We start from the raw sequence: 49003 nt of genomic DNA, 5'->3' as shown, positions 1-49003 counted from the left end.
ATTACCTTTTGTAGATGGAGGGTTTATTTAGTGTACCCTTTTTTCTAAAAATCAACTAAATCATGGAAATCACCTTCCTATATTTTTTCGGTAAATTACTTGACTTTTACCGCAGTCTTGAGGCGAAAGGCCCGGGGATTGGCTGCCAATTTAGCCGCCTTGCTGTTCGGGTCGGATAAATCCCCGAAAAAACGTGCATCCCCCAGGCAGGTCTCCACGCAGGCCGGTTCTTCCCCCCGCTCCAGCCGGTGGAAACAAAACATGCACTTGCGCACGGTGCCAACCGGAGTTTTCCCTGGTTCCCGGGATCCCCTTGCAACACCGTATTCCGGTGCCTGCACCTGAGCATAGCCCAGCATTTCCTGGGCATAGGACTGTCCGAAGTCAAAAGAGCGGGCACCGTAAGGACACGCTGCAATACAATAGCGGCAGCCGATGCAGCGGTCATAATCGATGACCACAATGCCGTTCTCCGCTTTGTAGGTTGCCCGTACCGGACAGACCTGGCCACAGGCAGGCTTGTCACATTGCATACACGGTCGCGGCAGGTTCACCCGTTTAACATTGGGAAATTGACCGTGTTCTTCTTCAAGCACAACATTGTAGGACACTCCCGGCGGAGTTCTGTTCTCCGCTTTACAGGAAACAGTGCAAGTATCACATCCTACACATTTGGCCAGGTCAATGACCATACCCCAGTGCGGACCTTTTTTTGAGCCTTGCTCATCCGCGTTGCTCATATCCACTCCTCCTCATTGTTCTGCCAAGCCTCAGTTGTTTGCGAAATGAGACTTTATTTTTAACCGAACATTGCTTTTGCAAAACTTATGCCATTAAAAAACGGCCTTAAACCGGGCTTTTCAACACAGTTTGGCCGATTTTTCTGTCAATTTGTCTTGCTTAACCTGTTAAAATGTCATAGTTATTAATTGCTCCTACTCGCTGATTTTGTATTCCTCCAGCTTTCGGTACAAATTGCGTACACTGATACCTAAAACCTTGGCGGCCTGGGTTTTGTTCCCCTGGCAGGACGCCAGTACCCTGGCTATGTGCCGTTTTTCCAATTCGTGCAAAGGCAGGAGTTTATCCTCTTCATCAGTTTCAAACGGATTGCGTGACGGAATCAGGAGATCCCGCACTTGGATTTCCCTCCCCTGGGCCAAAATGATCCCCCGCTCAATCATGTGCGAAAGTTCGCGCACATTGCCGGGAAAACTATACCGGCTCAGAGCTTTCAATCCTTCCGCCGAAATTGAAACATCCTGTCCCCGTCCATGCAGGGCCAGGAAATGTTCAACCAGCAGGGGGATATCTTCTTTACGCTCCCGCAGCGGAGGCAAGGTCAGCTTCATCACATTTAAGCGAAAAAACAGATCTTCCCGGAATTTGCCCTTGGACACTTCCTGCTCCAAAATCCGGTTGGTTGCAGCAACTACCCGGACATTCACCTGGCGCAAGCGGGAATCCCCGACCCGCCGGAATTCCTGGCTCTCCAAGAAACGCAGCAGCTTAACCTGAATGTTGAGCGGCATCTCCCCAATCTCATCCAGGAACAGGGTTCCCTGATCGGCCACTTCGACCAAACCCTTTTTCTCCGTGACTGCTCCGGTGAAGGCTCCCTTAAGATGGCCAAACAGTTCCGACTCCAGCAGATTTTCCGGCAGAGCGCCGACATTGACCGCAATAAACGGCTGTTCCGCCCTGCTGCTCCAAAAGTGCAGGGCTTTGGCAATCAATTCCTTGCCGGTACCGCTCTCCCCTTCAATGCGAACCGGTATATTACTGTCGGCCAAACGAAGCGTCAAATCCAGGATATTCTTAATGCCCGGGCTTTGGCCAATGATGGAGAATTTGTTCGTACCCGCAAGAAGGGCTTGCTTTAAGCCGGTGTTCGTTTCTTTAAGTTTTTTCTTTTCCAGCGACTTGGCTGCAATGACGTCCAGTTCGGACAATGCATAGGGTTTACGCAGATAATCATACGCGCCCAGTTTCATTGTCTCAATGGCAGTTTCCACAGTGCCATGCCCGGTCAGCATGATGACTTCCATGTCCGGGTTAATTTCTTTGCTCAGACGCAACAGTTCCACGCCGTCCATTCCCGGCAACTTAATGTCATAAATTCCTAAATCAAAAGACTCTGTCCTGAGAAGCCGGGCAGCCGTTTCCGATGATGTCAGCCCTACGACATTGCACCCCTTGCGCTGGAAACGCCCTGTCAATAATTCGAGCAAATCAGTTTCATCATCGACAATTATAACATTGGAATTTCTCCACTCTGTCATCAAACGCTTCCTCCCTTAAGAACAGGCAGGGTTATGGTCACTTCCGTCCCCAGACCCTTCCTGCTTTCCAAACAGATCGCCCCACCCATACGGGAGATAATGCCATAACAAATAGAAAGCCCCAGCCCCGTTCCTTTTCCAATTTCTTTCGTGGTAAAGAAGGGATCGAAAACTTTGGGAATATGCTTTTCTTCAATCCCTTCTCCGTTATCCGCAACACGGATGACCACCTGGGCGTTGTCCCGGTGTGCATGGACTGTGATAGAGCCTCCAATGGATACGGCATCAAGGGAATTGTTCAAAAGATTAACCAGGACCTGCATTAATTGCAAAGCGTCCCCCATAACCTTAGGCAGGTCATCCGGCCAATCTTTACTCAGACTAACTCCTTTTTTGCTAAATGAATGCTTAAAAAGGGCCAGACTTTCCTCTAAAACCGCAGCAACATCGATCCATTCCTCCCTCCATTCCGACTTGCGGGAGAAATTCAGCAAACTCTGGGTGATCTGTTTGGAGCGGGCAATGTTTTCCCTTATTACGCGCAAATACCGTGTGATTTCTCCTGAAGCAGCCAATTCTTCCTGTTCCGTCTGCAATCGTTCCTCCAAGTCTTCAGCGTAAACCTGAATGGTAGCCAACGGGTTGTTGATCTCGTGGGCAAACCCGGAAGCCATTAACCCTAAAGCGGAAAGTTTGTCTGCCTGCATGACCATTTCTTCCATCCTGCGCTGTTCCGTGATATCTTCGACCACAAGCAAATACTGGGGGTCATCCTCACGCACATGTTCCAGCCGGTAAATGCGATGGCGGAAGAGGCGCTGCTCCCCGTTCTGCGTCAAAGCGGTAATTAAATCCTCACCGGACGGCATCTCCGCATTGTTTAATAACGGACAATCAGCGCACGGGGCACCCAAGCCTGCCAACACTTGATAACAAGCAGTCTCAGGGCGGTGCAAACCCGGCCTGACCCAATTGTCCAAGACCGGGTTCATCCAGGCAACCCGGTGATCGCGGTAGATTAGAGCCAATCCGGCACCAATCCCGTGCACAATGGTGTCGAGGCGCTCCTTTTCCTGCAGAAGTCTCTCGGATTGCTGACTCAGTTGCACAACCATGTCATTAAACGAGCTTGCCAGATGTCCCAGCTCATCCTTCCGTCCCAAGGAAATCTCAGTGTCTGATTCTCTCCTGCCAACCCTTCTTACCATCCGTTCCAAATATTCAATCGGTTTCGTAAAACTTAAGCCAAAAAAAATACTTATAAGAACTGACCCCGACGCAATTGTAACCAGAAACCAGACCAGTCTTAGCAACAGGGCGTGAATTGAGGCAAAAGCCACCGCAACCGGTTGTTCCACGATGACCGCCCAGCCCGTTCTCCGGATCTTACTGTAGACTCCGAGCACTTCCTGCCCGTTCGTGCTAAGATACCGGTTAGGGACAGGCAACTCTTCCGGATTCCCATTTTCCATAAAATGCCTTACAGTAGACAGTTGTGCCACGTCAATCTTTTCCAGCACTTTCGTAAAGTCGCTGTGAGCGATCAGCCTGCCTCGGGCATCCACCAAGAAGACATCTTCTTTGTTCCCAATATGCTTTGAACCTACCAAAGCCAGCAAGCTTCGCAACCGCACCTGAACCCCGACTCCACCCAGAAAAGTGCGCCCATCCGCCGAGTAATAAGGCACAACAATTCTGACAAAAGGAATACACGTACCCGTAAAAGTTACATTTCCGTAATATACTTGCCTGGCTTTCAATCCTTCCAGCATATCCGGTGTCCGCCACTTAAGGGCTCCGGGATCATTGACTATCTTGAACCTGTTCACTCCCTGGCGGACATTGCCGTCTGCATCCAGTACCACAGCCTCTTCAGCCATGGGTATTTCCGCCAGAATCCGGTAGAGCTGTGTCTGACCTGTCTCCTGAAGCAAAGCAGAAGTGGGAAAATAGGCGTTTCTCAGCCTGTCCTCTGTCTGACTCAATAGAGAATCTACTTCCTGAACCAGGTGCTCAGCCAGGAGCTTGTTTTGAATTTGCACGTTTTGTTCCAGATTATGCCTGGTAGAGTAAAAATAATAAAAACTGATTAAAACGACTGGTACAATGGACATCACGACTCCAAACAGGAGCACACGGACCTTGATCCGGCTCTGCCATGGAATTTCAGATTTCGGCAAGGCTTTCACTCCTTGATCGTATAAACCTTCTCCCCGTAACTCAAACCGACAGGTGACACACTCTCCCCAATGTAATCAGCAGCCTGGACATTTATCTTCAATCGAACGGAGTCTGGCGCTTCAAAAGGAATACCGGCTGCCTCTCCCTTCAACATTCTTATGACTAAGCGAGCGGCCTGATATCCTTGATCAAAATAAGAAAGGCCGTAAGATGCTGTAAACCCTGCCTCAGTCTCACTTTCATAAAGCCCCATTACTGGGATTCGTTTCTCCAGAGAAATATCACGGATTTCCCGGAACCTTGCTTCTAAAAAGTAGCTGGGCAAAACAAGTATCGATTCCCTGGCAGAAAAGGAACGGCGGTGGAAAGACTCCATATCCTGGTCATTACTTACCGGAATGGGTTCAATTGAATAGGAGTTTTGGACTGAATGACGTGCCCGCTCCAAAGCCAGCACACTGGCCCGCAAGCGCGGGTCATACAGGAGCAGAATCCGGGAGCGCTGCGGGAACAGCAAGTGCAGGAGTTCCATACGTTTCCCTGTCAACTCCACATGTCCGTTGGCTACCCCGGTTACGGGTATACCCAGTTCTTCATACCCGTTGATTAGTTGCAGATCCTTGGGGGATGTCACTCCGATCATAACGACGGGGATGGGCTTGTGTCCCGCTAATTTTTCCATCAGAGCCTCAGCCTCCACTACCCCGGTAACCACGATAACATCCGGCTGCCCCTCTAGTAGCTTAAGAGCTTCCTCGGCTAGCTTTTTGTGATTGTCTTTGGCATTAAAAATCTCAAAAGCCACCTCTTCATCCGTCAACCCTAACTCCTGCAAGCCCTTCTGCAGTCCTTGAACTTTGATCATTCTGGAATCCCCTATCGTGAGAACCCCAATTCTGGCCGGGACAGCAGCAACCCCGGAGTTTGCACATCCGGCTAAAGTTTCAGTTAACACGAAAAGCATAAGCATTAACCATAATAAACCTGAAAACTTCCTCATCGCGTTTCCGCCTCTCTGAAGTAGGCTGTGTATTTTTTATTATGGCAGGGTATATCAAAAAGGGGCGAGTCAATTCGCCCCCCTAAACTGTTTAGTGGTTAGCAGCGGAAGTAAAGCTATTTGATCAAAGCTCCGGCTATACTTGAAACCTACCTAATTCATCTCTCAATGTTCGGCTTAATCAGCAAACCATTGTTAAAGTGGTTCATGCTCCCTACAAAATCAATCATCGCCAGTAGTTCAACAAACTGTTTGTCCGTAAAGCCCGTATCCTTAAGTTGCTGCGCATATAAGTTTATGCAGAACTCACAGTTATTTAAAGTGGACACAGTAAAGGCTATAACTAGTTTTGTTATTTGATCTAAGGCATCCGAACCCATTATCGTCTCCATCTTTTGCAAGACAATTTTTAGGTATTCAGGGTGGTTAGCCATAGCCCGAAAAGGTGGTGGCACCTCTCCAAATTTTTGTTTTAGTTTGGCAAAAATATCTTTGGTTTCGGGATTGTCGTCTCCAAGCAATTGAACATTAGCCAACTTGTTCAAACCTCCTTATAACTAGTATTTACAGTTTGGAATATTAAGTTTTACATCTGGACCATCCCCTTAAATTAAAAGCATTAATATACAGTATACCCTGGGTGATTTTATTCCCGGGCTTGCTGCCAAGACTTCAGAGTTGATAAGTTAGCATAGTTATCATTAAAAGCTACAAAGCTTTGCCGAGTGTAAAGCTTATGATAAGGACACAAAGGACGATTAATGTAATGACAGTGTATAAATAATCCTTTCAGGGCAGGAATAATAATGATTCCTCCTCCCAAACCGAGTAAAGCTCCAAGAAAGCCGGCTACGAGGGAAAAAGCGAAAATCATTACACTTAAACCTGTATGCAACAGAACCCACTCCCCTTATTGTTTTTGTAAAACGAGCTCCACTTGCTTAATACCATACTGGGAGAGTGTTTGCTGTAAAGCCTCTTTCATCGTTTCCAACGTGGCTTGATCCACATCTGTTGTCAGCTTGAGCGTAATGATTCCAGTCGTATCGCGAAATTGAACCAATTCCAATGTTGTTCCCGGGGGAAATGGGTTACTGTAACCTTCTTTAGAAGCTTGGACAAGTAAAGTAATGGCAGTGATGCGGGGTGCTTTGATCGAGGTCCGGTTACGATAGGCTACTTCCACTGGCGAAAATTTACCGTCTTTTAAAAGGTAAAGGACATACTTCTCGACAGTCTCTTTGTTTTCCGCCAATTCCGGTACCAATTCAATCTTCTTTTGCTTAATCTTTTCTATGGTATTTTTAACAATGTTTGTTTCATGAAAACCTTCCAGACGATATTGCTCTCTGCCATTTTCATCGACGAAAAGCGTCGTAGGATTTGTTTTAATCCGGTAATAATTGGCTTCTTCCACCTGAATTTCTACATACACCGTTTCAAAATTCAATTCAGGAAATAAAGCAGCTACTTCTTTCAATACTGTTCCCATTGACCTTCCCATTGGACAAGCACTTAGCGTAAAAAGGACAATTTTCTTAATTAAGGAATGATTCATGTCTATTTCTCCTCTCCTACATCTGCTAAAGGAACTGTAAACCAAAAGGAATGTTCATCTTCCCGGGAAATTAAACCGACCTCCCCACGGTGTTGGTCAATAATTTCTTTGACAATAGCCAATCCGAGACCCGCTCCTCCGGTCTTGCGGTTGCGGGAGGAATCCAGACGGTAAAAACGCTCAAACACTAGGTCCGCTTTGTCATCAGGAATGGGTTGCCCCAAATTAGTCACCACGACTTTATAGACACGGTCCTCCGTTTTTCCCTCAATTTTCACCCAGCCACCCCGGTCATATTTCAGGACATTTTTCAGCAGGTTGGTGATGACCTGTTTGAGGCCCTCTTTGTTTCCTAAAACATCTGCAGCCTGAATATTAGCCTCTGCTTTGATGTCCCTGTTTCTCATTTCCAATTCAAAACTTTTAAGGGTTGATTCAAGAACATTCTCCACGGAAATTTTCTGCAGCTCGTTCTGTCCCAGCCTTTTCGATTCCCAAATATTTAATTGATGAAGTTCCTCCACCAAGCCAGTCAAATGCAGCGCTTCCTCATGCAATGAGCGGTAAAGCCCCAGATTTCCCTGAATGACGCCGGTGCTTAAAGCTTCCAGATAGCCTGTAAGATTCGTGAGAGGCGTCCGTAGTTCATGAGCTATGTCGCTCACCATTTTTTTCCGGAGTTCCTCTGTTTGCTGTAACTTGGAGGATAGATGATTAAAGTCAGAGATAAGGCGGCCAATTTCATCTTCGGACGAAATTTCCCGGCAAGGCTGAAACTCCCCTCTGGCCATCTTTTGAGCCGAAGTTCCCAAGTGCTGCAACGGCAAGATCAGCTTCCTTACCAGGAAATAGTAAAGAATACCGGCCACGCTCACCGCCAGAATACTTGCTCGTATTAGATAAAATTGCATGGTCCGGTCAAACAAATTGCTCGATGCTCCGCCAATAACCTGATATTGCTTGGCAAGCAAACAGGCGAAATCTTTGACGGAAACACCTGCCAGCCAAATCACAATCGCAATAATCAGTAGATTAATCAGAATTAATTTTGCCAAAATACTTCTTCGCCAAAAAAACCAGTTTTTAGAAGGCGACAAAGCGATACCCCATTCCCCTGACCGTTTCAATAATTTCACTCTCACCGTCATATTTAAGCTTTTCCCTCAGTTTGCCGATATGCACGTCAACCGTTCTTTCCGTAACAATTTTTTCCTGATTCGGATAAAGTTCTTCTACAATCTGTTCCCTGGTCAAGATCTGGTTGGGATGCCTCATGAGAAAATACAGCAAACGATATTCATGGTGCGTCAAAACAATAGATTCTCCCTTGTAATGAATTTCCCCCCTTAACGGTTTCAGAGTGAGTCCCCGGTAGGTTATTTTGCTGCAGCGCTGAGCAGTCCGCCGCAAGACGGCCTCGACTCTGGTGACCAATTCCTGAGGGCTGAACGGTTTGGTGACATAATCATCCGCACCCATTCTTAATCCCTGAATACGTTCAGTCTCTTCTACTTTGGCTGTCAGCATAATGATCGGCACATTGCTTTTCAAATCCGTCCGGATCGTTGTACAGACTTCTTCACCGCTCACTCCGGGCAGCATTAAATCCAAAATCACCAAACAGGGGTCAAATTGTTTAAACTTTTCTAAAGCGTCTTCCCCGTCTTCCGCTTCCAAGGCCTCGTACCCTTCCCTTTCCAGATACACCTTAACAAGCTGGCGGATTTTAGCATCGTCTTCGACAATTAAAACAGACTTCCCCTTAGTGTTCATGAACATACCTCCATCCGCTCTGTGATAAACGCCGACCCATTCCATCCGAGCTCCGTTACCCCGTTAAACAGTAGCCTTATTTTATGCTGCCCACCATCTTTTCCATCGAATCGTAGGTCATGGGTCCCACGATTTTCTCTCGAATCACACCCTGAGTATCAATAATGAAACTGGCAGGAATAGACGATACTTTGTAAAGCCGGGCTACATCGCTGTTTTCGTCCAGAAGTACAGGGAAAGTAATACCATACGCTTCTATAAACGCCGGAACATCCGCCCGGCTCTTTTCCGCTTTGGTCAGGTTGACGGCCAGGATTTCAATCCCCTCGTTTTTATTTTTGGTATAAAACTTTTCCATTTCCGGCATCTCCAGGCGACAGGGCGGACACCAGGTTGCCCAGAAGTTGACAATCACCTTTTTCCCTCTGAGGCTGGAAAGCTTCATTGCCTTCCCGTCTACAGTGCGCAGTTCAAAATCCGGCGCCAGATTCCCTTTTTCCAGACCGACCGTCGCCTGCTGCCCTTGATCCGTATTCGTTGACACTCCGGCTGAATTGGGCGTCGCATCAGGGCTCTTACTCTTGCTCCCCCCCACATCATACAACCCCCAAATCACCAGTCCGATTAAAGCAACAACCGCTAAATATTTTTTCACTGCTAAATCTTCCCTTCTAATACGTAAAATAGGTAAAACCGGCTAGCCAAGCGCTTAGCTTCTGCAACTGGCCTGTGTACAACAATAAGCCCATGCCAATGAGAATCCAGCCGTTGATTAAGGAGAGCATGCCCAAACTTCGATTAATTTTCCTCACAACGCGCAAAGAATACGTAATAATCAGGGAAATTGCCAGAAACGGGATGCCTAAACCCAATGAATAAACGAAAAGCATAAGTATCCCACTATAAACCGTATTTGCAGATCCGGCCAGCAGGAGAATTGAAGACAGTGCCAAACCGACACAAGGTGTCCAGCCGGCCCCAAAGGACATGCCCAGAAGGAGGGATCGCCAAATATTCTTTTCCCCTGTTAGTTTAGCTTCCCAACGTTTTTCCATCATAAGAAAACGCAGTTTTAGGATTCCAGCCATCTGCAAACCAAAGACAATGATCAAAAGCCCGCTTATTTTTTGGACAATATCCCGGTTATGGGTGAAAATCTGTCCCAGTACGCTGGCCGATGCCCCCATCAGCACAAAGATTAAACTAAAACCCATAATAAAACTGAGAGAACGAGCCAGCAACAATCGTTTGGAAACCTCCACCCTATTGTTTCCAAGCGTTGAACCGGTAAGATTGGCAACATAAGCCGGAATTAAGGGAAATACACACGGCGACAAAAACGATAACATCCCTGCCGTAAAGGCAAATAGAACTGAAACATTCTCCACCGAACTTCCCCCTATGCATTTTTGTTCAGTCTTTTTTTCCCCGCAACCCAATCTATTCCAAGACAAAGTGCGGCCAGGCTTAAATAGAGAATTTGCTCTTGGGAAAACCCCCACCAATCATTCTGTTTGAGCGGGTTCAAAAACAAAATAAACACTTGACCCAAGCTAAACCACAATAAAACTAGATTCAAGACAGACGGCTTGCCGATTTCTTTGCTTCTCCGAAAAATCAGCAGGAGAATAAGCAAGGCGATGATAATTTTACTCCCATCAACCCAAACCATTTGTTTATCCCAAACCAAGTCAATCATATAGTACACTACGGTGGCAGCCAAAAAACCTGCAGCTAATAAATCCCCATAAACCCAAACTGAAACTTGGTCCTTTTGCGCACGACGGTAAAAATAAAAGATTGCAGCTACCGCGGCCAACCAGATCCCACGCTCGCCACCCGAGAAATAGAGTAAAGTCAAAGGATTGATAACAACACTTACCGGATCAAAAAGAATCAAGCTAAATTTCCATACCATAAAGGCGATAAGTAAGCTGTTTTCGATCGTCTCGATCATCCGTTGATCTGGATATCCAGCTGTCTTCAAACGATATTTTATAACAAAATAACCCACTAAAGCGGAAAGAATAATAACCAACCATTGCGTCTTGAGCAGAAAAGGACCAACCTGTAGGGCATCTTGCATCTTTTTCCCTCCTTTGTAGTCGTATCCTTTAGACTATAACATTCAATTTTAAAGATTCTTTAAAGATGTAAAAGAAAAGTCAAGATGAGCAGTTAATCAGCGGTCAGAAAATTTGATAAATTATTCCACTTTAAAAATGAAGGGACTCCGCGTTAAGTGCGAAGCCCGTCAGGATTCCTCCGGGTTTAACGGTTGCAGCTCACTTTTTCCTGATTACTATACTACTAACCCCATATCCAGTATCATTTGAATATCTTCCGCCACAGTACGACCGGATGTGGTTAAATAACTACCCACCAATGTAGCATTGATTCCTGCTAAATAACCCATAGACTGCAAATTTCGCAGGGCATTTTCGCGACCACCTGCGAACCGCAACATTGCTTGTGGTAAAATAAAACGGTAAATTGCTATAGTTTGTAATATTTCTAAGGGAGGCAACACCGGTTGTGTTTCCAGGGCAGTACCTGCGATGGGATTGAGAATATTTATGGGTATAGACTGCACTTCTAATTCCCTTAAAGTAAAGGCCATCTCCAAACGCTGGCCCATGGTTTCACCCATCGAAATAATCCCGCCGCTGCAAACATCCAAATCCGCAGCCTGACAAGCTTTTATGGTGTTGATGCGGTCTTGATAACTGTGCGTAGTACATATTTGTGGAAAGTAGCTTTCCGATGTTTCCACGTTATGATGGTACATGCTTACACCGGCTTCCCTTAAGCTTCGAGCCATGTTTTCAGTGATTATCCCCAGGGATGCACAAAGCTTCAGGTTGGTTTCTCGGGCCAAACGCCGGTAAATGCTTAAGACCTTAACAAAATCGCCTTCACTTATCCCCCGGCCACTGGTCACCAGGGAGAACCGCCCAGCTCCTTCCGCTTCCATCTGAAGTGCTCGTTCTATAATTGTCTCCCCATCCAACAAATCATAAACGTCCACTCCAGTCTGATGATGCGCAGACTGGGCGCAAAATTTACAGTTTTCTGAACACCGACCGGACTTGGCGTTGATAATAGAACAAAGATCCACCTTTTTGCCAGCCCGTATATCACGAATCCTGCTGGCGGCAGCAAACAAATGATACAGGTCAGACCCTGTTAATTCTTCCAACTTTCGAGCCTCTTCCCGGGTAATATCCTGACCGGCCAATACCTTTTCCTCTAAACGGTTAATTAAATCAACATTACTCATACTTATCTTGCTGCTCCCTTTCAAAACATTTTTTATAACATCTGGAAATTGCATTGCCAAATGGATGAATGACCGTTACAAAGTCTACTGTTAATTATGCATTAACATATGTTTATCACCTCATTGTAAACCTCCATATTAAGATATGTTTACAATAATTTTAAGCCAGTGTGCGCCAATTGTCTACCCATTAAAAATAATAACCTGGACAAATCATGGATCGAGCCATCAATTCTTAATTAGCCGATGCGGAATCTTAGACATTTCTTCTGTACATACTTAAAACAATTGAATTAAAAGGAGTAAGAGTTAATGGGCAACAGAAGACTGACTATTATACAAATTAATGACGTACACGGCTACTTGGATTTACATCAGGAACTTTTTTGGCAGGGAAGACAAGCCATTTTTCGGCTGGCAGGAGGGTATGCCAGGCTTGCTGCTCTGGTCAAGCAGATTCGGGCAGAAAATCCCAATGTCCTTTTTTGTGATAATGGCGACACTTTTCACGGGACTTATCCCGTTGTTCAAACCAAGGGAGAAATCTTAGTTCCGTTGTTGAATAATTTAGGGTTGGATGCTATGACCGTACATTGGGAGTTTGCCTACAGCCCCGAAGTGTTAAAAGAAAGGGCGGCAGAACTTAATTACCCCTTATTGGCAGCCAATATTTATCATCAAGAAAATGGGCAATATTTCTTGCAACCGTACATTGTAAAGAATATTAATGGATTAAAAATAGGTATCATAGGGCTTGCGTCAAATATTGTGGATAAAACAATGCCGGCCTCCTATAGTAAAGGACTAACATTTACCAATGGAAGAGATCAATTACCTGGGCTTGTGGAACATCTACGCTCACATGAACACGTAGACTTGGTTGTACTTCTTTCCCATCTTGGGTTCCCGCAGGACGTCAAACTGGTATCGGAGGTTCAAGGGATAAACATTTGCCTGAGCGGCCATACTCATAACCGTCTATATCAACCGGTGCTGCAGGGCAGCACGATTATTGTTCAATCAGGATATCATGGTTCTTTCCTTACTACTCTAGAGATTAAAGTAGACGGTCAGAAAATCGTAAATTTCCGTCATCAGTTGCATGAAGTTACTCCGGAAATTCAACCCGATCCAGTCATGGCTAAAATGGTTGAAACAGCACTAAAACCTTTTCAGGAAGAACTTTCCCAGGTTGTCGGAGCAACATCCAGTCCACTTCATCGTGGGACGTCACTTGAGTCAACGATGGATAATTTTCTTTTGCAAAGCCTTCTTGAAACTACCGGAGCCCAAATTGCGTTTTCCAATGGCTGGCGTTACGGTACACCGATTATACCTGGACCGATTTCTTTAAATGACCTCTACAACATTATTCCCATGAATCCTCCTGTATCCGTTGTCAGCCTTACTGGTGAAGAAATCGTTTGTATGCTGGAGGAAAACCTTGAACGTACGTTTTCTCCTGACCCATTCCAACAAATGGGAGGATACGTTAAACGTTGTCTCGGCCTTACTGCCTACATTCGTATTGAAAACCCTAACGGGAAACGCATCCAAAAATTGTTCATAGGCCAAGATGAAGTAAAGTTAGATCGGATCTACAAAGCAACTTTTGTTACAGAGCAAGGGGTTCCTCTCAAATACGGAACAAACCGTCAAAATATTGCACTCAAAAGTATCGATGCCATGCAAATGTATTTAGCACGACATCGTCCGCTGAGCGTGGAATTGCAAGGGACATTTGTACCCGTTTAGGCAATTAATGTACACCATGCCCTAGGTTAAAGATATTATCCCCGGGTTTGTTGAAAATTCATAAACCCTTCAAGGCGACGAACCTTAAATGAATCTTTACCCTGACCAAGGGTGAGATCTGCCTCAAAACGAAATTCGAGAGGGTATTGGCTTCTTGTTAGGTCAAGGCAACAGGGAAAAGAGAAGAAAAACTGACCAATTGGCGGCTCCTTAAGGCGGGGCAAAATTTGTATATTCTTACTCACATTTCTTTTCAAGCCCAAAAATCTCAAACATCCGCCTAACACCATCATGTGGTAAGCGGAGGATTCGCTTACCTTTATAATCCGATCACAGGTAGTAGATGCCAAGTGTTTTTAGTTAAGATCGGTCAAGATAAAGCAAGAAAATCCATGGGAAAATGGACAATTAAGGACTAAAATACGAGTACTAATAACAAATATATCCATTACCACTGATCACAGCCTGGTAGTGGATCGTTTTCTTAGTCTAAAAAAACGTTTAGAAAAAGGAGGAAAAGAGATGCTCGTCGTAGGGGAACTTATTAATGCCAGCCGGAAGCCCATTGCCGAAGCCATTCGTGCTCAAGATGCAGAAACGATTAAAAAGGTAGCTTTGGAACAGCGCGAAGTTGGGGCTCATTTCATCGATGTTAATGCCGGTATCTTTGTAGGTAAGGAAGCAGAATATCTCCAATGGTTAGTCAAAAACGTTCAGGAGGCCACCAAGGATGCACCTTGCTGTCTTGATAGCCCGGATCCCGAGGCTATTCAGGCTGCCCTGTCGGTACACAAAGGCATAGCAATGATCAATTCCATTTCCTTGGAAAAAAGCCGCTACGATGCGTTACTTCCAGTCATTGCCGGAACCGATCTCAAAGTGATTGCGCTCTGTATGAGTGATGAAGGCATGCCTGAGACCACAGAACAGAGACTCAAAATTGCCGACCGACTAATCAATGGGTTAGTTCAGAACAATGTCCAACCTGATAATATTTATGTCGATCCGCTCGTACAACCTGTGGCAACCAACAAAGACTTTGGCATTGAATTCCTTAATGCGGTCGAAGCGATTAGCAAAGAATTTAAAGGCGTTCACACCATGTGTGGCTTGTCCAACATATCCTATGGTTTACCGAACCGTAAGTTTATTAACCAAACGTTTGCCATAATGGCTATTGCCAAGGGCCTGGATGGCTTAATCATCAACCCGTTGGATAAACGCATGATGGCTAGCCTCATCACAGCTGAAACTCTTATAGGGCGTGACGAGTTTTGCGCCAATTACCTTAACGCCTATCGTGCGCAAAAGTTTGAGTTCTAAATTACCGTTTCCTCCCCTTCTCAGAATGAGTAGGGGAAATCTTTTTTGGGGTTCTATTGAAAAAATTCATAAGGTTTTTTGGGAAAGAAGAAAGGAGAAGGAATCATGGCAGAATCCCTTTGTGAAGTGACCTTCCTGCCACAAGGGACAAGTATAAAGGTACCCAAAAATACAACCATCCAGGCAGCGGCAGTCCTCCATAACTTATCTTTGGAGAGCTTATGTAACGGAAGAGGGATTTGCCGCAAGTGTTTGGTTAAAGTATCAGGCATGGTCAGTGAACCCACTGCCCAAGAAATAGAACGACTAGGTTCAAGAGAATCTGCAGGCTGGAGGCTGGCTTGCCAAGCCCAAATCTTGGGTAAAGTCGAGGTTACCTTACTTCAGGAAGATGTATTCTATACCGTTCAGAACGGCCAGGCTCGGGAATACAAATTTGATCCCATAATTCTGGAATCTTCTGGCTCATTTGAAGACGTATACGGTATAGCCATTGATATTGGGACGACCAGTATTGTAGCTTCTCTGATCAATCTAAAATCCGATGGGAAAGAGCTAATAACGACATCATGCCTGAATCCCCAGACAAAATTCGGGGGTGACGTAATTACGCGCATCACTTTTGCCCATGAAAGTGCGGAAAACACCCAGAAATTAAAACAATCCGTACTGAGTGGCATTAATCAGCTGATTGAGAGAATGTGTAGCCAAAAGAATATTCAGCCGAACAAAATCCGTCACGCCATGATTGCCGCGAATACAACGATGCTGCACTTACTCGTGGGACTCGATCCCATTTCTCTTGCCACAGCACCTTATACCCCTATTTTTGTCGATTACCGGGAACAAACAGCCTCAGAGCTTGGAATTAATATCGCCCCGGATGCGATCATCAGCTTGCTCCCTTCCCTTTCTGCCTTTATCGGGGCTGATATTCTTGCCGGTCTGGTGGCCATTGATTTTCAAAAAGTTACCGTCCCCTCACTTTTTATTGATATTGGCACAAATGGAGAAATCGTGGCCAATGTAAACGGCAAGCTGGTCGCCACGTCTTCTGCTGCCGGACCGGCTCTGGAAGGCATGAATATTCAATGTGGCTGCCGCGCCGAAGACGGTGCAATATCCGGTGTCCGCCTAACAGAAAACGGCATCGTCGAGATCGAGACAATTGGCTCTGCTAAAATCAAAGGGATATGTGGCAGCGGGCTGGTGGAATTAGTCGCCGAATTGGTGAAGGCCAAAATTATCAGTCCAAGCGGAAAGTTTACTAACCCAGCAGATTTACCCGATTTTTTCGCCCAGCATCTTATCCCCTATGATGAACAGCAGGCATTTGTCGTTCACCCTGAATCCAATACGCTGCTGACCCAAAAAGACGTGCGTCAAGTCCAGCTCGCTAAGGCTGCCATAGCTGCCGCCATCGAGATCCTTTTTAAACGGCTGGGCGTGGACCTTGGTGCTATGGAACAAGTCTATATTGCCGGTGCCTTTGGTTATCATTTAAAGCCGGAAGCTTTAAAAACAATAGGCCTCTTACCCCAAGGGGTAAATGCCGAAATTCAGTTTGTCGGAAATACGGCCAAAGAGGGAGCCCGGCTTTGCCTTTGCAGTAAAGAGGCTTTACAGGAAATACGAACCCTGCAAAAAACGTTAATTCCTTTAGAACTTTCTTATGCGCCAGAATTTATGAACCATTATGTGAACCACATGAATTTCCCAGCTTTTGCATAATGCCAAAACTAAAACCACTGGGGGAAGCGGATTCACCGGCCCGATGGTGGTTTTTAGTTTCACTGGAAAATAGCCTTTAGTTCTTCTGTCTTCAAATTCGTGCCTATAAAGCTGACTGCTCCGGAGGAACCCTCCGTTAATTCCGTGATATCATACTGACCGTCAACGTAATTGAATTTTAGCAAGGTATTTCCTGCTGGAATAATCCCCTTTCCTCTTAATATATGGCCATACACCCCGTTTTTGCACGTTTCAAGAATGTATTTCAACTGTTCCAATTCAAACATCCTTGATGTGCGCAGGCCCAGCGATTCAAAATCGTGACCAGATAGAGAGGGGATTGGATGGAAAAATGGTTCTGGACTTTTGTTCAAGACAATTAAAATATCTTGATGCGTTAACCCTTCCCAATTCTTGGTTATGATTGAGGCGGAAGGGTTGATCCGCCTCAACTCTTCGGCAATCTTCCTAACTTCTTCATCATCGATAAACTGTGATTTACTGACCACTAAAGAAGTGGCCCTTTCAATTTGGTTTATAAACAAGCCTGAATAGCTATTGACATGCTTGAAGAAATTCAAAGCATCGACAACCGTTGTGACCGAGTTTATACAACACCTCTGGGAAATCTGCAAGTCCTTAAAAAGCTCAAATATCTCGCCTAACACAAATATGCCGGACGGTTCAAAAATGATGCGATCGACCTTTTGCTTCAAGATTTCCCTCAGCGTGAGTTGAAAATCTTCCTTCAGTGTACAACAAACACAGCCATTGGATAGTTCATAGACTTGAAAACCGGCCACGCTTAAAACTTCACTATCGATACTTATATCTCCATATTCGTTTTCGATAATGGCAACCTTCTCATCCCTCAAGGATTTAAGAATCTGACGAATCAGAGTGGTCTTGCCCGCTCCCAAAAAACCAGAGAATATGTCAAATCTAATCATAACCCCCGTCCTCCTGTGATCCTCTACCCATTTTCCCCCTGTAGTTAGCTTACCTGTAACTCATGACGTTGACTATGGATTATTCTGTACTTCCTTGGATTCTTTTGCACTTCCTGAGATCTTGTAAATTCCTATTTTGCTCTAGAAATGCAGGACAAGCTGGTATGGGGTTAAAAACACGAAGTTAAGATTAATCAAGATAAGACAAGAAAATCCATACGATGAACGGACCTTACGCACTAGAATATAACAAAAGGCACTTTTAACTAAATATACAAAAAATGTAATACTTCAAAGGGAGTGAGGCTTGGAAGCAAAACCAGATGAGAACCCTTTTGTATCCCTTTACGAAAAGGTACAGTGCATGAGAGAAATTGAATAATAAGTTGAGGAGGTAAAAAATGAGTAACTTTGAAGAACTGAGTAAAGCAGTTATTGCTGGGCAAGAGCAGAAGGTTAAAGAATTGACACAGCTGTCCATTAATGAAGGAGTAGACCCGCTTTCCATTATTAACGACGGTCTTATTCAAGGCATGAATGTCGTGGGTCAGCGTTTTAAAGTCGGAGATATGTTTGTCCCTGAGGTATTAATGTCGGCTCGCGCGATGAGTGCTGGCGTAGCAATGGTTAAACCCCTTTTATTAGACGGTCAGATGACCAGTAAGGGAACAGTCGTTATTGGAACAGTGAAAGGCGATTTGCATGATATCGGCAAGAACCTGGTGGGGATGATGCTTGAGAGCTCAGGTTATCAGGTCATCGATATGGGAGTAGATACAGCTTCGGAGGAGTTTATAGCTGCAGTTAAGGAAAACAAGGCACAGGTATTAGGTCTTTCAGCTCTGCTCACGACCACTATGTTGTCCATGAAAGATACAATTGAGGCTTTGAAAGAAGAAGGGATTCGCAATGATGTGAAGGTCCTGATTGGCGGTGCTCCTATATCTCAGACGTTTGCTGATGAAATCGGTGCCGATGGTTTTGCCCCGGATGCAGCCTCTGCTACAGAGTTGGTCGGCAGACTGATAGGTTAAAATAGAAACAAAGATTACAGAGATTTATAAAAATTCAGAGACATTTATTAGGAGGGGATAACGTGGATAATCTCGTATTTAGGGACGTTTGTTACACTAACCTGGACGAATTTGTTTATGGCATCGCCAAGAAACCTGTCCAATGCCATAATGGTATGGTTATTGGTGGAGGAACGGTTTATCCGGAAATTAACTTTACACTTCCCCCTATGCTCATATCTGAAGCCACCATGCCCAAGGTAAAAGCTCAGTACAAAGAAATGATTGAAGGCGTGTGTTCGAAAGCGCATGAACTAAATGTTCCAGGCATGCTTGTGGAAATCGAACTTCTTCCTCCCTGCACCTTTAATCCTCAGTGGGGCATTGAGGTTACCAAAGTTGTTAAAGAGGTGATGATGGAATACGAAGCCAAATTTAACCTTAAAAGTGTTTTGCGCTTAACTCCCGTGGATATTCGAGAAGGTAAGAACCTTAAACATATGTACCATGGTGAACACTGGGACAATCTCATGGAGACCTTTAGAGGTAGCGCAGAAGCAGGAGCAGATTTTCTAGCGATTGAATCTGTCGGTGGAAAAAACCTGCATGACGATGCCGTGATGAATTGCGATCTGCCCAGAGCTTTGTTTTCCTTAGGTGTCGTAGGAACACATGATATGGTAATTTTATGGGACAATATTGTCAAAATCGCACAAGAGACGAATACCTTGCCTTCCGGAGACACCGCCTGTGGATTTGCCAACACCTCGATGGTTCTGGCCAACAAGAACTTTATTCCGAAAGTCTTTGCTGCCGTTGACCGGGTGATGAGTGCAGTGAGAACTTTAGTGGCTGTAGAACGGGGTGCTGTTGGTCCAGACAAAGATTGTGGGTATGAAGGGGTCTATCTCAAAGCGATCACTGGAACGCCGATTTCCATGGAAGGCAAATCCAGTGCCTGTGCCCACTCGAGTACGGTCGGCAACATTGCGGCCTGTCTGGCTGACTGCTGGAGTAACGAATCCGTAGAAAATGTTAGATTACTCGGAGGCATGGCGCCTACCATATGTCTGGAGAATCTTGCCTATGATTGCCGCCTGATGAATGTTGCGACATCTCACGGAAAAGCACTTGAGATGAGAGACATGCTGGCTGAATCAGATCGTCAGTTGGACCCCCAAGCCTATGTTTTGGATCCAAGTGTCGTCTTGAAACTGAGCCAAAAGATTGTCAAAGGACAGACTCCTTTTGAACGCACAAAAATCGCTGCCTCAGCTACGATTGAGGAATTACGCGAGGCTCACAAGACCGGTGCCCTATTGCTGAATGACCGTGAGGTTCGCTATCTCGACATACTGAAAGAGCAATTAAATTCCGTTCCCGACGACGAAATGGAATTTACGCAAGCCATGATCAAAACTAACACAACGGATAAATTTGATCCTGTGAAATACGATATTGCTTAACTATAACTCTCCATGCTCTTACGGCGCTTTAGTCTTATTGGGGCATAAATCAGCTATGTCCTGCCCGAGACAAAAGCGCCTTTTTCCCTTTCTCTCCTTCCAAAAGAGTAAAGCTATTAATTGCTTTTGATTTTAAAACCCAAGTACTCTATGATATACTAATTTTTGGAATATCGTTACAGACCCACAACTCCATTGGCACTATCCAGGGCTAAAGTTCTTAGGCGCTTACGAAGCGTTTAAATCGGGCACCGGGGGTGGTTATGTGAATCCTATGAACATTACACAAGGAAAGGGATCACACTGGCTAGGGAAACTCGTAGAACGAAACCTGCTGGAAAAAATGTTATGTTCCTTTTCTAAGTCAACTGGATTGAAAGCCATCCTTGTGGATACTCAAGGAAATACTCTTGTTTCGACAGATAACGAGATTCAGGATTGTCGGTTTTGTAAAATGATCCGGGCCGATGAACTCGGAGCCAAAAAATGCAAGCGTTCATACGTTCGAGCCTGCATTGAAGCGGCAAAATACGGCGAACCTTATATCTTTCGCTGTCATGCGGGTTTGATCATGTGGGCTGCACCCATTCTCTTGGAAGAACATGTGGGTTCCATTATTTGCGGACAGGTTCTGATGTGGGAGCCAGAAGATTATTTTCTGGACGAGATCGAAGAAATGGTCAAAGGGCTTGATGTCGACGTAAACGCTGTAAAATGGTCTGCAGCTCAATTACCCATCATGTCCAGCGATAAGGTTCAAGCGGCTGCAGATTTACTGTTCATCGTAGCAAATCAGATCATGAAAAGCGGCTGGACCGTCTTGGAACAACGACGGAAAATTGCCGCCCAACAGGCAAGGCTGGCGGAAGAAATACAAGCTCGCAAGCGCGCCGAAGTTGCCATGCGTACGCTCGAGTCCAGGGCGTTTTCCGTATATTCTTTGGACAAAGAGTACGAACTACGAACCAAGGTTCGAAATGGAGAAAAACAAGCTGCCCAACAGCTTCTGGACCATATATTAGTCGATATTGCCGAAAAACACTCTGGCAATATCGATACGGTTAAAACCCGAATCGTGGAATTGGTGGTCATTATTTCAAGGGCCGCCGTGGATGGCGGCGCAGACCTTAATGATATCCTCCATCTAAACTCTGTATATTACCGGGAACTACTGGAAATGACCGATACGGATGAGATCTGCCTCTGGGCCAAAAGTATTTTAGACACCTTTATGGGTCGGGTATTAGACAATAAAGATCAGAAAAACCTGCAAGCAATTCAAAAAGCCGCCGATTATATACAGCGAAATTATAACAAAAAAATTACCATTGACGAAATCGCTCAGGTCGTTTACTTAAGCCCCTGCTATCTAAGCAGAATTTTTAAGCAAAGCCTGGGTTGCACCCTGATGGAATACCTAACTCAGATCAGAATAGAAAGGGCCAAAATTATGCTGAGAAATCCGAAATACAACATCATGCAAGTAGCTGAAGAAAGCGGCTTTGAGGATCCGGGTTACTTTACAAGAGTGTTTAAAAAAATCGAAGGGATTACCCCTAGTCGCTTCAAGCAAAATGCCCTTTAAACCATTCTAAATTGAAGGAGTGAGTGGGCTGATAACTTCAGAATTAGAATTGATCACTGAAGCTCTCATCAAAGGGCAAGCTAACCGTGTAAAAACTCTAGCCGCATTGGCCATTGAAAACGGGATAAATCCCAGAACAGTCCTAGAAAAGGCTTTAATACCAGGCATGCAGGTCATTGGTGAACAATTTCGCGACAACGTGATTTATATTTCTGACGTATTAATTGCCTCACGGGCTATGCATGCCGGCCTCCATGTTCTCAAACCCTACCTGTCTGCCTCCCAACATTCTTTATTAGGTAGAGTCGTAATCGGTACGGTGGCAGGAGATTTGCACGATATCGGTAAAAACTTAGTCGTTATGATGTTACGCGGCGCCGGGTTCGATGTTATCGATCTGGGAATTGACGTCCAACCTGAGGATTTTGTGGAGGCGGTTCTTGATCATCAGCCTGACATTGTTGCCCTTTCCGCTATGCTCACAACCACCTTATATATGATGCCGGAAACCATCAGGGAACTCGAACGGAAAGGATTAAGGAGCCGAGTAAAGGTAATTATCGGAGGAAGACCGGCAACTCACGATTTTGCTCACGTTATCAAGGCAGATGGTTATGCCAGTGATGCGATAACGGCTGTCGATCTAGTAAAAAACTTGCTCAAAGCCTAGCTATCTGGTGACTCATGCCTGTAATCCGGATAGACCAGCAAATCTTTTTTTCCGCGTATTTCATCTCGGCTTCGACAGCCCGTAGGCACGAGAAGTGCCTCAAGCCCTTACTACATAAGAGCTAGAGGCACTTGTGGATAACTTGGTGACAGGGATACCATCCCGGGTATCACCGTGGGCTTGTATTCAGACCTTCCGCGTTCGGCCATCGTCCGCTTGGGCAATAGTCCCGGCGAAGGAGCGCGCCAAGTGCTCCTATCCCGCTCCAAACGCTTGGAGGCTGAAAGCATCGCCGCCAAAGTTACATATTTTCGAGCTAAATTCCAATCCGTCTTTTATGGAAAAATTCAAAAGCAGCAAATTTCTACTCCATACGTATCTTGACCGCTATCTCAGTATAAAAGAGCACTTGAAAGTCCGTAAAGGGTATTCAGAAATTGTGCCTGGTCTGACCAAAAGGCTTAGCCACACGCCCCTGGCTTCAGTCTATTAAAACAGTGGGGTTAAACGTTTTCTATGTCGACAACCAGCGGTCTCATGTCAGCTACAAATCGGCAAACAACATGGTTAAATTTACATAATGAACATGTTCCCATGTACCTACCTACTACGTATATTCAAGAACATAAACTATATATTTCCTCCGAACCACACCTCGAACACCTCACAAACACATGCCTAAAAACCCAAAACCTGCTTGTGGTACTAAATATAATATTTCTCGCGCCGAGGCATCGTGCAGGCTTCCTGCCTTCATCGATCCGTAAGAAAAGCTGAATGACCCTGCGAGTCATCCAGCTTTTTCTCTGAAACGGATATCCTTAAACTTGTGGGTGTTACCGGATGACATCATTAATCCTATCTGTAAAATAAGAAACTTCGACGAACCACAAAATAACAATTGTGTTATTTTAAATTGTTATATTCTTTATCCGTTACGGGTTCCAACCATTCGGCGTCTCCCTTTTGGGCGTTAGTAGTTATCGCGATATGTGTAAACCAGCTATCCGGTGTAGCACCATGCCAATGTTTCACATCCGGACGGATCTTTACTACATCCCCTTCATGTAGCACCTGTACCCGCTTGCCTTCTTCCTGATAATATCCCTTGCCGCCGGTAACAAGCAGAAGCTGGCCGCCTGGATGTTTATGCCAATTATTTCTTGCGCCTGGTTCAAAAGTTACATTACCTATCGGGCAATTAAAAGTGCTTCCTTTCTTTCTCTCATCGAAGGAAGCACAGCCGCAATTCCATAAAGAACTCCTTTAATGTTGACGTCAATCATCTTGTTCCAATCATCAATTTTTTTCTTATAAAGAAACGAATGTGGCATTACTCCGGCATTATTGATTAATACATCGATCTTTCCAAACTCTTTAAGAGCTAATCAGCTAGCTCTTCCATTTGTTCATATGAAGTCACATCCGTCACTTTATAAATAGCTTGTCCGCCATTTTTTTGAATCTCTTCTTGTAGTTTCTTTAATCGCTCTTCACGACGAGCTGCCAGCACCAACTTCGCACCTTTAGATGCCAGTTCTTTTGCAGTAGCTTCTCCAATCCCACTAGAGGCACCCGTAATAATGACAACTTTATCTTGAATATTAGACATAAGAGATACATCCTTTCTTAATAAAAAGTAACAAGAAGCCTAAAACATTCAGTATTTCAGTATTGGTATCCTTAATGTATTCAAAGCCCTCGGAAAAGGGAAAATAGCGGCATTACCGGATAAAATTGGTCAATATGGTTTCTTCACGCTCAGGGAATGGAACACCAGCTTTGATACCGGCCTCTTTGCACTTTAAGAACCATGCCATATTCCTGCCTAGTATACGCGTTATTTGCAATCCCTCTAAATCTTTTTTTACGTCCTCTGGCGTGTGGCCGTGTACCATGTTCCAATACCTTGATGAGATAACAGGCATTTCCGATAGGGTGAAATATTTATTAAGCTGATCAAATGTCGCGGTCGTCCCCGCCCTTCTGGCGGAAACAACAGCGGCTGCCGGTTTTAGGTAAAAAATTTGTTTTCCAGAGCATAAATCAGTATAGAAAGCACGGTCTAAAAATGAAGTAATGGCACCTCCCGCAGACGCATAATGCACGGGCGAACCGAATACAAACCCGTCGGCGTCTCCCGCAATATCGAGAAACTCATTGACTCTGTCAGAAAATACACAATGCCCTGTTTTCCGGCAGTTTCCACAGGCAATACATCCGGATAACGGCTTAGTTCCAATCTGAAAGATTTCGGTTTCAATCCCTTCTGCATTCAGCGTTTTAGCCACTTCTTCCAATGCCGTATAGGTACATCCCTTTTCATGGGGACTTCCATTCACTAATAATACTTTCATGCTTACCTCCTGTTTGTGTTTTGAACTTGTAACCAGGTTTCACCGTTACGCGTCAAATACTCTTGACACTTCTTTCAGCTCTTCCACAATGGCTATATGCTGTGGACAGTGCTGTTCACACTGCTTGCAGCCGATGCAGTCAGAGGCTTTTCCAAAGTCTTGTGTCAAATTCAGATAATAAAACGCATGGTTACCAAACAGCCCGAACTGCTTTTGGTCATTATACAGCGAGAAATATTTCGGAATCGGTATCTTTTTCGGGCAGCCTTCCACACAATACTGGCATGCGGTGCAGGGGATGGCAATGCTGCTGTTGATGATGTCCGTTGCTTTTTTGATGATTCCTTTCTCTTCGTCATTCAAAGGCGTCATATCCAGCATATAACCCGTGTTGTCAACAACCTGCTCGAGATTGCTCATGCCGCTGAGCACCATGAAAACATTATCTAAAGAAGCCGCGAAGCGGATTGCCCACGAAGCCGCACTCATATCCGGATGATAAGCCTTGAACAGCTTCTTAGCGTCCTCGGGTACGTTTGCAAGCGCACCTCCTTTGATCGGCTCCATGACAATGACGGGCTTCTTGTGTCTCGTCGCCACCTCATAGCATTTCCGGGATTCTATGCTTTCATTGTCCCAGTCTAGATAATTGATCTGAAGTTGCACATACTCCATCTCGGGATGTTCTGTCAAAATCTGCTCCAGCACTTCTGCCTTGTCATGAAAAGAGAAACCGATGTGTTTTACCTTTCCCTCTGCCTTCATTTTTTTCATAAACTCAAAACCACTGTATTTCAAAGTGATGGCATAGTTCTTCACGCCGAGGGTATGCAAAAGATAATAATCAAAGTATTCCACGCCACAGCGGTCCAGCTGCTCATCAAAGATCCTCTGATAATCCGCATTGCAGGTTATCATATAAGTGGGCATTTTATCCGTGATGGTAAATGAGCCCCTGGGGTGCCGTTCCACGAGTGCCCTTCTCAACGCGACCTCGCTCATCCCCTGATGATACCGATATGCGGTATCAAAATAGGTAAACCCCTTTCCCAGATAGTGATCCACCATTTTGTTCACAAGTTCCTGATCGATGCTTTGAGGATTTTTTTCTTCCGTTATTGGTAACCGCATACAACCGAAGCCTAGTTTTTTCACAATTTCTTTCCTCTTTCTAAACGTTCTTTCCCATCTTATATGCCTGCTGCATGGCTGCGCTGCCGTTGATATCACCCTTGTGCCATGCTCCGACGCCGTAGACAACACCCTTTTCTTTTGCACCGTTCAGACATAGCGTAAATCCGCGAAAGCCGTCAAGCGTCCTTTCCATGGACTGCTTACTGCTGTCGGCAGCGGCAACGATGAAATAGAACTCCTTTCCAGTGATTTCTTCATATCTTGGAACAGTTCTATCAATCAGCGTTTTCATCTGAGCGTTCATAGTATAGAAGTAAACCGGCGTCGCCATGACAATCACATCGGCGGCAATCATTTTGTCCAAGATTTCCGCCATGTCATCCTTCTGAACACACTTATGGTTGATATAGCATGACTCGCACCCGGTGCAGTAGCCAATCTTTTTATCTCTCAAAAAAATCTTTTCCACCTGATTGCCCGCCTCCCGTGCACCAAGCAAAAACTGATCGCACAGTAAATCGGAATTACCGCCTTTACGCGGGCTGGCGGACAGCACCAATACTTTTTTACCCATAAAACTAATCCTCCGATCTTTTTAGCTCTTTTTCTTTTTTAACTACCGTCTGTTCATAGCTTTCAATTTTATAATTCAGGAGTTCCAGCGTTTTCTGCATATCTTCCATTCTTGCAATTAACTGCTTACGCTGCCCGATCAATAGCTCTTTTCTGGCCTCAATGGTCGCGTCACCCTGTTGAAACAGCCCAACATACTCAATCAATACTTCAATCGGAAGACCTGCACTCCGCATACATTTGATAAATACGATCCACTTGCAGTCTTCTTCCGTATAATCCCTGATTCCACCTTTATTGCGGTTCACACTCGGAATCAGTCCAATGCGTTCATAATAGCGGAGTGTATCCTGCGAAAGATCGAATTTTTTACTCACTTCTGCAATTGTCATACGTTTTACCTCCTGACATCCGGTATCATAACACTTGGAGTTAACTCCAAGTCAAGGGTTTTTAAATAGTAGCACTAATCCATGCTACTATTTAAAAAGACAGAGTGTTGTGTTATGTGCGTCCGTCTTTAAAAGCCTCGACGGCAAGCTGTTTGGTCAGCATTAACGTTCGCGAAATTATCTTATAGCTTAAACTTTACTGGCAGATAGGGTGAGGTATGAAAAAAATCAAAGTGCTTTTTCAAGAATTTTTTGGCTTATATCCAATGTAAGATCCTGAGTTTCCGAGAGTGCTGTCATCCCATGAGCCTTCAGCTGTTCAATAATGACCGGTATTTTATCAGCTCCAACGCCATATTGAGACAGACGAGTTTTAATACCGAGGCTTTCAAAGAATTCTCTGGTTCTCTGAATGGCCAAGTCTACCTTTTCTTCTTCGCTGCCACTCTCTATACGCCATACACGTTCTGCATATTGCAGAAGTTTAGCCCGTTTTTGATCGCGTCTTACCTCTAGTAATGATGGCAATACAATCGCTAAAGTCTGTCCATGATCAATGCCAAATAATGCGGTAAGTTCATGTCCGATCATATGCGTCGCCCAATCCTGTGGAACCCCTGCACCAACTATCCCATTCAATGCAACCGTTGCACACCAAACATGATTAGCACGGGCATCATAATCTTCGGGTTCAGCAACTGTCGTTTCACCTATTTCAATCAATGTTTTTAAAATACCCTCAGCTATACGATCCTGCAACTTACCATCCACAGGATAGGTGAGATATTGCTCTGTTGTATGCACAAATGCGTCAATCACTCCGTTGGCAACTTGAGTCTTGGGAAGCGTAAAAGTAATGGTCGGATCTAATATAGAAAACTTAGGAAAAGCCAACTCACTCATAACGGCATATTTTCCGTGCTCATAGCTGATTACAGCTCCGCTATTCATTTCAGACCCGGTAGCAGGTAAAGTTAGCACCGTACCGAATGGAACTGTTTTTCCCACTACATCCAAAGGAATAGGCATCATGCCGTATTTCAACAAATCACGCGAATCTCCATTGTAATAAGAAGCAAGTGTTATGAATTTCGTTCCGTCGATAACAGACCCCCCACCAACAGCCAGCAAAAAATCAATATTCTTATTCCGTACAATTTCTACGGCTTTTACTAATGTTTCGTAACGAGGATTCGGCTCTATACCTTGGAATTCGTAAACCTTCCTGTTTCCGAGTACAGTTTTAACCTTATCGATAAGGCCACTCTTTTTAGCACTTCCACCTCCATAGGTTATTAAAACAGTAGCATCGGCTGGAACATACTTATCTATGCTCTCAAGCCTGTCCTTACCAAATAAAATACGTGTTGGGTTGTAAAAATCAAAGTTAAACATAATAGAACCTCCCTCAATATCTTTGTATTGTCATTATAATACTTGGAGTTAACTCCAAGTCAACTATAATCGTAAGCGTTTACTGAAAGGGTGCATTGAAAAATTAAAAGGACCCATCCATTCGCGAAGAGCGCTCATGACCCCCCCTTCCTTACGTTTAAGTTCAGCGTGGGAGGGTGATTACTATGTGTTTCACTTACTAAGTTATACAGTTTTAGCGATAACTATCTTGACAAATACCGCTAATATTTTATTATTAATATCAGACTAAATCTACTATAGGAGTATGTCTTATGGAGTTTAACAAATGCCCTTGTTATGGAAGTAACCTTGATAAATTTATTCAGCCAATGATTCTAATTATTCTTGCACAGGAAGACCTTTACGGCTATAAAATTGTTCAGCGAATCGCTGAATCGCCAATGTGTAAAGGACATAAACCGGATGGAACCGGTGTTTATCGTTTTCTTAAAGCAATGGAGCAGCGAAGTTTGGTCGAATCCTCCTGGTCATTGGATGACTCAGGACCAGCAAAACGAATTTACCATATTACGAACGAGGGAAAAGAGTGCCTTTCTCACTGGATTGATACTTTGGAAGACTATCGTCAATCCATTGGAAAGATGCTAGAAGAAGCCCACATGGTATACGACCAAACTAAAAGTAGTAGTAAAGGAAACACGTCTTTAATATGGAGGGGGATTATTGATGGAGAAAAATAGGACGAAAGTTGCTGTAACGCCATGTGCTGGAATTGGACAGATTTTTGGACCGATCACGAGAGAAACGGGTTACAGGCTGGTGGAAGAAATGTTTCCGGACAAAACCGTTCTGGTTTGTCCACCTGCTCTGGCGGTAAATATTCAGGAAGATCTCGATTTCATCCACGACTACCCTATATTGATTTTAAATGGATGCAAAGATCGTTGTGCCTCCAAAATGGTTCAAGATAAAGGTGAGCATGTGGATGCAGAAGTTTACCTGCCGGATATCCTCAAGGAACATAAACTGTCTTTACACGGTGAGAAAAGGAGTAAACTTGGCCCGAAATCAGAATTAGCTATAAATGAAATGACTCAAGTTGCGGGCAAGAAAATAGTTCAATTACTACAAGGGAATTAAATTTATCTCATAAGAGAAAAAGATTTTCCAGAGGGAGGATAAAGTCTGAAATAATAACTGAGTACCCGTGCCTTTGGGCTATCAAAAGAGCACACATATAAAGATACGATCTACTCCCTAAAGAGCAGCGCACTCACCTCCACGTGATTTGTAGTTGCCTGTCATCTCAATAAGATACTTTTAAAAAAGAAAAATCTCAAGGTCAACGGTTCCATGCTGTTTTGTGCCTTCAGCGCAGCGAAAGGAATGGTCTATAAAGATGAGTAGTGGAGATTCTGTTATTGCAACAAATTCAAAGCAGTCAGCTATACCAGTTAATTGGTTAATTACCGGTCTATTGATGATTTTGGCTGCTCTTGCATCCAAGTTTCTTTTTCATAGCGGATGGCTTACATCATTTGGTGTGGCTTGTATGGCGTGGTTGGCTTTTGAGAATGGTGGAAATGATATTTCCAAAAGTGTTGCAACTCTAATCAGTGGCGGAGTTACAAACTACCGTATAGCAATCCTGACCGGATCAGTTGCAACTTTAATAGGTGGAATCACATCAGCGTGGTTGGGACGGCAAATGGTTAAGTTATTTTCATCAGGTTTACTGGATGTAACCAAATTTCCATCATCGATTGCTCTGGCAACGTTAGTAGGAGCAATCCTCTGGGTTGCCTTAGCTACGCGAATCTCAATGCCTGTATCCACTACACACGCAATTACTGGTGCCATCACTGGAGCAGGAATAATTTCCCTTGGGTTCAATCACATTAAGTGGGGAGCGTTGAACAGCAAAGTAGTTATCCCGTTACTGGCCAGTCCCGTGATTTCGATTATCGTTGCTTATATATTATGGAATATCATCATGAGACTTCCCGAAGGTCATTATCTCCGTTCAGTGCATTTTCTGTCGAGTATGTTTGCAACCTTTGCAAGAGCAGTCAATGATACGCCTAAAATCGTCGCTCTCGGTTTCTTTATTACCTCAACAACAGGGCTTAATGCGTCGACGATTACACCACTATTTTTCATTACAGCGATTGCGATGGCACTGGGCAGTTATGTTAAAGGTCTTCCAGTTACACGTTTGCTGGCAGAAAAACTTACCAAAATGGATGACCGTGAAGCATTTGGGGCTAATATAACTACTGCGTTCCTGGTTAGTACAGCGTCTAAACTTGGTCTTCCTGTATCTACAACCCATGTTATTTCATCGGCCATTATCGGTTTTGGACTAAAAAAGGGTTCAGGAGGTGTCTCCTGGCGTGTAATTCGAGATATGGTATTATCATGGGGCGTAACGCTTCCTGTTGCAGGAATTATTGCAGCAATTCTTTATTTCATAATTCGTGGTTAGTTAGCTGATTGAATTTCTAAGCCCACAGAAATGGACTTGAAAAAACCCTTTGTTCCTTGCTTCGCACCTCTTCCAACGTTCTTGACATCCTTTGTTCCAGACTTTGCGCTTCTTGCTTCGTTATTTTTGCGTCTTCCTTCATGCGTTGAATCTCTTCCCTCATGCTTCGTTCCTGCTCCGTGCTTGCGCGGCCGGATGAGGCACTTCGGGCCAAAGCCGATTAAGTCTGCCCGGTGAGCCAACCTGAGCGCTTCGGCCACCAAATCATAATTTTTCGGGTCACGGTATTGAATCAGGGCCCGCTGCATCGCTTTCTCCTTGGGAGAACGCGGCACATACACCTGTTCCATGGTTCTGGGGTCAAGTCCGGTATAATACATGCACGTAGACAAGGTTCCGGGTGTAGGAATAAAATCCTGAACTTGTTCCGGGTTCACGCCCATGTCGCGGACGTATTCCGCGAGTTCCACCGCCTCCTTCAGCGTGCTGCCGGGATGGGAGGACATAAGATAGGGCACTAGGTATTGCTTTTTCCCCAATTTCTGATTCATCCGCCCATACTCCTCGACGAAGCGGTCATACACCTTACGGCCGGGCTTGCCCATACGCTTTAAGACCGTGGGGCTGACATGCTCCGGTGCCACTTTTAATTGCCCGCTGATATGATAGGTACAGAGCTCCCGCAGAAAGTCATTGTTTTTGTCCGCTAAGACGGCATCAAAACGGATCCCGGAACGCACAAAAACTTTCTTGACCTCAGGAAGCTGCCGCAGACGCCGCAAGAGCCGGATATATTCGCTGTGGTCTACATCAAGCTCAGGGCAAGGTTCCGGGAAAAGACACTGGCGATGCGCACACGCTCCCCTTTTTAATTGCCCTTTACAGGCGGCGCGCCGGAAATTGGCCGTCGGCCCGCCCACATCATGAATATACCCTTTAAAATGAGAACTTTTCGTGAGATCTTCTGCCTCCCGCACAATCGAATCGGCGCTCCGTCCCTGCACAATCCGTCCCTGATGAAAGGCAAGCGCACAAAAGGAGCAAGATCCGTGGCACCCGCGGGAACTGGTCAGGCTAAATTCCACTTCTTTGAGCGCCGGTACTCCGCCTTCTGGCTCATACACGGGATGATAACTCCGGGCATAATTAAGCTCATACACCTCATCCATTTCTTTCTCAGTCAGAGGTAAGGCAGGCGGGTTTTGCAATACTCCCTCCCGTCCGTGGGCCTGGTAAAGCGTACGGCCCCGATAAGGATCTTGCTCCCGGTATTGCTGCCAGAAGCCTTCGGCATAACTTTTCTTACTCTCCTTCACCTCAGCCAATGAAGGAATGACCTGCGCCCTCTCAGGCGGCTCCCCCCGCCAGGGAACCATTGTTCCCCTGACATCGGTAATGTGATGAATGCTCTTTCCATTACGCAAACAGTTGGCGATTTCGATGATCGCCTTCTCACCCATCCCAAAAACCAAGAGATCGGCCTGACTATCCAGCAGGATGGAACGCCGCACCTGATCACTCCAGTAATCATAATGCGCAAACCGCCTAAGGGAGGCCTCCACTCCCCCGATTATCACCGGCACTTCCGGCAAAGCTTCCTGCACCTTGTTTGAATACACGATCGTAGCGCGGTCAGGCCGGAGCCCGCTTTTACCCCCGGGCGCATAGACATCTTGGGAACGCCGCTTTTTCGCCGCTGTATAATGATTCACCATCGAGTCCAAATTACCCCCGGTAATGAGAACAGCCAAACGCGGCCGCCCCAAAACGCGGAAAGCGTCGATGTCTTTCCAATCCGGTTGGGCGATAACCCCTACCTTAAATCCTTCCCGTTCCAAAAGGCGCGTGATAATCGCTGCTCCAAAACTTGGGTGGTCGATGTAGGCATCTCCTGTTATCATGATGAAATCCAACTCATCCCAGCCGCGCTCAGCCATCTCAGCTTTGCACATCGGCAGGAATTCCTGCTTTGACATCCTTTCACCCCTAGACATAGGAATCCGACCTAATAATTCAGAAAATTTCTACTTGGTCCGTCTGAATAATTTCTCCTTTGAGTCGAGGCCAACCCTATGACTGAATTCTATCTACTGTCTACTGACTCCTGAATTCTGACTCCTGACTAATCAATTCTGACTCCTAATCAATAAAAAGCGTGTACCCCTACGGCTCCAGGCCTTACGGAACACACGCAAACTATTCTTGGCAGAATTTCTCTATGAATTAGCCTAACCTGAATTCTGACTCCCGACTTGAATTACCGGTAATTAACAAACTGAAGCTCGAGCCCAAAATCTTCCTTACGCAATAAGTTAATCACTGCCTGCAAATCATCTTTATTCTTTCCGACAACTCGGATTTGATCTCCTTGAATTGAGCTCGTTACCTTGATTTTGCTATCCTTGATTACTTTATTGATTTGCTTGGCTTTGTCCTGGGATATCCCCAGCACGAGGTTGACCTCCTGGCGCACGGTATCCCCGGCTGCAGGCTGAATCTTGCCATACTCAAGCGCCCGTAAAGAAACTCCCCGCTTCACAAGCTTACTCTCCAAAATGTCAGTGACATTGCGCAGCTTAAACTCATCATCCGATATGAGAACGATTTTTTCCCCTTCCAAGGCAATGGATGATTTGCTGTTTTTAAAATCAAACCGCTGTTCCATCTCTTTCTGCGCCTGATGCACAGAGTTTACCACTTCCGGCATTTCCACTTTGGACACGATATCAAATGAAGACTCTTTAGCCAAACCATTCTCTCCTTTAAAAAATTATTTAAATTATTGCGCCTTAATCACATTGTCTTTTGAGAGGGCAATGTTACGCACAACCTGGCCGGACTTACCTAATTTGGGCAGGACTTGCCCATTTAAAGTGATCATCAGCCCTCCGGCATTACCGACATTCACCAGCTCAATCTTATCCTTGGCTTGTAATTCCTTGGTGGTGCCGGCGGGGAATGTCCCTTGCAAGGAAGGCTGGCCATCTACTTTGACCACGATCCAGACATCCTCGGTAAACACCAACTTGGCCGACAACCCTTGAGTCGCAGGGGGAGTAACCGTTTCCGAAGGCTGAGGATTGGATGCCGGGGGATTGGCTTGATTATTCGGTGTCTCTTTAGGCTCAGAGGGCGCTGTGGGCAAAGCAGCCGGTTCATATGCGGTTTTCTGTGGAGTTGCCTGCATGCGGCTCCAGGAGGCAATCCCAATCACCAATGCTATCGCGATTAGCCCAATGGCTACAGCGACCAACGGCCGCAGCCACAAAGACTTCGGACGTATCGGAGTAAGCGGCGCTTCCAACACCGGCGCGGCTTCAGACGCTGCGGATGCTCGATATAGGTTTAAAATCTCTTCCGGGTTAAGATTGAGATTTTTAGCATACGTTCTCAAAAACCCCTTGACATACGCGTTTCCCGGAAGTATGGAGTAGTTTTCTTCTTCCAATGCCTGTAAGTAGCGCACACGAATTTTAGTAGCCTCTTCCGCTTCAACTAAACTCCAACCTTTAGCCTCACGAGCCTTAAGCAATACCTGTCCTTCTCCGGCCATAGCGACACCCTCCTTTACCTAGATTAACTTAAATCAAACGCGGAAAAGCTGAGGTCCACATCTTCCGCACGAATCACATCATCCACAGAGTTCCTGATTTCAATAACCAGATCAAATGTTACCTTAAGTTTTCCGTCACGGATAAAGAATCCACGCGCACTCCGATAATCAGGTTTTTCCCTTCAATTAAAGTATCTCCTAAAAAGTCAACTAAAACTCCTAATTCTTCGCGTACAAATCGGTAAGTCGGCGGATTATCCGCAGCCGGGTCAAGCCTTCGGCCATGCCTTAAGGCAATCCGGTCCAATAGGGTCGGGGGACGAAAAGCTGTTACATTAATGGCTCTCACTTGGTCCAGTGCCGTCTTCAAGGCCTCCACTTTAGCCTCAGTCAATGCCCTGAGTAAAAAACCGCGCCTCTTTGCTCCTATGGCCGATACCGTGAGAATATTCAGCTCCAGCATCCCTAATAAAGTTGTGACTGCGCCCAGTAGTCCTGGCTTGTCCAGCTGAATCTCATATTCAAGATACAGAAGCTTCTCTGCGTCCGTCCACCCTGTATTCAAGAAAGCGCTCCAACTCCCTTAGACCCAACTCTGCCTCTTCATAATTCAGACAAAATTCATAGCTCAAACTTGGTTCATTAGGATAACCATAAAGCTTATCATAGTATTCCACCAGCAAGCGCCTGGTAAATTCCCCAAGTTCCTTCTGATTCAAGAGTTCATGATACTGATCGATCCGGTCATGACCCAAGAGCTTGACCAGCCTGTCTAAAGCCATCCGAATCTGGGGAATTGAATCCGGGAATTGGGTATACTCCTCGACTAAACGGGCTACCCTATGCTCCAGGCTGTCATAGACGAGAATTTGGGTACCGCTCTGCATCCCTTCAAAAAAACGTTCCGGTACGGTCACCCGCCCGATCCTTCTGCTCTCACACTCAACAATCACATAATCATACTCTGAGAACTGCTTTATTTCTTCAAACAACATAGACTCGAACGTCTTCTGAGAAGGAGCGTCCCCCAACCCTATCGCACCGAAAACCGAACCCCTGTTATTTGCCAGTTTCTCCAAATCAATGGCTGGGTACCCGTGCGCCCGTAATTTGCGGAGAATCTCCGTTTTGCCGACTCCGGTGTTCCCGCGCAAAACGACCACATGTTTATTAAAACCCTGTTCAAAATACTCCACTACTTTACGCCGGTAGGCTTTATACCCTCCCTGAAGGCGGTACACCGTCATGCCCATCAGATCGAGTACGGAGGCAACAGACTTGCTGCGCATTCCCCCGCGCCAGCAGAAGAAGACCAACGGTCCTTCTGCTTGAACCTCTTCCGCTTTTTTTACTAAATCAGGAAGTTTCGGACTGACAAATTCCAATCCAAGTTTACGCGCCTGAGCCGGGGAAACTTGAGCATAAGCCGTGCCAACTTTGGCTCTTTCCTCATTATTAAACAGGGGAAGATTGAGGGCACCGGGAATGGTGGCTTCGGCATACTCCCCTTCCGAACGGACATCAATCAGGACGGGATTTGCCAAATCCTCTAATTCTTCCACTGTTATTTCTTTAATCATTCCCTAATTATCCCTTTCAACTTGTATATATTCAACATTATCTATTATAATCCTGCATCAAGACTTTACAAAATTCCCATCCGGCCAGGGTCCGAATTTCTGCTCAAACTGACCTCTTGTTAGAAGTACTTCCCGGGGTTTGGAGCCTTCATACCCTCCCACGACACCCTTATCCTCAAGCATGTCCATGAGCCGGGCCGCCCGCGTATACCCTACGCGCAAGCGCCGCTGTAAGAGCGATACCGAGGCATTCCCGGATTCAATAAAGAGCTGGGCCGCCTGGTAAAAAAGTTCATCCTCCGCTTCTTCCACTTTGTTCGCGCCAACCTCAATATTCGGTATTTCCTGGTACTCCGGCTTTGCTTGCTCCTGCAGGAATTTTACGACATTCTCCACCTCTTTATCCGCCAAGAAGCAGCCCTGCACACGCACCGGTTTGCTCGCACCCATTGGATAGAAGAGCATGTCCCCCCGGCCCAGCAGTTTCTCCGCTCCGTTCATATCGAGAATCGTGCGCGAGTCAATCTGGGAAGACACTGCAAAGGCTATGCGCGAAGGAATATTGGCCTTAATCAACCCGGTAATGACATCCACCGACGGCCGCTGGGTGGCCACAATCAAGTGAATGCCGGCCGCCCGCGCCATCTGGGCCAGACGGCAAATCGCGTCCTCAACATCACCCGGGGCTACCATCATCAGATCCGCCAACTCATCGATGATAACCACAACATAGGGAAGAGGCGGCTGTTCACCGGCTTTATCCTGGCTTTTTAAGAAGTTATACCTGACAATATCCCGGACTCCGGCCGCTGCAAACAATTCATACCTCGTTTCCATCTCGGTCACAATCCATTTCAAAGCTCCGGCCGCTTTTTTGGGGTCGGTTACGACCGGAGCAATTAAATGCGGAATCCCGTTATAAGTTGTTAGCTCTACCATCTTCGGGTCAACCAGTAAAAACTTGACCTCATCCGGGCGGGCCTTAAATAAGATGCTATGGATTAAAGTATTAACACACACGGATTTACCTGAACCCGTCGCCCCGGCAATCAATAGGTGCGGCATTTTGGTGAGATCCGCCACAACCGGGGTTCCGGTAATATCCTTGCCCAAACACAGGCTTAATTTACTGGCGGCGTTTTGGAATTCCGGAGCATCCAGCACTTCGCGGAAATGGACCGTGGCAATTTCCCGGTTCGGCACCTCAATCCCAACCACAGATTTCCCGGGAACCGGCGCCTCAATGCGAACATCCGAAGCAGCTAAACTTAGAGCGATGTCATCCGCTAAGCTGGTAATCTTACTCACCTTGATCCCCGGGGCGGGCTGGGCCTCATAGCGCGTAATCGCCGGACCCTGGGTGACATGGGTCACTTTCACTTTGACACCAAAGCTGTCTAAAGTGTCCTCGAGTACCCGCACATTATCCGCTAAGTCCTTGTTCAGGCGTGAATTCTTGACCCGCAGAGATTTATGCAAAAGGGTAAGAGGGGGTAGCTCATAGAGGGTATCCTGCTTAACCTGACGCGAAATCGGAGTACCGGTAAGCTTGCCCGCGGGAATAATATCCGTTTGTGAGGCAGGCTCCCTCTGATACGGAGTCTCGTTTTGGGAACTCGTTCCCCCATGAGAGTAAGGCTCACCCGCACCTACCCTGCTCTTAGCAGACATAGGCATTTTAGATATTGAATCTTTTTGCATCGGATCATGAATCGGATCCTGAGCTTCATCTTGGTCCACCAAACTATCTGCAAAGGTACGGATAACCAATGGCCTCTCCACAATATCCGGATCAAGCACCACCGGCTTCCCGGCATCCTTTCCCCTTTTCTTACTGAGAACTTTATCCATCAGCTTAGACCCAGCCGATTGTTTAAGTTCTTTCTCCTCCAGGGACTCATCTTCTTCCGAAGGATTCTGAACCACGTACACGAAGTCTCCCACCTGGTTCTTAATCCAATACCCAGCGGCTTTCCCCAACCGGCCTGCCTCTTTCGCACCGCTGACCAGGGAGCGGTTAACCACCAGAAGCGCTCCGATAAGCGCTCCCATCCCGAGCAGCACATACCCTCCTTGAACCCCGACCGCGGTTCTGAGCGCCAGAGCAAGGACCGCTCCGATCAGGCCCCCGCCATGACCCAGTTTACCCTCGGCAAACATATCCTTCTGAGAAAATGCCTGAAAACCCGGCAGCTGGAAATGCATCAGCCCCAGCATGACCAGCCATAAGAGCACCGCTCCGCCCGCGCGCCGGCCTGGCCGCCGGGTGTGCTTACTCATAAAGGTTAATCCTCCAAGGCCGATTAACACTAAAAGCCAAGCTCTTCCTCCGCCCGCTAAAGCTGTTAAAGCAAAGCTTATTTTTTCTCCGACCACTCCGCTGCGGTCCGAATAGAGGGCAACAAAACCTAAACAGGCCATCCCGACGATAAGAATCCCGATGACTTCGGTGCGGATGGTCTCTTTAAGGCTCGGATTTTTGCGGTCATACTTGCGCCGCACCTTTTTATTAGCCACGAACTGCCTCCTCCGACTTTATGTGGTAAAATAATCCATATGACTATTCGCCAGGGTCCCGTGAAAATCCTTCTCCCAGCAGCGAGCGTGTTTGCTTTAGCACCGTCTTTTATTACTTCCATCGGCTCAATCACGTGGGGATAACTCCCTAAAATCACATCGGCTCGAAGAAATCAAAGGCATAAGAACCATCCGCCTGGCGTCCGGACCAAATTTGGGTATTATGCATCAGGATATCACCGGCCGCTACCAGGGTAATCTTCTCTACCCAGGGTGGAATCTGTGTTTGCCTTGTTATAGAATTTCCGCCTCCTGCTTGTGCCTGGCGCACTACCGGCAAAACCCAATAGCCGCCAATAACCAGCAGCATTAAAATAACTGGGATTAGAACCTTCCATTTCACTTTCCTCACAGCTTTCAATTAAAGCATCTCTTTTCTACTCTATCAAAAGTCTACTGCTCCGAGTTTTCTTCGATTAACCGGTTAAGCTCCGCATAAGCGTCTTTAAGTCCGCCGACAGCACCAATCAGCCCAACATCCACCGCTTTTTGTCCGACTAAAATCGTACCGATATCCTGGGCCAGTTCTCCTGTTGCAAACATCAAATCCTTCAAACCCGCTTCGGATATCATCGAATGCTCCATGATAAATTTATTGACACGTTCCTGCATCTTCTGCAAATACTCGAACTGCTGGTGGCCGTGAATTACCAGGCCGGTATAGCGGATGGGATGAACGGTCATGGTTCCGGTCGGGGAGATAAAGCTGCGGGTACAACTCACGGCGATCGGAATCCCAATGCTATGCCCTCCCCCCAGCACCAGAGACACACTGGGTTTGCTAAGGCTTGCGATAAGCTCGGAAATGGCCAGCCCCGCTTCCACATCTCCTCCGGCGGTATTGAGCATGACCAATAAACCTTCAATTTTGGGATTTTGCTCTACCGCCACCAGCTGTGGAATCACATGCTCGTACTTAGTTGTCTTTGTTTGCGGCGGCAGTACCTGATGCCCTTCAATTTGGCCAATAATAGTCAAGGTAAATATGTTCCCCGGTGGTTCCGGCAGGCGGATTTCCCCAACCTGTTTAAGATTTTCAACATTACTTTCTTTATGTCCCTCAGCCGGAGTTTCATTGCTCTTCGGCACCACTGAAATCCCTTTCATTTTACACCCTCCATTATTGCAGACATAATCATCTTTAGTATGGAGAGTTGGCGGAGATTCAATGCGCCCATTCTTTGACCGCCCGGCTAATCTTTTGAAAATCCTCCCAAGCCGGCTTGCGCAAGGAAGGATTGCGCAAGATTGCCGCCGGGTGGTATGTCGGCATGATCAAGGTATTTCCTCTTTCAAACCACTGTCCGTGGTTTGGTCCCATTTTAAGGTTAGGATCAATAATCCCGTGGGATGCCGCCAATCCCAGCAGCACCATAAACCGGGGGCGCATTACGGTAAACTGTTGCCTCAGCCATGGCAGACATGTTTGCATTTCCTGCATATTCGGAGTTCGATTGCCCGGCGGCCTGCATTTAACAATGTTCGTGATATACACCGTTTCGCGCGGCAGTTCTGCTGCCAGCAAGATCTTATCCAGAAGCTGCCCGGCTTTGCCCACAAACGGCCTTCCCAGTTCATCCTCAGTCTGTCCCGGCCCTTCCCCAACAAACATCACCGGCGAATTAAGGTTCCCCTCTCCGAACACCACCCCACGGCACCCTGCGCGCAAGCCGCAATTTGTACACGCTTTGGCTTTTTGCTCCAAAGCTTTGAGGTTATTTATCTTTGTTTCCCTTACCAAATCCATCTTAGACCATCCCTACTAAATATAACAATCTCATTAGCAGCTATGTAGCATCTAGCTTAGCGACACCTTAAGTATTAATTCTAGCCGCAGCGCCAAAACTCCTGCTACAACATCTACGTCTAAGTGCGTCCGGTCCGGCACAATTAGAGCAGTGAAGCAGAAAATCTGTGCCTAATGGTTATAATAATCTCGAAATCCCAACAAGGTCTAAATCGTCCACAAATCGTACGGACCACGAACAATGATGAATTAAAGGAGAGATTGTATGTATGAGTTAACTGAAGATCAAGAAGAAGCAATCTTAGCCAATTTTATAGAAGCCAATCAATTACGGCAGGACCCTTCAATACATTAACTACATGCGAATCAAAGATTATGTCTAAACACGAGCATAATAAAACCCTTTCTTCGCGGGGTATGAGCTGAACTGAGTTCGGTTCACGTCCGCAAAGACAGGGTTTTTGATTTTTTATTGGCTTTTCATTTGAATTATTTAATTTATGTGCTATAGCCGAGCTTATGAGAAATGTCCATGGCAGCGTTCTTTACAAGCCGAGAAAATTCTTTAACTTTTTCCGGGGTAAAGCGAAAAGCTGGACCCCCTATTCCTAATCCGGCAGCCAATTTGTCATTGTGGTCAAAAATAGGCGCAGCTATCATAGCTGCTCCGAAATCAACTTCATCAGTACTAATGCAAAGGCCTTCGCGGCGTATCTTAGCTAATTCTTTGCGCAAAGCCTTGGGATTAATGGGACTATTATCGCTTAGTCGGACAAGGTTTTCTGTTTGCATATAATGCTCGATGAATTCCTGAGATTCATAAGCCAGCAGAATCTTTTTGGAAGCGCCACAATGCAGGGGCAATCTGCCCCTGTCCGATGCCTTCAATGTCATAGACTGGGGACCTTCCACACACTCTATACCCACCCCTGCATTGCCGTCTCTTTTGGTTAAAAATATGGATTCGCCCGTGGTCCTTGCTAAATTCTCCATAATAGGCAAACTAATGTTGCGCAACCCCATCTGACTAGCTGCCACTTTTCCCAACTCAAAGACCCTTAGTCCCAGTCGGTATTTCTCCGTGAGCGGATCCTTCTCGACGAAACCGAACTTTTGCATAGAAATCAGGATGCGGTGGATAACACTTTTCGGCAGACCCAGCTTATTGCTAAGTTCAGTAACACCCCAAAGTGAGTGAGAATGAGTAAATGTAGTTAATATTGTCAGCGCTTTTTCAACAGTTTGAACACCTTCTGATCTAGACCTCATGCTTTCTGAACTGTCCTTATTAGTTTCCGGTCTATCCTTTTTACTCTCCTCTTGACCCCTCATAATCTCCTCCGCTTATCTCTTTCCGCAATGTGGAATTGTATTCCGATATCTCTTTTTTGATCTGTATTTTAGGGGACGCCTGAGCAGTTTGAAAAGAATATTAACCTGAGACGAAGAAAATAAGGGGTTAACGGCAATTTTTCGGGTGTCAACGGTAAGTTCTTTCCGGACGGCCTCATTTATTGGTTAGCTTCTGATACTTGTGCAAATACTCTTCCAAGGCAGCCTTACGCTCTTCTAATTCAGCAGCCCACGCCTTGAGAAGACTAATTCCATCTGCAGTAATAGTATACATCCGCTTAGCCGGACCTGCCTCCCCAGTTTCCCAATGTGATTCTACATACCCTTCCATCTCTAAACGGCGAAGGTGCCGATAAACAGCTCCAGGGTCGGGATTTCCGGAATGCAGCCGAAAACTACCCAGCTGTTCTATCAGTTCGTAACCGTATGAAGATTTTTCCGCCAAACATAGCAGTAAAGACGGTTGGATAAACCTCTCCGGTTTATTACCCGGTTGATGGTGACAGTTTCTGTGGCGTGGTCCGTGACAACTACACATCCTAAGGATAGACCTCCTTAATTTTTCATAAGGGATTATTTATGAATTTTTTTTGCAAGGGATTGACATTAAATTAACACAGAACTAAACTAATATCAACATCTATATGTTAATAGCATATAGATGAGTTTGAGAGGAGGTTTCTTTTATGTGTTATCACCACAGCTTTCATGAAAAAGGCATGGGACATCGGGATTGTCACTGCCGTCAGCACAGTCATGGAGATGGTTTCGATCACGGACACCATTACGGCGGACACGGTTGGGCCTATTTAACTCACGAAGAACGCATCGAACATTTGCTACAAGCCAAAGAAAAATTAGAAGCGCAGTTGGCAGAAATTCAGAAAACCTTAGACCTGGTCAAGCCAAACAGTGAAGCATAAAGATGTAGCCCAAAAGAGAACCCTCTTCCGCAATGGAAGAGGGTTCTTTAACCCTTCCCGGATTAAGGCATCATCATCGGCAATCAGCACTCTAATGGGCATGATTTTCCTCCTCCAGCGGCAGCAGTGTGATTACGGAAAAACCGTTGCTCCCGTCAATAATTACCTTACCCCCACAGCTCTGGCTTCGCTCTTCCATCCCGGCAAGGCCCAAACCTTTTTGCAGCACATGGGCTCCGATCCCGTTATCCCGGACCTCAGCCTTGACCAAGGTGTTCAAGATGTCAAGCTTCACCGTAATTGCGGTCGCCTCTGAATATTTAAGGGCATTGGTCAAGGCCTCATACATGTTATCGTAAATCACTTTATATGATATAACTTAAAAGCTTATAAGCAGATATTCCAAGCTCATCTCGTCACTAATCATGAGCGGCGGCAGCACCGTCAAGACAGCCTTCTCTTAACTTCGCCCATCAATACTTCAGTTTCCATGTTCGCCAGTTCCCAAAAGCATTTCACCGTTAAACGCTCGAAGCAAAAAAGAAATGCGACATGCCAAAGGGCAAAGGGATAACTTCTAAATCGATGTAGCCTGTGAGAGTTAACAGCTCTCTGATCTCAGCCTCGGTCGGCAAACCCCGAAATCCCCGGTGACAGGCGAGAAAAAAGCTCATAAGATGGCGCGGCATCTGCGTTGAAAACAACTCTAATTGGTCGTTGGTTCCCCTTAATGCAGTTAAGATCCCGATCTGTCCTCCCGGGTTTAGAACTTTCTTAATGTTATATAAGAGAGTTATTCTTTGATCCGGGTTAAAGTAATAAATGTTGTTGTTGAGCAAAGATACGTCAAAAGTTCCGATATCCAGTTGGAAATCCAGGGCATCGGCGCAGATGATTTTAAGACGGTCGTTATAAGCCGCACAATTGGTTCTGGCCCTTAAAGTCACCTCCGGGTTTATCTCGATTCCTATTCCCTGTAACGAAGGGGAAAATTCCATAAGTTTCTGCAGATACAAACCTTCCCCACAGCCAATATCAAGGATTCTCCTCCATTTGCTGTCATTAAATTTCTTAACTAAGAACGGCCACACAAACGGTTCAGAGGCCAGGGATGCCTTGGCGATTAATTCCTCCTCCATTTCCGAGGCAAAGCTCTTTTTGTCCGCATCTCCCGTAATGAGCTGCGGCAAGTCGGCAAACACCGGGCTCCAATGCTTTACCAGTTCTTTATAGAGAGCTTCGAGTCCTTCATAACGGTAAGATTGAACGGCTTTGCCCAGTTTAGAAAGTTTGTAGGATTGGTTGTCCTTTATCAATAAACCAAGGGAACCCGCCTGTTCCAGCCAGTGGTCCAAGAGCAGCCTATCCCATGCCGGATGCAGCGTAATCAGATCATCCAGTGTTTTTTCTTCCTTTAATTCATCCCACAAATTAAGCTCAAACCCGGACGTAAGTATCCACAGAAATCCAAGGCTTTCCATCAGCTTAATTGTTTTGCCCAGCAGTGCCAGCATGCCAGCTTCCAATTCAGGTCACTCCTCCTCAAAGTCATACCATAGTTTACAGCCGGCGCTTTGAGATCGTGCAAATAAATCAATGCCGAAAGTAAACTTTGATTTTGGCAGTACTGGGATTATGACTTAATAAAGGTCGTTCTTTCCGGTGCGAATGTGGACCGTAAGGTTAACTTTTAGGTAGCCAAACTATGCAACTGCGAATACCTTGTATTATCCCGCTTTTAAAGGAGAAGTGAAATGAAAATCACGAACAAGTTTCTTATAACCGTTCCCATAGCAGAAGTTTGGGATGTTATGTTCAATCCTTTTAATATTGGCAAAACATTTCCCGGTTGCGAGCATGTCGAAGTGATTGACGAAAACACTATTTTAAGCCTAGTCACTGTAAAAATTGAATGCCTTAAGGCCCGCTTCAAACTCATTAGTCAGATTAAAGAACAACATTCGCCGCTCCACATTAGAACCGATACAACTTGGGAAGGGCAGAGGTTAATTGGCAGAGTCACACAAACCACTACCCTGGATCTACATGCCCTCAATGACCGATCAACGGAAGTTGCCATTGCCTCGGAATTAAATATTACCGGAACGCTCGCCAATCTCGGCCGAATGATTTTACGAGCAAAAATAGAAAGTTTAACAGAAGAGTGGATCCAAAGCATCAAGGCGTTAATCGAGGAACTTTATCGGCCTGTAGAAAAAGCCATAACTGTTGTTGATACGCATGGTTGGGACGCAGGGTATACGGATTTGAACCGGATAGGCGATTAGTCCATGGCAAATGCATAAACCGGACTTTTTTCTAAGTTATCCTTCGGTGATCAAGCTTACTCTCTATGAGCTGATTTCAATTACCCTGTTCTTGGTAATCCTGATGGTTTATGAAAACCCTCATTTTCTTGCCCAAGCCCTGGCGATTAACGTTTTTGTTTTAGGAATTTACTTCTTAGTGCCTAATCTCATTATGAATCGGGTTGATATCGCTTTGTATAAAGCCAAAGAAAGCGGTAGGAATGTAGTGGTCGTAGAATGTAACCCTAACCCCGTTTGTATTGCTCAATCTCATTTGCCAGTTCATTGAGATAGGCCCACCGTTCAATCAAATGATCGAGTTTCTGTTTAAGCTCCTCCTGAACCTTGACTAATTCCGTTAATAAAGCATAGTCACTGCCAGCTGAATTAATCCGGTTGTTAATCTCTTTAAGCTCCTGTTCTGCGGCTTCAATCATGCTATCAATCAGTTCATACTCCCGTTGCTCCTTAAAGGTGAATTTTGGAGCTTTGGCCTTTACTTCCTGTATATTTCCAGACTCTCTATGACGCTGATCGCGTCCAATATTAATGGCTCCCTGTTTTTGAAGATTCACTGAGTCTAGCTTTTGCAAATCGGCCTTCTCTTTTACGTGCTCTAAGTACTCTGAATAGTTGCCTATGAACTCCTTGATTCGGCCGTCTGCTTCAAAGGCGAAGATCTTTTCCGCCGTGCGATCTAGAAAATAACGGTCATGGGAAACCGAAATCACAGCCCCGGGAAATTCGTCAAGATACTGCTCCAGGATAGTTAAGGTTTGGATATCCAGATCATTGGTCGGCTCATCCAAAAGCAGTACATTAGGGGCACTCATTAGAACGCGCAGGAGGTAAAGTCTTCTTTTCTCTCCGCCGGAAAGTTTGGAGATCGGTGTCCATTGCAGAGCAGGGGGAAATAAAAACCGCTCTAACATTTGGGATGCGGTAATAAAAATGCCCTCGGCCGTTGGAAGCACCTCAGCTTCTTCCTTAATATAATCAATCACTCGCAGAGAATCATTAATGTCTGTGTTCTCCTGGGAAAAGTATCCGATCTTCACGGTTGGACCAATATCAATATTTCCTTGGTCCGGCTCAAACCTCCCGGCAATAAGATTTAAAAGCGTCGATTTTCCGTACCCATTCGGGCCAATCACGCCGATACGGTCGTTTCGCAAAATAATATAACTAAAATCCTTTATGACAAATCGTCCGGCAAAGTACTTGCTAACCCGGTTTAATTCAATTACTTTTTTCCCAAGCCGGCTGCTTCCGACTGAGATTTCGATCTTATCGGCGATTGCTTGAGGTTTCTGTTCCAAGAGAGCATTGTAGCGGTCAATTCTCGCTTTTTGCTTGGTCGTACGGGCTTTCGCCCCTCTTTGAATCCAGGTTAACTCATTTCTCAATAAGTTTTGCCTTTTGTCTTCAGAAGCCCGCTCCTGTTCCAGACGCAGGAGTTTTCCTTTGAGAAAGACACTGTAATTGCCTATGTAAGAATAGAGCTCATCTCGATCCAGCTCAAAGGTTTTGTTCACCACTCTGTCTAAAAAATAACGATCGTGAGTAACCATAAGCAAGGCACCCTTACGTTTGTTCAAATATTGTTCCAGCCATTCCACGGTTTCCGGGTCAAGATGGTTGGTTGGTTCGTCCAGAATCAGTAAATCTGCAGGAGTAATCAGGGCACTCGCTAAAGCAATCCTTTTTCTCGTCCCCCCCGATAAATAATCAACCTGAACATTATAATCATATATGCCAAGTTTGGTTAAAACGATTTTGGCTTCGGTTTCAAGCTTCCAGGCATTCTCTAAATCCATTCTCTGACCTAATGAAATTAACTTATTTTGCAGGATGGTATTTTCAGGTTGATTTTCGAGTTCATAGAGTGTCTGTTCGTATTCCCGTAGCAGTTGCATCACCGGGGAATAACCCTTAAATACCTGCTCGAGCACCGTGGTCCCGTTTTCAAAAGAGGGATCTTGAGGCAAATACTCCACCTGGATTCCATGGCCCATGGTGATTTGCCCTCGATCAGCAGGTTCTAAGCCCACAAGTACCTTTAACAAGGTTGACTTACCCGTGCCATTTACCCCGATTAAGCCGATTTTATCTGTGTCATCGATGCCAAAGGTAATGTTCTTAAACAAGATCTTTGTGCCATAGGATTTTTCCAGATTTTCCGCCGTTAATATGTTCATTCTTATTTTCCTCTTATCAATTGCTCTCTTCATATTACCTGGCAACGATCTACTTTTCAAGAAAAGCCCATTAAAACATCTTGGTCAAAAACTAACACAAAGCGTCGGTATATGGTAAAATATTTGTACAAAATTATGAGGAGTGACTAACTTGATACATTCAAGTTTGCTGTCAGGACTCTCGATATACCGGGCAGTAAAGGATAATGACAGCGTCAAGGCCTGGCAGGAACTGATGGATTCCCTTCGGGAGGCAGACCCTAATCGGGTTTTACCGGCTTATCACCGCTTTTATGCGACTGCAATAACACGTGGGTGGCCGAGAATATTAGGTGATTTAATTATCAATGACGATAATCTATTTACCCGAAGCGCCTCTGCTCAAGGCACTCGAATTAGCTCATCCCTTAGGGAGCTTGCGGCCCGTGACCTCAGCATCTTGCACGAGGTTGCGAAGGTAACGCTCAATGAAATAAAAGAGCGCAGCATTTCTTTGTTCCAAAAAGCGGGCACCGACTGGAATCTGCCTTCCGATCACCCCCTGAATCCATCCAACTGGCCGGAATGGAATCATGAATCAATGCTTACACCGACTCCGGTTTACACTGAGAACTTAGCGAATGCTGCCCGCTGGCTTCACAATGCCCGTCAAAATATGATAAAGTGCCTGTTCAATCATCCCTGGGAATCTTGCATCGATGAACTAATCTCATTTTATTCTCGAGCAGGCTATGGTCTATTCAGTCAATTTGCGGCAGCCAAGTGGCAAAAGGACACGAATAGTTCATGTCTGGTAGGAATCCCCAACCCCGACCCGATCCGGCTTGAGCATTTAATCGGGCTAGTCAGCCAGAAACAAACAGTTGTTGAAAACACCGAGAACTTTTTATCCGGATTGCCTGCCAATAATATCATCCTCTATGGCAGCCGCGGTACCGGCAAATCTTCAATGGTAAAAGCCCTCTTAAATGAATATGTCGAACAAGGCCTGCGTCTAGTGGAAATTGCCAAAAACCATTTGGCAGATCTCCCCTATATCTACCCTGTATTAGCAAATGAACCTGCTAAATTCATTTTGTTCATTGATGACCTATCGTTTGATGATAACGAACTGGATTACAAAACTTTAAAGACTATGTTAGAAGGCGGCATTTCAACACGCCCAACTAATGTCTTGATTTATGCCACATCCAATCGACGCCATCTGATTAAAGAAACCTACACCGAGCGTCAAACGGATGTTCATAGCCAAGATGGACATGAGGAAAAATTGTCCCTGTCTGACAGATTCGGCATCACGGTAACCTTCCTTTCTCCCGATCAAGAGGGTTACCTTAAAATCGTCGAAGCTTTAGCAAGCCAAAACAATCTCCAAATTAATCACCAAGAATTGCGGAATGAGGCTTTGCGCTGGGAAATGTGGCACAATGGCCGTTCCGGGCGAACTGCCCGCCAATTTATCGACCATCTAATTGCTCAACAACACGCTACGCAAAACAAAGGAGACTATCTAAACTGATAGTCTCTTTTGTTATTATTATGTTCTTGAGAGTTGTTCTCTCAAAACTGCACAGATCAAATTCGAAGTACGATATTCGAAGCTCGATGTTCGAATTTGAGTTTTCCTTTTCTGTTAAAAAATCCTACTCACTTTGGTTTAAGCCCAGTGAGTTCACCTTATATGCTTAGCGTTCGAAGCCTCTCATCTTCAGACTTTCTTCATTCTGAATCCTGTCTTCTGAATCCTGACTCCTTTATTTAGGTCAAGCCCTCGACCGATTAGTACCCGTCAGCTCCATCCCTCACGGGACTTCCACATCGGGCCTATCAACCTGATCATCATTCAGGGGTCTTACCAGCTTATGCTGTGGGAAATCT

Annotated in this window: 47 protein-coding genes, 1 rRNA gene and 3 pseudogenes; 14 read left to right on the top strand and 37 right to left on the bottom strand. The window is 45.5% G+C overall.

Going from position 1 to position 49003, the window contains the following annotated elements; all coding sequences use genetic code 11:
* Window positions 1–95: 95 nt before the first annotated feature.
* The 13 genes from J0X21_RS02330 to bioB form a co-directional block, all read right to left on the bottom strand.
* Entirely contained in the window at window positions 96–740 is a 645-nt protein-coding gene (locus J0X21_RS02330; RefSeq protein ID WP_206810051.1) for a 4Fe-4S dicluster domain-containing protein, read from the bottom strand.
* Window positions 741–935: 195 nt separating this feature from the next.
* Window positions 936–2282 carry a sigma-54-dependent transcriptional regulator gene (locus tag J0X21_RS02325; protein WP_206810050.1) on the bottom strand — a complete coding sequence of 449 codons (1347 nt, stop codon included), beginning with the start codon at window positions 2280–2282 and terminating at the stop codon, window positions 936–938.
* Window positions 2282–4462, bottom strand: a complete 2181-nt coding sequence (locus J0X21_RS02320) for an ATP-binding protein (RefSeq protein ID WP_206810049.1) — start codon at window positions 4460–4462, stop codon at window positions 2282–2284. Before J0X21_RS02320 ends, J0X21_RS02325 begins: the two co-directional genes overlap by 1 nt.
* Window positions 4463–4467: 5 nt before the next feature.
* A complete protein-coding gene (locus J0X21_RS02315; protein ID WP_206810041.1) occupies window positions 4468–5463 on the bottom strand; it encodes an ABC transporter substrate-binding protein in 996 nt (331 codons plus the stop codon).
* Between the two features lie 158 nt (window positions 5464–5621).
* Window positions 5622–5999, bottom strand: coding sequence for a carboxymuconolactone decarboxylase family protein (locus J0X21_RS02310; protein WP_206810038.1), 378 nt, complete (start codon window positions 5997–5999; stop codon window positions 5622–5624).
* Window positions 6000–6109: 110 nt separating this feature from the next.
* Window positions 6110–6358 (bottom strand): hypothetical protein, encoded by a 249-nt coding sequence (locus J0X21_RS15585; protein WP_236006037.1) that lies wholly within the window; start codon window positions 6356–6358, stop codon window positions 6110–6112.
* Window positions 6359–6373: 15 nt separating this feature from the next.
* Complete coding sequence (locus tag J0X21_RS02300; protein WP_206810036.1) at window positions 6374–7021, bottom strand: thioredoxin family protein; 648 nt, start codon at window positions 7019–7021, stop codon at window positions 6374–6376.
* 2 nt (window positions 7022–7023) lie between these two features.
* The gene (locus J0X21_RS02295) at window positions 7024–8076 is read right to left on the bottom strand and encodes a sensor histidine kinase (protein ID WP_236006036.1); all 1053 of its coding nucleotides are present in this window, start codon (window positions 8074–8076) and stop codon (window positions 7024–7026) included.
* A gap of 28 nt (window positions 8077–8104) precedes the next feature.
* Window positions 8105–8794 carry a response regulator gene (locus J0X21_RS02290; RefSeq protein ID WP_206810009.1) on the bottom strand — a complete coding sequence of 230 codons (690 nt, stop codon included), beginning with the start codon at window positions 8792–8794 and terminating at the stop codon, window positions 8105–8107.
* Window positions 8795–8870: 76 nt separating this feature from the next.
* The gene (locus J0X21_RS02285; RefSeq protein WP_206810007.1) at window positions 8871–9449 is read right to left on the bottom strand and encodes a peroxiredoxin family protein; all 579 of its coding nucleotides are present in this window, start codon (window positions 9447–9449) and stop codon (window positions 8871–8873) included.
* Between the two features lie 16 nt (window positions 9450–9465).
* Window positions 9466–10182, bottom strand: coding sequence for a cytochrome c biogenesis CcdA family protein (locus tag J0X21_RS02280; RefSeq protein WP_206810004.1), 717 nt, complete (start codon window positions 10180–10182; stop codon window positions 9466–9468).
* An 11-nt stretch (window positions 10183–10193) separates the two neighbouring features.
* Window positions 10194–10880, bottom strand: a complete 687-nt coding sequence (locus tag J0X21_RS02275; protein ID WP_206810001.1) for a hypothetical protein — start codon at window positions 10878–10880, stop codon at window positions 10194–10196.
* A 216-nt stretch (window positions 10881–11096) separates the two neighbouring features.
* Window positions 11097–12074: a biotin synthase BioB gene (gene bioB / locus J0X21_RS02270; protein WP_206810000.1), complete on the bottom strand. Its 978-nt coding sequence runs from the start codon at window positions 12072–12074 to the stop codon at window positions 11097–11099.
* 312 nt (window positions 12075–12386) lie between these two features.
* Between bioB and J0X21_RS02265 the strand changes: the two genes are divergently transcribed.
* The 3 genes from J0X21_RS02265 (at window position 12387) to J0X21_RS02255 (ending at window position 16883) form a co-directional block, all read left to right on the top strand.
* The gene (locus tag J0X21_RS02265) at window positions 12387–13829 is read left to right on the top strand and encodes a bifunctional metallophosphatase/5'-nucleotidase (protein ID WP_206809998.1); all 1443 of its coding nucleotides are present in this window, start codon (window positions 12387–12389) and stop codon (window positions 13827–13829) included.
* A 522-nt stretch (window positions 13830–14351) separates the two neighbouring features.
* Window positions 14352–15152, top strand: coding sequence for a methyltetrahydrofolate cobalamin methyltransferase (locus J0X21_RS02260; RefSeq protein ID WP_206809989.1), 801 nt, complete (start codon window positions 14352–14354; stop codon window positions 15150–15152).
* Between the two features lie 105 nt (window positions 15153–15257).
* Window positions 15258–16883: an ASKHA domain-containing protein gene (locus J0X21_RS02255; RefSeq protein WP_206809987.1), complete on the top strand. Its 1626-nt coding sequence runs from the start codon at window positions 15258–15260 to the stop codon at window positions 16881–16883.
* A gap of 59 nt (window positions 16884–16942) precedes the next feature.
* On the opposite strand, the gene J0X21_RS02250 is transcribed toward J0X21_RS02255, so the two are convergent.
* Window positions 16943–17833: a CobW family GTP-binding protein gene (locus J0X21_RS02250; protein WP_206809978.1), complete on the bottom strand. Its 891-nt coding sequence runs from the start codon at window positions 17831–17833 to the stop codon at window positions 16943–16945.
* A gap of 401 nt (window positions 17834–18234) precedes the next feature.
* Here J0X21_RS02250 and J0X21_RS02245 point away from each other — a divergent pair, with 401 nt between their 5' ends.
* The 5 genes and pseudogenes from J0X21_RS02245 to J0X21_RS02225 form a co-directional block, all read left to right on the top strand.
* Entirely contained in the window at window positions 18235–18867 is a 633-nt protein-coding gene (locus tag J0X21_RS02245; RefSeq protein WP_206809975.1) for a cobalamin B12-binding domain-containing protein, read from the top strand.
* Between the two features lie 62 nt (window positions 18868–18929).
* Window positions 18930–20312, top strand: a complete 1383-nt coding sequence (locus J0X21_RS02240; RefSeq protein WP_206809973.1) for a methyltransferase MtaB domain-containing protein — start codon at window positions 18930–18932, stop codon at window positions 20310–20312.
* 274 nt (window positions 20313–20586) lie between these two features.
* Window positions 20587–21897 (top strand): PocR ligand-binding domain-containing protein, encoded by a 1311-nt coding sequence (locus J0X21_RS02235; protein ID WP_206810070.1) that lies wholly within the window; start codon window positions 20587–20589, stop codon window positions 21895–21897.
* Window positions 21898–21925: 28 nt separating this feature from the next.
* A complete protein-coding gene (locus tag J0X21_RS02230) occupies window positions 21926–22567 on the top strand; it encodes a cobalamin B12-binding domain-containing protein (protein ID WP_206810069.1) in 642 nt (213 codons plus the stop codon).
* Window positions 22568–22735: 168 nt separating this feature from the next.
* Window positions 22736–23060 (top strand): annotated as a pseudogene (locus J0X21_RS02225) (ASKHA domain-containing protein); the annotation flags it as partial.
* Between the two features lie 413 nt (window positions 23061–23473).
* Here the strand turns inward: J0X21_RS02225 and J0X21_RS02220 are convergent.
* The 8 genes and pseudogenes from J0X21_RS02220 to J0X21_RS02185 all read right to left on the bottom strand — a co-directional run.
* Window positions 23474–23776: pseudogene (locus J0X21_RS02220) on the bottom strand (cupin domain-containing protein); the annotation flags it as partial.
* Window positions 23758–23901 carry a hypothetical protein gene (locus J0X21_RS16155; protein ID WP_407947620.1) on the bottom strand — a complete coding sequence of 48 codons (144 nt, stop codon included), beginning with the start codon at window positions 23899–23901 and terminating at the stop codon, window positions 23758–23760. The pseudogene J0X21_RS02220 and the gene J0X21_RS16155, both read right to left, overlap by 19 nt.
* A 50-nt stretch (window positions 23902–23951) precedes the next feature.
* Complete coding sequence (locus J0X21_RS15870) at window positions 23952–24179, bottom strand: SDR family oxidoreductase (protein WP_206809971.1); 228 nt, start codon at window positions 24177–24179, stop codon at window positions 23952–23954.
* 112 nt (window positions 24180–24291) lie between these two features.
* Window positions 24292–24924, bottom strand: a complete 633-nt coding sequence (locus tag J0X21_RS02205) for a flavodoxin family protein (RefSeq protein ID WP_206809955.1) — start codon at window positions 24922–24924, stop codon at window positions 24292–24294.
* A 45-nt stretch (window positions 24925–24969) separates the two neighbouring features.
* The gene (locus J0X21_RS02200; RefSeq protein WP_206809954.1) at window positions 24970–26079 is read right to left on the bottom strand and encodes an aldo/keto reductase; all 1110 of its coding nucleotides are present in this window, start codon (window positions 26077–26079) and stop codon (window positions 24970–24972) included.
* Between the two features lie 16 nt (window positions 26080–26095).
* Complete coding sequence (locus tag J0X21_RS02195) at window positions 26096–26632, bottom strand: flavodoxin family protein (protein ID WP_206809946.1); 537 nt, start codon at window positions 26630–26632, stop codon at window positions 26096–26098.
* 4 nt (window positions 26633–26636) lie between these two features.
* Window positions 26637–27023 (bottom strand): MerR family transcriptional regulator, encoded by a 387-nt coding sequence (locus J0X21_RS02190; protein WP_206809944.1) that lies wholly within the window; start codon window positions 27021–27023, stop codon window positions 26637–26639.
* Between the two features lie 228 nt (window positions 27024–27251).
* Window positions 27252–28418, bottom strand: a complete 1167-nt coding sequence (locus tag J0X21_RS02185; RefSeq protein ID WP_206809943.1) for an iron-containing alcohol dehydrogenase — start codon at window positions 28416–28418, stop codon at window positions 27252–27254.
* A gap of 293 nt (window positions 28419–28711) precedes the next feature.
* Here J0X21_RS02185 and J0X21_RS02180 point away from each other — a divergent pair, with 293 nt between their 5' ends.
* From J0X21_RS02180 to J0X21_RS02170, 3 genes are all read left to right on the top strand, one after another.
* Window positions 28712–29140, top strand: a complete 429-nt coding sequence (locus J0X21_RS02180) for a PadR family transcriptional regulator (RefSeq protein WP_206809941.1) — start codon at window positions 28712–28714, stop codon at window positions 29138–29140.
* Window positions 29127–29540, top strand: coding sequence for a putative zinc-binding protein (locus J0X21_RS02175; RefSeq protein WP_206809939.1), 414 nt, complete (start codon window positions 29127–29129; stop codon window positions 29538–29540). Before J0X21_RS02180 ends, J0X21_RS02175 begins: the two co-directional genes overlap by 14 nt.
* A 259-nt stretch (window positions 29541–29799) precedes the next feature.
* On the top strand, window positions 29800–30885 hold the full coding sequence (locus J0X21_RS02170; RefSeq protein WP_206809937.1) for an inorganic phosphate transporter: 1086 nt from the start codon (window positions 29800–29802) through the stop codon (window positions 30883–30885).
* On the opposite strand, the gene J0X21_RS02165 is transcribed toward J0X21_RS02170, so the two are convergent.
* From J0X21_RS02165 to J0X21_RS02115, 11 genes and pseudogenes are all read right to left on the bottom strand, one after another.
* A complete protein-coding gene (locus J0X21_RS02165; protein ID WP_206809935.1) occupies window positions 30882–32861 on the bottom strand; it encodes a YgiQ family radical SAM protein in 1980 nt (659 codons plus the stop codon). The two genes, J0X21_RS02170 and J0X21_RS02165, sit on opposite strands and share 4 nt — an antisense overlap.
* Before the next feature lie 281 nt (window positions 32862–33142).
* Window positions 33143–33634 carry a YajQ family cyclic di-GMP-binding protein gene (locus tag J0X21_RS02160; RefSeq protein ID WP_206809933.1) on the bottom strand — a complete coding sequence of 164 codons (492 nt, stop codon included), beginning with the start codon at window positions 33632–33634 and terminating at the stop codon, window positions 33143–33145.
* 30 nt (window positions 33635–33664) lie between these two features.
* Window positions 33665–34438, bottom strand: coding sequence for a helix-turn-helix domain-containing protein (locus J0X21_RS02155; RefSeq protein WP_206809932.1), 774 nt, complete (start codon window positions 34436–34438; stop codon window positions 33665–33667).
* 23 nt (window positions 34439–34461) lie between these two features.
* Window positions 34462–35003 (bottom strand): annotated as a pseudogene (locus J0X21_RS02150) (DUF3388 domain-containing protein).
* Window positions 34960–36018 (bottom strand): tRNA 2-selenouridine(34) synthase MnmH, encoded by a 1059-nt coding sequence (gene mnmH, locus J0X21_RS02145; RefSeq protein ID WP_206809929.1) that lies wholly within the window; start codon window positions 36016–36018, stop codon window positions 34960–34962. Before mnmH ends, J0X21_RS02150 begins: the two are co-directional and overlap by 44 nt.
* A gap of 57 nt (window positions 36019–36075) precedes the next feature.
* Window positions 36076–38535, bottom strand: a complete 2460-nt coding sequence (locus J0X21_RS02140) for an FtsK/SpoIIIE family DNA translocase (protein WP_328812072.1) — start codon at window positions 38533–38535, stop codon at window positions 36076–36078.
* A gap of 154 nt (window positions 38536–38689) precedes the next feature.
* Window positions 38690–38956, bottom strand: a complete 267-nt coding sequence (locus J0X21_RS02135) for a hypothetical protein (protein WP_206810071.1) — start codon at window positions 38954–38956, stop codon at window positions 38690–38692.
* A gap of 32 nt (window positions 38957–38988) precedes the next feature.
* Window positions 38989–39702, bottom strand: coding sequence for a ClpP family protease (locus tag J0X21_RS02130; RefSeq protein ID WP_206809915.1), 714 nt, complete (start codon window positions 39700–39702; stop codon window positions 38989–38991).
* A gap of 58 nt (window positions 39703–39760) precedes the next feature.
* Window positions 39761–40342: a uracil-DNA glycosylase gene (locus J0X21_RS02125; protein WP_206809906.1), complete on the bottom strand. Its 582-nt coding sequence runs from the start codon at window positions 40340–40342 to the stop codon at window positions 39761–39763.
* Between the two features lie 498 nt (window positions 40343–40840).
* On the bottom strand, window positions 40841–41674 hold the full coding sequence (locus tag J0X21_RS02120; protein WP_206809904.1) for an IclR family transcriptional regulator: 834 nt from the start codon (window positions 41672–41674) through the stop codon (window positions 40841–40843).
* 175 nt (window positions 41675–41849) lie between these two features.
* A complete protein-coding gene (locus J0X21_RS02115; protein WP_206809902.1) occupies window positions 41850–42233 on the bottom strand; it encodes a helix-turn-helix transcriptional regulator in 384 nt (127 codons plus the stop codon).
* Between the two features lie 148 nt (window positions 42234–42381).
* Between J0X21_RS02115 and J0X21_RS02110 the strand changes: the two genes are divergently transcribed.
* The gene (locus tag J0X21_RS02110) at window positions 42382–42618 is read left to right on the top strand and encodes a hypothetical protein (RefSeq protein ID WP_206809900.1); all 237 of its coding nucleotides are present in this window, start codon (window positions 42382–42384) and stop codon (window positions 42616–42618) included.
* Between the two features lie 91 nt (window positions 42619–42709).
* On the opposite strand, the gene J0X21_RS02105 is transcribed toward J0X21_RS02110, so the two are convergent.
* Both J0X21_RS02105 and J0X21_RS02100 read right to left on the bottom strand, forming a co-directional pair.
* Entirely contained in the window at window positions 42710–42967 is a 258-nt protein-coding gene (locus J0X21_RS02105) for a sensor histidine kinase (protein ID WP_206809898.1), read from the bottom strand.
* A 172-nt stretch (window positions 42968–43139) separates the two neighbouring features.
* A complete protein-coding gene (locus J0X21_RS02100; RefSeq protein ID WP_206809896.1) occupies window positions 43140–44144 on the bottom strand; it encodes a class I SAM-dependent methyltransferase in 1005 nt (334 codons plus the stop codon).
* Window positions 44145–44372: 228 nt separating this feature from the next.
* On the opposite strand from J0X21_RS02100, the gene J0X21_RS02095 reads away from it, so the two are divergent.
* Window positions 44373–44906, top strand: a complete 534-nt coding sequence (locus J0X21_RS02095; protein ID WP_206809894.1) for a CoxG family protein — start codon at window positions 44373–44375, stop codon at window positions 44904–44906.
* A gap of 266 nt (window positions 44907–45172) precedes the next feature.
* Here the strand turns inward: J0X21_RS02095 and J0X21_RS02090 are convergent, their stop codons facing one another.
* The gene (locus J0X21_RS02090) at window positions 45173–47125 is read right to left on the bottom strand and encodes an ABC-F family ATP-binding cassette domain-containing protein (RefSeq protein WP_206809886.1); all 1953 of its coding nucleotides are present in this window, start codon (window positions 47123–47125) and stop codon (window positions 45173–45175) included.
* A 151-nt stretch (window positions 47126–47276) separates the two neighbouring features.
* Here J0X21_RS02090 and J0X21_RS02085 point away from each other — a divergent pair, with 151 nt between their 5' ends.
* The gene (locus J0X21_RS02085; protein WP_206809884.1) at window positions 47277–48644 is read left to right on the top strand and encodes an ATP-binding protein; all 1368 of its coding nucleotides are present in this window, start codon (window positions 47277–47279) and stop codon (window positions 48642–48644) included.
* A gap of 240 nt (window positions 48645–48884) precedes the next feature.
* Here J0X21_RS02085 and J0X21_RS02080 read toward each other — a convergent pair.
* A 23S ribosomal RNA gene (locus J0X21_RS02080) occupies window positions 48885–49003 on the bottom strand; the annotation flags it as partial.

Origin of the sequence: Paradesulfitobacterium ferrireducens (assembly GCF_017310645.1) — a bacterium.
In the GTDB taxonomy this organism is placed as follows: Bacteria; Bacillota; Desulfitobacteriia; order Desulfitobacteriales; family Desulfitobacteriaceae; genus Paradesulfitobacterium; species Paradesulfitobacterium ferrireducens.
This window is presented reverse-complemented; position numbering and strand designations above follow the sequence as displayed.

Excerpts from the sequence above, each read along its gene's own strand:
- J0X21_RS02330 (WP_206810051.1), bottom strand. The coding sequence starts at position 740 with ATGAGCAACGCGGATGAGCAAGGCTCAAAAAAAGGTCCGCACTGGGGT.
- J0X21_RS02325 (WP_206810050.1), bottom strand. The coding sequence starts at position 2,282 with ATGACAGAGTGGAGAAATTCCAATGTTATAATTGTCGATGATGAAACT.
- J0X21_RS02315 (WP_206810041.1), bottom strand. The coding sequence starts at position 5,463 with ATGAGGAAGTTTTCAGGTTTATTATGGTTAATGCTTATGCTTTTCGTG.
- J0X21_RS02300 (WP_206810036.1), bottom strand. The coding sequence starts at position 7,021 with ATGAATCATTCCTTAATTAAGAAAATTGTCCTTTTTACGCTAAGTGCT.
- J0X21_RS02290 (WP_206810009.1), bottom strand. The coding sequence starts at position 8,794 with ATGAACACTAAGGGGAAGTCTGTTTTAATTGTCGAAGACGATGCTAAA.
- J0X21_RS02275 (WP_206810001.1), bottom strand. The coding sequence starts at position 10,880 with ATGCAAGATGCCCTACAGGTTGGTCCTTTTCTGCTCAAGACGCAATGG.
- bioB (WP_206810000.1), bottom strand. The coding sequence starts at position 12,074 with ATGAGTAATGTTGATTTAATTAACCGTTTAGAGGAAAAGGTATTGGCC.
- J0X21_RS02265 (WP_206809998.1), top strand. The coding sequence starts at position 12,387 with ATGGGCAACAGAAGACTGACTATTATACAAATTAATGACGTACACGGC.
- J0X21_RS02260 (WP_206809989.1), top strand. The coding sequence starts at position 14,352 with ATGCTCGTCGTAGGGGAACTTATTAATGCCAGCCGGAAGCCCATTGCC.
- J0X21_RS02255 (WP_206809987.1), top strand. The coding sequence starts at position 15,258 with ATGGCAGAATCCCTTTGTGAAGTGACCTTCCTGCCACAAGGGACAAGT.
- J0X21_RS02250 (WP_206809978.1), bottom strand. The coding sequence starts at position 17,833 with ATGATTAGATTTGACATATTCTCTGGTTTTTTGGGAGCGGGCAAGACC.
- J0X21_RS02245 (WP_206809975.1), top strand. The coding sequence starts at position 18,235 with ATGAGTAACTTTGAAGAACTGAGTAAAGCAGTTATTGCTGGGCAAGAG.
- J0X21_RS02235 (WP_206810070.1), top strand. The coding sequence starts at position 20,587 with ATGAACATTACACAAGGAAAGGGATCACACTGGCTAGGGAAACTCGTA.
- J0X21_RS16155 (WP_407947620.1), bottom strand. The coding sequence starts at position 23,901 with ATGCCACATTCGTTTCTTTATAAGAAAAAAATTGATGATTGGAACAAG.
- J0X21_RS15870 (WP_206809971.1), bottom strand. The coding sequence starts at position 24,179 with ATGTCTAATATTCAAGATAAAGTTGTCATTATTACGGGTGCCTCTAGT.
- J0X21_RS02205 (WP_206809955.1), bottom strand. The coding sequence starts at position 24,924 with ATGAAAGTATTATTAGTGAATGGAAGTCCCCATGAAAAGGGATGTACC.
- J0X21_RS02195 (WP_206809946.1), bottom strand. The coding sequence starts at position 26,632 with ATGGGTAAAAAAGTATTGGTGCTGTCCGCCAGCCCGCGTAAAGGCGGT.
- J0X21_RS02190 (WP_206809944.1), bottom strand. The coding sequence starts at position 27,023 with ATGACAATTGCAGAAGTGAGTAAAAAATTCGATCTTTCGCAGGATACA.
- J0X21_RS02185 (WP_206809943.1), bottom strand. The coding sequence starts at position 28,418 with ATGTTTAACTTTGATTTTTACAACCCAACACGTATTTTATTTGGTAAG.
- J0X21_RS02180 (WP_206809941.1), top strand. The coding sequence starts at position 28,712 with ATGGAGTTTAACAAATGCCCTTGTTATGGAAGTAACCTTGATAAATTT.
- J0X21_RS02175 (WP_206809939.1), top strand. The coding sequence starts at position 29,127 with ATGGAGAAAAATAGGACGAAAGTTGCTGTAACGCCATGTGCTGGAATT.
- J0X21_RS02170 (WP_206809937.1), top strand. The coding sequence starts at position 29,800 with ATGAGTAGTGGAGATTCTGTTATTGCAACAAATTCAAAGCAGTCAGCT.
- J0X21_RS02165 (WP_206809935.1), bottom strand. The coding sequence starts at position 32,861 with ATGTCAAAGCAGGAATTCCTGCCGATGTGCAAAGCTGAGATGGCTGAG.
- J0X21_RS02155 (WP_206809932.1), bottom strand. The coding sequence starts at position 34,438 with ATGGCCGGAGAAGGACAGGTATTGCTTAAGGCTCGTGAGGCTAAAGGT.
- mnmH (WP_206809929.1), bottom strand. The coding sequence starts at position 36,018 with ATGATTAAAGAAATAACAGTGGAAGAATTAGAGGATTTGGCAAATCCC.
- J0X21_RS02130 (WP_206809915.1), bottom strand. The coding sequence starts at position 39,702 with ATGAAAGGGATTTCAGTGGTGCCGAAGAGCAATGAAACTCCGGCTGAG.
- J0X21_RS02125 (WP_206809906.1), bottom strand. The coding sequence starts at position 40,342 with ATGGATTTGGTAAGGGAAACAAAGATAAATAACCTCAAAGCTTTGGAG.
- J0X21_RS02120 (WP_206809904.1), bottom strand. The coding sequence starts at position 41,674 with ATGAGGGGTCAAGAGGAGAGTAAAAAGGATAGACCGGAAACTAATAAG.
- J0X21_RS02115 (WP_206809902.1), bottom strand. The coding sequence starts at position 42,233 with ATGTGTAGTTGTCACGGACCACGCCACAGAAACTGTCACCATCAACCG.
- J0X21_RS02110 (WP_206809900.1), top strand. The coding sequence starts at position 42,382 with ATGTGTTATCACCACAGCTTTCATGAAAAAGGCATGGGACATCGGGAT.
- J0X21_RS02105 (WP_206809898.1), bottom strand. The coding sequence starts at position 42,967 with ATGTATGAGGCCTTGACCAATGCCCTTAAATATTCAGAGGCGACCGCA.
- J0X21_RS02095 (WP_206809894.1), top strand. The coding sequence starts at position 44,373 with ATGAAAATCACGAACAAGTTTCTTATAACCGTTCCCATAGCAGAAGTT.
- J0X21_RS02090 (WP_206809886.1), bottom strand. The coding sequence starts at position 47,125 with ATGAACATATTAACGGCGGAAAATCTGGAAAAATCCTATGGCACAAAG.